At 73.2% G+C, this 41,636-nt stretch carries 31 protein-coding genes and 1 pseudogene; 11 read left to right on the top strand and 21 right to left on the bottom strand.

Annotation, left to right across the window (positions count from 1 at the left end):
* Positions 1-47 precede the first annotated feature (47 nt).
* From ACWGL3_RS10885 to miaA, 3 genes are all read right to left on the bottom strand, one after another.
* On the bottom strand, positions 48-1,316 hold the full coding sequence (locus ACWGL3_RS10885; RefSeq protein ID WP_452461190.1) for a cytochrome P450 family protein: 1,269 nt from the start codon (positions 1,314-1,316) through the stop codon (positions 48-50).
* A 19-nt stretch (positions 1,317-1,335) separates the two neighbouring features.
* Positions 1,336-2,118 (bottom strand): TetR/AcrR family transcriptional regulator, encoded by a 783-nt coding sequence (locus ACWGL3_RS10880; RefSeq protein ID WP_452461189.1) that lies wholly within the window; start codon positions 2,116-2,118, stop codon positions 1,336-1,338.
* A 223-nt stretch (positions 2,119-2,341) separates the two neighbouring features.
* The gene (gene miaA / locus ACWGL3_RS10875; protein WP_267946010.1) at positions 2,342-3,343 is read right to left on the bottom strand and encodes a tRNA (adenosine(37)-N6)-dimethylallyltransferase MiaA; all 1,002 of its coding nucleotides are present in this window, start codon (positions 3,341-3,343) and stop codon (positions 2,342-2,344) included.
* A gap of 120 nt (positions 3,344-3,463) precedes the next feature.
* Between miaA and dapF the strand changes: the two genes are divergently transcribed.
* Complete coding sequence (gene dapF / locus ACWGL3_RS10870) at positions 3,464-4,291, top strand: diaminopimelate epimerase (RefSeq protein WP_267950476.1); 828 nt, start codon at positions 3,464-3,466, stop codon at positions 4,289-4,291.
* Between the two features lie 103 nt (positions 4,292-4,394).
* On the opposite strand, the gene ACWGL3_RS10865 is transcribed toward dapF, so the two are convergent.
* The 6 genes from ACWGL3_RS10865 to aceB all read right to left on the bottom strand — a co-directional run bounded on the left by ACWGL3_RS10865 (position 4,395) and on the right by aceB (position 12,430).
* The gene (locus tag ACWGL3_RS10865) at positions 4,395-5,486 is read right to left on the bottom strand and encodes a CU044_5270 family protein (protein ID WP_267946009.1); all 1,092 of its coding nucleotides are present in this window, start codon (positions 5,484-5,486) and stop codon (positions 4,395-4,397) included.
* The gene (locus ACWGL3_RS10860; protein ID WP_267946008.1) at positions 5,453-6,031 is read right to left on the bottom strand and encodes an RNA polymerase sigma factor; all 579 of its coding nucleotides are present in this window, start codon (positions 6,029-6,031) and stop codon (positions 5,453-5,455) included. Before ACWGL3_RS10860 ends, ACWGL3_RS10865 begins: the two co-directional genes overlap by 34 nt.
* 337 nt (positions 6,032-6,368) lie before the next feature.
* Complete coding sequence (locus ACWGL3_RS10855) at positions 6,369-7,694, bottom strand: (Fe-S)-binding protein (RefSeq protein ID WP_452461188.1); 1,326 nt, start codon at positions 7,692-7,694, stop codon at positions 6,369-6,371.
* Positions 7,695-7,733: 39 nt separating this feature from the next.
* Positions 7,734-9,161 (bottom strand): FAD-binding oxidoreductase, encoded by a 1,428-nt coding sequence (locus ACWGL3_RS10850; protein ID WP_452461187.1) that lies wholly within the window; start codon positions 9,159-9,161, stop codon positions 7,734-7,736.
* Positions 9,162-9,190: 29 nt separating this feature from the next.
* Entirely contained in the window at positions 9,191-10,681 is a 1,491-nt protein-coding gene (locus ACWGL3_RS10845; RefSeq protein WP_267946005.1) for an FAD-linked oxidase C-terminal domain-containing protein, read from the bottom strand.
* A 144-nt stretch (positions 10,682-10,825) separates the two neighbouring features.
* On the bottom strand, positions 10,826-12,430 hold the full coding sequence (gene aceB, locus ACWGL3_RS10840) for a malate synthase A (protein WP_267946004.1): 1,605 nt from the start codon (positions 12,428-12,430) through the stop codon (positions 10,826-10,828).
* Positions 12,431-12,769: 339 nt separating this feature from the next.
* On the opposite strand from aceB, the gene hflX reads away from it, so the two are divergent.
* Positions 12,770-14,305, top strand: coding sequence for a GTPase HflX (gene hflX / locus ACWGL3_RS10835; protein WP_267946003.1), 1,536 nt, complete (start codon positions 12,770-12,772; stop codon positions 14,303-14,305).
* Positions 14,306-14,781: 476 nt separating this feature from the next.
* On the top strand, positions 14,782-15,990 hold the full coding sequence (locus ACWGL3_RS10830) for an amidohydrolase family protein (RefSeq protein WP_267946002.1): 1,209 nt from the start codon (positions 14,782-14,784) through the stop codon (positions 15,988-15,990).
* Positions 15,991-16,024: 34 nt separating this feature from the next.
* Here the strand turns inward: ACWGL3_RS10830 and holA are convergent, their stop codons facing one another.
* Positions 16,025-16,987: a DNA polymerase III subunit delta gene (gene holA, locus ACWGL3_RS10825; protein ID WP_267946001.1), complete on the bottom strand. Its 963-nt coding sequence runs from the start codon at positions 16,985-16,987 to the stop codon at positions 16,025-16,027.
* 736 nt (positions 16,988-17,723) lie between these two features.
* Between holA and ACWGL3_RS10820 the strand changes: the two genes are divergently transcribed.
* Both ACWGL3_RS10820 and ACWGL3_RS10815 read left to right on the top strand, forming a co-directional pair.
* Positions 17,724-18,386 carry a globin domain-containing protein gene (locus ACWGL3_RS10820; RefSeq protein ID WP_267946000.1) on the top strand — a complete coding sequence of 221 codons (663 nt, stop codon included), beginning with the start codon at positions 17,724-17,726 and terminating at the stop codon, positions 18,384-18,386.
* Positions 18,387-18,458: 72 nt separating this feature from the next.
* Positions 18,459-19,115, top strand: a complete 657-nt coding sequence (locus ACWGL3_RS10815; protein ID WP_267945999.1) for a pyridoxamine 5'-phosphate oxidase family protein — start codon at positions 18,459-18,461, stop codon at positions 19,113-19,115.
* A gap of 115 nt (positions 19,116-19,230) precedes the next feature.
* Here ACWGL3_RS10815 and ACWGL3_RS10810 read toward each other — a convergent pair.
* The 4 genes and pseudogenes from ACWGL3_RS10810 to ACWGL3_RS10795 form a co-directional block, all read right to left on the bottom strand.
* Positions 19,231-21,570 (bottom strand): annotated as a pseudogene (locus tag ACWGL3_RS10810) (ComEC/Rec2 family competence protein); the annotation flags it as partial.
* A gap of 55 nt (positions 21,571-21,625) precedes the next feature.
* Positions 21,626-22,792 carry a helix-hairpin-helix domain-containing protein gene (locus tag ACWGL3_RS10805; RefSeq protein WP_267945998.1) on the bottom strand — a complete coding sequence of 389 codons (1,167 nt, stop codon included), beginning with the start codon at positions 22,790-22,792 and terminating at the stop codon, positions 21,626-21,628.
* Positions 22,793-23,427: 635 nt separating this feature from the next.
* A complete protein-coding gene (gene rpsT, locus ACWGL3_RS10800) occupies positions 23,428-23,697 on the bottom strand; it encodes a 30S ribosomal protein S20 (RefSeq protein WP_267945997.1) in 270 nt (89 codons plus the stop codon).
* A gap of 237 nt (positions 23,698-23,934) precedes the next feature.
* Positions 23,935-24,909, bottom strand: coding sequence for a hypothetical protein (locus ACWGL3_RS10795; protein ID WP_267945996.1), 975 nt, complete (start codon positions 24,907-24,909; stop codon positions 23,935-23,937).
* 253 nt (positions 24,910-25,162) lie between these two features.
* Here ACWGL3_RS10795 and lepA point away from each other — a divergent pair, with 253 nt between their 5' ends.
* Entirely contained in the window at positions 25,163-27,004 is a 1,842-nt protein-coding gene (lepA, locus tag ACWGL3_RS10790; RefSeq protein WP_267945995.1) for a translation elongation factor 4, read from the top strand.
* Between the two features lie 161 nt (positions 27,005-27,165).
* On the opposite strand, the gene ACWGL3_RS10785 is transcribed toward lepA, so the two are convergent.
* From ACWGL3_RS10785 to ACWGL3_RS10770, 4 genes are all read right to left on the bottom strand, one after another.
* Positions 27,166-28,071, bottom strand: a complete 906-nt coding sequence (locus ACWGL3_RS10785) for a sugar ABC transporter permease (protein ID WP_267945994.1) — start codon at positions 28,069-28,071, stop codon at positions 27,166-27,168.
* Positions 28,071-29,684 carry an ABC transporter permease subunit gene (locus tag ACWGL3_RS10780; protein ID WP_267945993.1) on the bottom strand — a complete coding sequence of 538 codons (1,614 nt, stop codon included), beginning with the start codon at positions 29,682-29,684 and terminating at the stop codon, positions 28,071-28,073. The genes ACWGL3_RS10785 and ACWGL3_RS10780 overlap by 1 nt, the downstream gene beginning before the upstream one ends.
* A gap of 2 nt (positions 29,685-29,686) precedes the next feature.
* Positions 29,687-30,934 carry a sugar ABC transporter substrate-binding protein gene (locus ACWGL3_RS10775; protein WP_267945992.1) on the bottom strand — a complete coding sequence of 416 codons (1,248 nt, stop codon included), beginning with the start codon at positions 30,932-30,934 and terminating at the stop codon, positions 29,687-29,689.
* 476 nt (positions 30,935-31,410) lie between these two features.
* Complete coding sequence (locus ACWGL3_RS10770) at positions 31,411-33,012, bottom strand: glycoside hydrolase family 13 protein (protein WP_267945991.1); 1,602 nt, start codon at positions 33,010-33,012, stop codon at positions 31,411-31,413.
* Positions 33,013-33,108: 96 nt separating this feature from the next.
* On the opposite strand from ACWGL3_RS10770, the gene ACWGL3_RS10765 reads away from it, so the two are divergent.
* Entirely contained in the window at positions 33,109-34,200 is a 1,092-nt protein-coding gene (locus ACWGL3_RS10765; protein ID WP_267945990.1) for a LacI family DNA-binding transcriptional regulator, read from the top strand.
* 130 nt (positions 34,201-34,330) lie between these two features.
* Positions 34,331-35,563, top strand: coding sequence for a radical SAM family heme chaperone HemW (hemW, locus tag ACWGL3_RS10760; RefSeq protein WP_267945989.1), 1,233 nt, complete (start codon positions 34,331-34,333; stop codon positions 35,561-35,563).
* A 76-nt stretch (positions 35,564-35,639) separates the two neighbouring features.
* Here the strand turns inward: hemW and ACWGL3_RS10755 are convergent, their stop codons facing one another.
* The 3 genes from ACWGL3_RS10755 to ACWGL3_RS10745 all read right to left on the bottom strand — a co-directional run bounded on the left by ACWGL3_RS10755 (position 35,640) and on the right by ACWGL3_RS10745 (position 38,493).
* Positions 35,640-36,320, bottom strand: coding sequence for a DUF4870 domain-containing protein (locus ACWGL3_RS10755; protein ID WP_267945988.1), 681 nt, complete (start codon positions 36,318-36,320; stop codon positions 35,640-35,642).
* A gap of 47 nt (positions 36,321-36,367) precedes the next feature.
* Positions 36,368-36,697, bottom strand: coding sequence for a DUF4870 domain-containing protein (locus tag ACWGL3_RS10750; RefSeq protein WP_267950475.1), 330 nt, complete (start codon positions 36,695-36,697; stop codon positions 36,368-36,370).
* A gap of 923 nt (positions 36,698-37,620) precedes the next feature.
* The gene (locus tag ACWGL3_RS10745) at positions 37,621-38,493 is read right to left on the bottom strand and encodes a DUF3097 domain-containing protein (RefSeq protein ID WP_267945987.1); all 873 of its coding nucleotides are present in this window, start codon (positions 38,491-38,493) and stop codon (positions 37,621-37,623) included.
* A 175-nt stretch (positions 38,494-38,668) separates the two neighbouring features.
* On the opposite strand from ACWGL3_RS10745, the gene hrcA reads away from it, so the two are divergent.
* Genes hrcA through ACWGL3_RS10730 form a run of 3 tightly spaced genes read left to right on the top strand, consistent with a single transcriptional unit; the run spans position 38,669 to position 41,560 of the window.
* On the top strand, positions 38,669-39,682 hold the full coding sequence (hrcA, locus tag ACWGL3_RS10740) for a heat-inducible transcriptional repressor HrcA (protein WP_267950474.1): 1,014 nt from the start codon (positions 38,669-38,671) through the stop codon (positions 39,680-39,682).
* Between the two features lie 4 nt (positions 39,683-39,686).
* Complete coding sequence (gene dnaJ, locus ACWGL3_RS10735) at positions 39,687-40,826, top strand: molecular chaperone DnaJ (protein ID WP_267945986.1); 1,140 nt, start codon at positions 39,687-39,689, stop codon at positions 40,824-40,826.
* Entirely contained in the window at positions 40,823-41,560 is a 738-nt protein-coding gene (locus tag ACWGL3_RS10730) for a 16S rRNA (uracil(1498)-N(3))-methyltransferase (RefSeq protein WP_344180850.1), read from the top strand. The genes dnaJ and ACWGL3_RS10730 overlap by 4 nt, the downstream gene beginning before the upstream one ends.
* Positions 41,561-41,636 lie beyond the last annotated feature (76 nt).

Here is a 41,636-nt window from a genome sequence, read left to right as displayed (position 1 = left end):
CCGCCCCCGCCCCCCGGGGCCCGCGGCACGGGAGGACGGGACCGGCCTCAGAGCCGGACCGGGAGGCTGTCCAGGCGCAGGGCGCCGGGGACGGCCCCCGGCCGGGGGCCGCGCCCGGGAACCAGGGACAGGTCCGGATGGGCGGAGACCAGCGCACCGACGCCGATCTCCCCCTCCTGGCGGGCCAGGGCGGCGCCCAGGCAGTAGTGGACGCCGTGCCCGAACCCGACGTGCGCCTCCCCCGGCCTGCCGTGGTGGCGTGTGATGTCGAACCTCTGGGGCTCCGGGTGGACCCGCGGGTCGCGGTTGGCGCCGCCGATGACCGCGATCGCCCGCGCCCCGGCGGCCACGCGGCCGGAGCGCAGTTCGACGTCCTCGACGGCGTACCTCGCCTTGGCGATCACCGCGGTGCCGCCGTAGCGGAGCATCTCGTGCACGGCCGAGGGCAGCAGCCCCGGGTCCTCGCGGAGCGTCCCCCACTGGTCCGGATGCCCGAGCAGGGCGCGGACGCCGTTGCCGAGCAGGTGCGCGGTCGTCTCGTGGCCGGCGATGACCAGCGTGAACACCAGTGTGATCAGCTCGCTCTCACTGAGGCGTCCGCCGTCCTCGTCGCGTGCCCGGACCAGGGCGCCGAGCAGGTCGTCGGTCGGCTCGGCGCGCCGGGCGGCCAGCATCCCCCTGATGTGCTCGACCATCTCCCCGAGGGCGCTGTTCATGAGTTCGGGCCGGCTCGGGTCGAAGGCGGACAGCCGCTCGCTCCAGGACCGCCAGGCGGGGCGCTCCTCCACGGGGACCCCGACCAGGTCGCAGATGACCGCGATGGGCAGCGGGTAGGCGAAGTGCGGCATGAGGTCCACGACCCCGTCGCCGTCGGCGAGCTCCGGGAGCCGCGCGATCAGCTCGTCGGCGATCTCCTGGACGGCGGGGCGCATCGCGTTGACGCGCCGCACGGTGAACGTGCGCGAGACGAGCTTGCGCAGCCGGGTGTGGTCCTCGGCGTCCTTGTCGAGGAGGGACTCGGTCAGATAGGTGACCAGGTCGGGGTTGATGCCCAGCCCGGTGAGGGCGTCGGAGCGCCTGGCGGTGACCTCTCCGGCGACGTTGGCGGGGTCGAGGACGAACCGCCGGTCGCCCAGGATGGTGCGCACGTCCTCGTCGTCCACGAAGAGCGTGGCCTCCATCGTGTCGACGAACAGGGCCGGCGCCGACCCGCCCGCCGATCGGACCCGCTCGATCACCGGGAAGGGGTCGGTGGCGAACCCGGGTGCGCGCAGGTCGATGAGGTCGTCTCGGGCGGACGGGGGGTTGGCTGTCATGGGCCCTCCTCGGGAGGTGTCAGGTGGTGCCTGGTGTCTGCTTCAGCCGTGCGATCTCCGCGTGCATGCTCCTGTCCAGGGCGGAGAAGATCTCCAGGGCCCTGACCTGGGCCTTGCGCGTGTTCTCCGGTGGTGCGTCCTGCTCCAGGAGCAGTCGGACGCTCTGTGCCATGAGGTCGGCGCGCGTGCCGTGGTCGGGCACGTGCATCCCCTGCTCCTCCAGGACGGGCGGGGTGACCAGGTGGCCGAGGACGAGCGCGTTGTAGGCGTACAGCTGGTCGTCCACGGGCGGGTCCGGGCGCAGGAGCCCGAGGTCGCGCAGCGCGTCCCAGTAGGCCCTCATGGCCCTCTGGCGCTCGCGGACCGTCCCCCCGACGAGGGCGGCCGCGTCCCGTGAGAGGGCCCCCAGGGACTCGGTGCCCCCGGTGAGGACGGCCCGCATCAGCGGTGAGTCGAGGTGGTTCAGGTACAGGGAGCGGGCGACCTCGCTGGGCCGCGCGTTGTCCGGCGACCTGCCCACGACCTCCAGGACCTGCCGCATCAGGCCGAGCTGGGCCCGCATGACCACCGCGAGCAGCAGCGTCTCCTTGGTGGCGAAGTGGAGGTAGACGGTGCCCTTGCCGACCTTCGCCCTCCTGGCGACGTCCTCGACGGTGATCTTGCGGCGCCCCCAGGCCACCAGCAGCTCCTCCGCGGCGTCCAGGATGCGGTCGGCCCTCAGTTCCCGTTCGGCCGCGGCCGCGTCTGCGGCCGGGGAGGGGAGGGTGGAGGCGCCCGGGGGCGTGTCGGTCGACGGGCTCACGATGTGCTCCTGCGAGTCGGGGACGGACGGGATGCGGTTTGACCACGCGTGTTGACGCGACGACCATATCCCCACCCCTCCTCTCTGACTCCGTGACCAGATTTGAAAACTGGTCACATAGTCAAGATAGGCGAAGGAGCCCCCGGGGACAAGGGGTGCACGACACCGGGGGCCGGGCCCGGTCGGGCCCGGCCCCCGGAACGGCCGAAGGGAGCGGGAGGCGCTACCCGGGGGAGCGCTGCCCGTGCGGGACCAGCGTCGCCACGTCCACCAGGGCCTCACCGGGCTCCTCCGGAGAACCGGACAGGGCCGTCTCCACCTGGGACAGCGCACGCTCGACCAGGTCGGGGGCGTCGTGGGGCAGCCAGCGGACCCGGGGGTCGCGGCGGAACCACGACTCCTGGCGGCGGGCGAAGCGCCGGGTCGCCTGGGCGGTGGCCGCCTTCGCCTCCTCCTCGGACATCTCGCCGTCGAGCTGGGCCAGGGCCTGGGCGTACCCGAGGGCGCGGGACGCCGTACGTCCCTCGCGCAGTCCCAGCCCGTCCAGGACACGGACCTCGTCCAGCAGGCCCTGGTCCCACATGCGCTCCACACGGGCGTCGATGCGCTCGTCCAGCGAGGGGCGGGGGGAGGACAGGCCGATCTGCGTGCACGGGTAGAAGGACGTGTGGTCCGGCAGGTTCGCGGTGAACGGCCGCCCGGTCAGCTCGATGACCTCCAGGGCCCGCACGATCCGCCGCCCGTTCCCGGGCAGGATGGTGCGCGCCGCCGCCGGATCGGCCTCCGCCAGCCGGGCGTGGAGCACCCCCGGGCCCACGTCGCCGAGCTCCGCCTCCAGGCGGGCCCGCACGCCGGGGTCCGTGCCGGGGAACTCCAGGTGGTCCAGGACGGCGCGGACGTAGAGCCCGGACCCGCCCACGAGGACGGGGATGACGTCCCTGTCGGCGCAGTCCTCCACGCGCTCACGGGCCATGTCCTGGTAACTGGCCACGTCCGCGGGCTCGCTGACCTCCCACACGTCCAGCAGGTGGTGGGGCACCTCGCGTCTGTCGGCCTCGCCGAGCTTGGCGGTACCGATGTCCATGCCGCGGTAGAGCTGCATGGAGTCGGCGTTGATGACCTCGCCCCGGCGTCCCGTGCGCTCTTCGAGTCGCAGGGCCACCTCGACGGCGAGATCGGACTTGCCCACAGCGGTCGGGCCGACAACCGCGATCACCTTGATCATCCTTCCAGCGTAGTCAGTTCGCGGCCTGCCCCGGCCGGTCCCGGGCGCCGGGGCTCCCGCCGCCGCCCGGGCGCCGGGGCCCGGGCGGGCGGTCGGGGACACGCCGTGACCACGCCTAGGATGGTCGGCATGCGATTCGCCAAGGGCCACGGAACAGAGAACGACTTCGTGATCCTCCCCGACCCCGACGGGGAGCTCGAACTCACGGAGGAGGCCGTCCGCCTGCTGTGCGACCGCCGCGCGGGCATCGGCGGCGACGGCATCCTGCGCGTGGTGCGCACACGCGCCCTGGGCGAGGCGCTCGCGCCGTCCGCGCGTACCGCGGAACGCGCCGAGTGGTTCATGGACTACCGCAACTCCGACGGGAGCGTCGCGGAGATGTGCGGCAACGGCGTGCGGGTGTTCGCCCGCTACCTGGTGCACGCCGGCCTGGTCGACGGCGACGTCTTCGAGGTGGGCACCAGGGACGGCGCCAAGGAGGTCCGGGTCGGCTCCGAGGGCGACGTCACCGTCGACATGGGCCGGGTCGAGAGGCAGGGCACGTCCTCGGCGAAGCTCGCCCGGCAGGTGGTGCACGGCGCCCAGATCTCGGTGGGCAACCCCCACCTGGCCTGTGAGGTGCCCGGCCCCGTCGCGGACGTGGACCTGACCGAGCCGCCCCTGCTGGACCGCGAGGCCTTCCCCGAGGGCGCCAACGTGGAGGTGTACACCGAGGTCGAGCCCGGTGTCCTCGACATGCGCGTCTTCGAGCGCGGCTCGGGCGAGACCCGCTCCTGCGGCACCGGGATCGTCGCCGCGGCCGCCGCCGCCACCCCTGCCGGCGAGGGCGCCACCTGGCGTGTGAGGGTTCTCGGCGGGGAGTGCACCGTGTTCCTGGACTCCGACGGCGCGAGGATGAGCGGCCCGGCCGCCATCGTGGCGGAGGGCGAGACCTCCCTCCTCTCCTGAGGACCGCGCCGCCCCGCGGCACGGCGGTGCCCGGTCCGCGCGCCGGACCGGACACCGCCTGGTTCGCGGGCGACCCCTCAGGGAGCCCGTACCCCGCCCCGGGTCAGGGACGGTCCCCGATTCCGTTGACCCAGCCGGACCACACGAAGGTCCGGTAGGAGACGGTCACGGGGAGTTCGAGGCCGTGCTGCGCGAGGGAGGACTCGCCGGGCTCCTCCTCGAGCAGGGTGACGTCCCGGTAGAGGAGCGCACCGCTCTCGGAGTCGAAGACGTACCGGTACTCGTTGGTCTGCGAGCCCTCGTCGATCCTGATCTGGAACAGCTCGCCGTCGCGTGCGAGGGGGTCCTGGGTGCTGCCCGCGTACTCGACGCCGTCGAACCCGGAGAGCACGCGCAGGGCGGCGGCCCGCTCGTCGGCGTCCAGCGGGCGGTTCTCGTAGAGGTGGTTCAGGGCGTTGACGAGGGCTCCGTCCGCCTCGGGGCTGTCGGCCGGGACGTCGTCATTCCCCCACTCCAGGAGGGTTTGCGCCAGGATGTCCGCGTCGGTGGGCAGGTCCCTCGGGAGGACGAGGCTCTCGTCCATGGTGCTCTCGAAGTCGTCCGACCGGTCGTCGAGGAACTCCCGGTGCTCCTCGACGTCCCCCCGGGTGTCCTCGGCCTCTCCGGCGGTGCTGATCTCGCGCATGTCGCCGCCGGGGCCCTGCCAGTACTGCCAGTCGTAGGGGATGAAGCCGACGCTGTGCAGGTCGTCCTCGCTGGGCTCCTCCCCGGCGAAGCTGGTGACGGTCAGCAGCTCCTGTCCGGTCGAGGAGACATGGGCGACATCGCCGTCGCCGGGTGCGTCGTCGCCCTCCGCGGCCGTGTCGGCGAGGTCGAGGAGCCGCTCCGCGCCGGGTTCGGGCGCGCCCCCGGTGACCTCGATCGGGTCCGGTGGCGCAGCGTACGCGGAGGGGATGCCCGCGGGGCCCCCGCCCGCGGCGCCGACCACCAGGGCGGCGGCGGTGGTGGCGGCGACCAGGGTCGCGGCTCCGGCGAGGACGGGGATCCGGCGCCACAGGGGGCGTCGGGCGGGTGCGGCGTCGAGCATGGCGATGGCCTTCGTGCGTGCGCGTTGGCGGTCGGGGAAGGAAGCGGTCGCCCCGGCACGGGGGTCGCTGTCGTTCAGGAGCGCGCGAAGCGCGGTGACGTCGTCCACGACGCCTCCTCTCTGTCAGGGCTGTCGGAAGCGGGTCGGGCGGTGTCGTCCATGAGGGCCTGGAGCCGTCGGCGGGCGCGGTGGAGGCGGCCCCGCGCGGTCACGGGGGCGCAGCCCACCACCCGGGCCGCCTCGCGGCTGCTCAGCCCCTCCCAGGTCACGAGCATCACGAGCTCGCGGTCGGTGTCGGAGAGCCCGGCCAGCGCGGTGAGCGCCGACTGGCGCCGGATGACCTGCTCCGTGTCGTCCGGTGAGTCCCGCCAGAGCTGTTCCGGGGGAGTGGGGACCTCGCCGCGCCCGCGGATCTCCCGCAGCGTGGCGAGGGTGATGCGGCGGGCACAGGCGTACAGCCAGGGGAGCTCCCTGTCCGCGGGGACCCTGTCGCGCCGCCGCCAGGCGACGACGAACGCCTCGGAGGCGACGTCGTCGGCCAGGTCGGGGCCGACCCTGCGGCGTGCGTAGTTGTACACCGCGTCGTAGTGCCTCTCGAACACCGCGTTGAACTCCGCGTGCCCGGGCGGGTCGCCGTCGTGGCTCGTCACCATCGGCAACTCCTCTCTGTCACCCTCTTGTGTCGCCCGGGCGGTCGTTGTTCGAGGGGGAGGGGGAGAAATCGCGCGAACGGGTGTGATGTGGGGCACATGGGGTGGGATGGTCGCCGGGGTGCGGCGGGGCGGAGGCCGGGAGCGGGCGGGCTCGGTGGGGCCGGTGCGGAGGTGTCGGGGCGGAGGCGGTAGGGCCGGGAGGGGCGGTCCCGGGTGTGGGGCGGGGCGCGGGCACGCCGGAGCCGCCGGGGGTGGGGTCCCCCTGATTCAAGGAAAGCACCTGTTCACCGGTCGGGGACAGCCCCGTCCCGGACCTGTGGACGGGGCACGCCCCGGGTCAGCGCCCCAGCAGCTGGTCGACGGTGAGACCGCGCAGCGACGCGTCGAGGACGCGCGCGGTGTGGGTCACCGCGACCCGCCTCCCCGCGCGCTCCATCGCCGACGCGATCTGGAGCGCGCACCCGGGGTTGCCCGACACCAGCGCGTCGGCGCCGGTGGAGGCCACGTCCCGGCCCTTGCGGTCGCCGAGTTCCCGTGCGGCGTCGGGCTTGAGCAGGTTGTAGACGCCCGCCGAACCGCAGCAGACCTCCTTGTCCGGCAGGTCGGACACGCGCAGCCCCGGAATGTCGGCGAGGAGGGCACGGGGCGCCTGTGTGATCCCCTGGCCGTGGGAGAGGTGGCACGCGTCGTGGTACGCCGTGTGCAGCGGGAGGGGATGGCGCTCGGCCCGCGGGCCCAGGTCCACCAGGAACTCGGTGAGGTCCACGACCTTCGCCGACATGTCGCGCGCGCGACGCACCCACGCGTCGTCCGCGCCCGCCTCGGCCAGGGTGCGGTCGAAGTGCTTCATGCTGGAGCCGCATCCGGCGGAGTTGACCACGACCCGGTCGACGCGCGCCCGCTCGAACACCTCGACGAGGCGCCGGGCGAAGGCAGCGGACTCCTCCGACCGCCCGGAGTGCCCGGACAGGGCGCCGCAGCACCCCTGGGAGCGGGGGACGACCACGTCGCAGCCCTCCATCGCCAGCACGCGCGCGGTCGCGGTGTTGACCTCGGGGAAGAACGCGCCCTGGACGCACCCCACGAGCATCCCCACCCTGGCCCGGGCCCTCCCCACGGCGGGCACCAGGGGCGGGAGCGGGGGAGGGGGCGACGACAGCGGCGGTGCGATGCGCTCCATGGCGGCCAGGGCCGGGGAGATCCGCTCCAGGAGGCCCGAGCGCCGGACGAGGGAGGACGCCCCGGTGGCCCCGTAGGCGCGCAGCGGTCCGCGCATGAGGCGCAACCTGCGCCGGTACGGGAACAGGGAGAAGATCGCGCCCCGCAGCACCCGCTCCCCCCGCGGCCGTTCGTGCTCCCTCTCCACCCTGTTCCGCGTGTGCTCGATGAGGGCGTCGTAGGCCACCCCCGACGGGCACGAGGAGACGCAGGCCAGACACCCCAGGCAGTTGTCGAAGTGGCCGACCGCCGTCTCCGTGAGGACGTCCTCGGTGTGCATCTGGGTCATCAGGTGGATACGTCCGCGCGGTGAGTCCATCTCCTGTCCCCACAGCACGTTCGTGGGGCAGGTGGGGAGGCAGAACCCGCAGTGGACGCAGTCGTTCAACAGGTCGCCGAACACCTGGTCCCGTTCGCGTGGAGCCTCCGGCGGCTGGTCGGTCACGTGCACTCCCTCAGGTCCTGGAAGGTTCGGGCGCCGGGTTCAGGCGCCGTCGGCGAAGCGCCCCGGGGCCAGGCGGCGGCCGGGGTCGAAGGAGTCCCTGACGGCCCGCATCAGCGGCAGGCCGGGGATCTCGCCCCACGGGTCCACCCCGGCGGCGTGGACGTGCGGTTCCGCGCGCAGCAGGGTGGCCGACCAGCCGGGGCGGGAGCGGGCCCCCGCCACCGTGTCCGCCACGGCCCCCGCGGGCGCGCCCGGGGCGAACGAGACGAAGAGCGCGCCGCGCGGCACCGAACCGGTGACCACCGCGTCCGTCCCGTGCGCGCGGCCGGCCAGGGCGCCCAGCGCCTCGGCGGCCTCCGCCGACTCGGCGGGCGGCACGGACACCCGGACGACCGTGCCCTCGGAGGGGAGCAGCCCCCACCCCGCCGGCAGTTCCCGGTCCACCCGTGGCCCGGGCGGCGCGGCGCCCTCCCGCGGCGCGGCCCCGCGCAGGACCGAGAGCACGGTGGCGGTCCTGGCCTCCAGCCCCTCCGGCGTCCCCTCCAGCACGACGCGCAGGCAGGGGCCGTGGTGAGGGACGGCCGGGGACGGCGGGGCCGGGGCGGTGCGGTCGGCGTCGGTCGGGGGTGGTGGGGGGAGACGGGTGGGTTGGGTTGCGCCGGAGGCGTCGGTTGAGGGTGGTGGGGGGAGACGGGTGGGTTGGGCTGCGCCGGAGGCGTCGGTTGAGGGTGGCGGAGGGAGACGGGAGGGCCAGTGGAGCTCCACCGCCGCAGGCACGACCGTGGTCGCGCGCAGGGCGGCCGTGATCCGCTCCGCGTGACCGCGGGAGGCCAGGGGGATGGTCACCACCCGCAGGGCGGGCGGCAGCGGGTGCAGGCGGAAGGCCACCGAAGCGATCACGCCGAGGGTGCCGAGGCCTCCCGTGTGCAGTTTCGCCAGGTCGTACCCTGCCACGTTCTTGACCACCCGGCCGCCGCTGCGGGCCACCACCCCGTCGGCCCGCACGACGGTCATGCCGATGACCAGGTCGCGCAGGGCGCCGGTGAGCAGGCGGCGCGGGCCGGACACTCCTGTGGCGACCATGCCGCCGACGGTTCCGCCCTCGCGCACGGGGTCGACGGACAGGCGCTGTCCGGCGGCCTCCAGCACGGCGAAGAGGTCGGCGACGGGGGTGCCGGCCCCGACCTCGACGACGAGGTCGCCCGCGATGTGGTCGATCCACGACAGGCCGCCGGTGTCGACGACCAGGTCGGCGGAGCGCGGGACCCCGCCCCAGTCCATGGCGGTACCGTGGCCGCGCGCGACGACGGTGAGTCCCCGCCTCCCGGACACGGCCATGATCCGGGCGAGGGCGTCGGCGTCTGCGGGCCGTGCCACGTACCCGGGGACGAGGGTCCCCACGGCGTCGTCGGCGGTCCCCCTCCTCAGGGCGCAGCCCTCGACCTGCAGCTTCTCCGCGGGTGTCACGTGTCCTCCCTCGTCGTCGGAGCCGTCGCTCAGAACTGGTCGGCCCGCCCGGACTCCACGAGCGGGTGCACGCCCCTGCGCACGCCGGGCCGTTCGCCGCACAGGCGCGGCGTGGGGAGCAGCTTGTCCGGGTTGGCGATGCCGTCCGGGTCGAAGGACCGGCGGAACAGGTCGAACGTCGCCAGGTCGTCGGGACCGTACATGCGCGGCATCTTGCACGCCTTGTCCACGCCCACGCCGTGTTCCCCGGTGATGGAGCCGCCGTGTTCGATACACAGGTCGAGGATGGCCCCGGAGACCTCCTCGGCCCTGTCCGCCGCGCCGGGCTCGGTGTCGTCGAACAGCACCAGGGGGTGGAGGTTGCCGTCGCCGGCGTGGAAGACGTTGGCGACGCGGATGCCGCTGGACTCCGACAGCTCGGTGATGCGGCGCAGCACCTCGGGCAGGGCGGTGCGGGGGACGACGCCGTCCTGGACGATGTAGGCGGGGCTGATCCTCCCCACCGCGGCGAACGCCGACTTGCGCCCCTTCCAGATGCGGGCGCGCTCCTCGGGGCCGCTGGCGGTCCGGGTCTCGAAGGAGCCCGCCTCGCCGCACAGCCGGACGACCTCGGCGAGCTGGGCGTCGACCTCCGCGGCGGGGCCGTCCAGCTCCACGACCAGCACGGCCGCCGCACCCTGCGGGTAGTCGCAGGCGACGGCCTTCTCGGCGGCCTCGATGGCGAGCGCGTCCATCATCTCCATGGCGGAGGGCAGCACTCCGGCGGCGATCACCGAGCTGACCGCCCGCCCGCCCGCGTCCATCGACGTGAACGCGGACAGCAGGGTCACGGTCTTCTGCGGGGCGCGGGTCAGGTTGACGGTGATGCGTGTGGCGATGCCGAGCGTGCCCTCGGAGCCGACGAACGCGCCGATGAGGTCGTAGCCGGGGGCGTCGGGGCTCCGGCCGCCGAGGCTGACGAGTTCGCCGGAGGGGGTGACGATGTCGAGGCCGCGCACGTGGTTGACGGTGAACCCGTACTTGAGGCAGTGGGCGCCGCCGGAGTTCTCGGCGACGTTGCCGCCCACCGAGCACACCTGCTGGCTGGAGGGGTCGGGTGCGTAGTAGTACCCGTGGGGGGCCGCGGCGCGGGTGACGTCGAGGTTGGCCACCCCCGGCTCGACGACCGCGCACTCGTTATCGACGTCGATCTCGATGATGCGGCGCATGCGCGAGGTGACGACCAGGACGCCCTCGGCGTGGGGGAGCGCCCCCGCGGAGAGGCCCGTGCCCGCGCCCCGCGGTACGAAGGGGACGCCGCGGTCGGAGCAGAGCCGGACGACGGCGGCGACCTGCTCGGCGGTGGTGGGGAGCACGACGACGCCGGGGACGGACCTGTGGTGGGTGAGCCCGTCGCTCTCGTAGGTGCGTCGCCGGGAGGCGTCGGTCAGGACGCCGTCCTCACCGCAGATGTCGCGCAGCACGGGGACGAGGGCGGCCAGGGCCGCCGGGGTCCGTGTGGCGGGTGCGGTCTCGGTCATGGCGCCTCCCGGGCCGGTCCGGAGAAGTGGGTCCGGGAGCCCTTCCCCGGCTGCGACCTCGCAAGGGGAACGTACGACCGCACCCCCTGCCGTAGCAAGGGGTGCGATGGAAAGTCTCTTCCGTTTTATGGAATCAAGCCCGAACTACGGCATGCGCTCGTAGGCCGGCAGCGTCAGGAAGTCCACGTACTCGTCGGCGAGGGCCACCTCGGAGAACAGCTCCTTGGCCTGCTGGTACAGGTTCTCGTCGTACGCCTCCCCCAGGGACCCCCGGATGGCCGCCAGCTCCTCGTCGATGAGCTGCCTGACGAGCTCGGCGGTGACCTTCTCGCCGCCGTCGAGGGTGACGTCGTTGTGCAGCCACTGCCAGATCTGGGACCGGGAGATCTCGGCGGTGGCGGCGTCCTCCATGAGGTTGTGGATGGCCACCGCGCCGTTGCCGCCCATCCAGGCCGCCAGGTACTGGAGGGCGACGTTGATGTTGCCGCTCAGGCCGGCGAGGGTGACGCCGCCCGGGGTCCGGTCGACGGAGAGCAGGTCCGCGGCGGTCGCCTCGACCTCGGGACGCTGCTTGTCGATCTGGTGGGGGCGCTCGCCGAGGACGCCGTCGAAGACCTCCATGGCGACCGGGACCAGGTCGGGGTGGGCCACCCACGAACCGTCGAACCCGTCGCCGGACTCGCGGGACTTGTCGTCGCGGACCTTGGCGAAGGCGACCTCGTTCACCTCGGCGTCGCGGCGGGACGGGATGAACGCGGCCATGCCGCCGATGGCGTGGGCGCCGCGCTTGTGGCAGGTCTTGACCAGCAGTTCGGTGTAGGCGCGCATGAACGGGGCGGTCATCGTCACGGCGTTGCGCTCGGGCAGCAGGAACCTGCGGCCACGGGTGCGGTGCGTCTTGATGATGCTGAACAGGTAGTCCCAGCGCCCCGCGTTGAGCCCCGCGGAGTGCTCCCGCAGCTCGTAGAGGATCTCCTCCATCTCGAAGGCGGCCGGGATGGTCTCGATCAGGCAGGTGGCGCGGATGGTGCCGCGCGGGATCCCCAGGCGCTCCTGGGCCAGGACGAAGATGTCGTTCCAGAGGCGGGCCTCGAGGTGGCTCTGCATCTTGGGCAGGTAGAAGTACGGCCCCTTGCCCTTGGCGATCTGCCGCCGGGCGCTGTGGAAGAGGTAGAGCGCGAAGTCGACGATGCCGCCGCTCGTCCGGCGGCCGTCGACGAGGATGTGCTTCTCGTCCAGGTGCCAGCCGCGCGGCCGGACGACGACGGTGGCGAGCTCGCCGTCCTCCTTCAGGGCGTAGGTCTTGCCCTGCGGGGAGGTGAAGTCGATCTGCCGGTCGAGGGCGTCGCGCAGGTTGAGCTGCCCGCCGATCATGTTCTCCCACAGCGGGGTGTTCGCGTCCTCGAAGTCGGCGAGCCACACCTTCGCGCCGGAGTTGAGCGCGTTGACGGTCATCTTGCGGTCGGTGGGGCCGGTGATCTCGACCCGGCGGTCGGTGATGCCGGGCGCGGGCGGGGCGACCTGCCAGCTGTCGTCCTCGCGGATGTGCTTGGTCTCGGGGAGGAAGTCGAGGTCGGCGCCCGCGGCGATCTGCTCCTCGCGGGTCCTGCGGGCGGCGAGGAGCTCCTGGCGGCGCCCCTCGAAGGTGCGGTGGAGTTCGGCGACGAGGGCCAGGGCCTCATCCGTGAGGATCTCGTCGAACCGGTCGTGGAGGGGGCCGGTGATCTCGACCCCGTGCGTGGCGCCCATGGAAACCTTCCGCAATACGAAAATAGCTTTTGGTATGTGGAAAACGACGCTACCGTCAGTGCCTCCGCGCGGTCAACGCCGCGGTCCGCGCACATGATCGTGAAGTTTCCCGGCGCGTGAAGGTCCGGAAAACTTCCGCCCGGAAGATCGGGACTTCTTCGGCCAGTATCGACCGGGGGTCACCGGGCGACTCCGCACGGCGCAATGTCGCGTGTCGCACGGCCTGCGATAATTCAGATGCCCCGGCGGCGGCGACCTGCCACCATCGACAGGGCGCCCGTCGCGGCCCGCCCACGGGAAGAATCAGGACGGCGGCCGCGTTGACCCACCTGGAGGGATATGAATACAGCTGACACCCGCGGAATCTCCGAGCCCGGCCACGAGGCCGCAGGCGAGGACGTCTTCCGCGAGGCGATCACCGTCGGGGACGGGGACGACGCGACCCGTGGGGCCGAGGCCGACGGCGGAGACCGCCGGAACGAGCCGAGGAACGCTCCCGACCAGGGTGAGATGGAACTCGCCGAACGCCACGCGCTCCGCCGCGTGCAGGGGCTTTCCACCGAACTCACCGACATCACCGAGGTCGAGTACCGGTCGCTGCGGCTGGAGCGCGTCGTCCTCATCGGCGTGTGGACCAGCGGCACCCAGACCGACGCCGACAACTCGCTCACCGAACTCGCGGCCCTGTCCGAGACCGCCGGGGCACTCGTCCTCGAAGGCCTCACCCAGCGCCGCTCCAAGCCGGACCCGGCCACCTACGTCGGCAAGGGCAAGGCGGCCGAACTCCGCGACATCGTCGAGGCGACCGGCGCCGACACCGTCATCTGCGACGGTGAGCTCACCCCCGGCCAGCTGCGGCAGCTGGAGGACGTCGTCAAGGTCAAGGTGGTGGACCGCACCGCCCTGATCCTGGACATCTTCGCCCAGCACGCCAGCAGCAGCGAGGGCAAGGCCCAGGTCGAACTCGCACAGCTCAGCTACCTGCTGCCGCGACTGCGCGGCTGGGGCGACTCCCTGTCCCGGCAGGCGGGCGGCTCCGGCGGCGGAGGCGCGGGCGGAGGCGTGGGCCTGCGCGGTCCCGGTGAGACCAAGATCGAGACCGACCGCCGGCGCATCAACGACAAGATGGCCAAGCTGCGCCGTCAGCTCGCCCACATGCGCACCGCGCGCGACGTCAAGCGCGACGTCCGGCGCACCCGCGAGGTGCCGTCCGTGGCCATCGCCGGGTACACCAACGCCGGCAAGTCGAGCCTGCTCAACCGGTTGACGGGGGCCGGCGTCCTGGTGGAGAACGCCCTGTTCGCCACCCTGGACCCGACCGTCCGCCAGGCGCGCACGCCCGACGGCCGGGGCTTCACCCTCAGCGACACCGTCGGATTCGTCCGGCACCTGCCGCACCAGCTGGTGGAGGCGTTCCGCTCCACCCTGGAGGAGGTCGCCGACTCCGACCTGATCCTGCACGTGATCGACGGGTCGCACCCCGACCCCGAGAGCCAGATCCGCGCGGTCCACGAGGTGTTCGCCGACATCGAGGCCGCTGAGGTGCCCGAGCTCATCGTGGTCAACAAGGTGGACGCCGCCGACCCGGACGTGCTCAAGGTGCTGCGGACCCGCTACCCGAACATGGTCGAGGTCTCGGCCCGCACCGGCGAGGGCGTTCCCGAGCTGGTCGCGGCGCTCGCCGACGCGCTCCCCGAGCTCGCGCACGAGGTCAACGCGCTCGTCCCGTACTCGCGGGGCGACCTCATCGCCAAGGTGCACCAGGAGGGACGCATCATCAGCGAGGAGCACACCGGAGACGGAACGGCGATCCACGCCTTCGTCCCCGAGCTGCTCGCGGCCAAGCTCACCGAGTACGCGCCCAGCAGGGCCTGAGTACCGCGCGGTCCCCCCGGGGGGCCGCACCCGCCACCGGCTGCGACCGGGGCGCCCCGACCGGGGCGCCCCGGTCCTCGCATGTCGGGGGCCGCCGCAGGCCCGCGGGGCCGGACGGGCGCGGGGCCGAGGCGCACGGTCCGGGACCGGACCGGCGGCGCGGGGGCGCCGGTGTCCTTCGTCACGCCGTCCACTCGCGAGTTCTGCCCCGCGACGCTCGCATTCGTCCCCCGGGAGAGGTGTACACGGAGTCCGCGGATGGACTACGGTTTTGGAGCACTGGCCGCCAGCGGCCCGCTGTCCCCCGACAGCCGACGCTCCTTCCCGCTGTCACGGCACCGCGGCGGCCCCACGGCCGCCTCCTGCCGACCCTGTCGGATCGTTCCAGATACGAGGTCGTTATGTCCGCCCGTGCATCCCGCGACCGTGTACCGCACTCGCGCCGGCGGATCTGACCGACGAGGGCGGAAAACCCCATGACGGTAGTACTCCTCAGCAACATCGGTCGGCTGTGGACCGGGAACGAGATGCTCACCAAGGCCGCGCTCCTCATGGACGGGGACCGCGTGGCCTGGGTCGGACCCGCCGCCGAGCTGCCCCAGCGCATCCCCGGCGTGGTGGACGACCTGACCGACGTCGACGACGTCGTCAACATCGGCGGGGGACTCATCACGCCCGGGCTGGTCGACGCCCACTGCCACCCGGTCTACGCGGGGGACCGCTACGCCGAGGTCAACATGTGGGCGAAGGGCGCCTCCAAGGGCGACATCTTCGCGGCGGGCGGCGGCGTCTCCACCACCGTCACCATCACCCGCGGGACCGACCCCTGGACCCTGTGCAACGCGGTCCGCGAACGCCTGCGGCACTGGGTCCTGACGGGCAGCACCACCGTCGAGGCCAAGACCGGCTACCACCTCACCAGGGACGGCGAACTGGCCGACGTGCGCCTGCTGCGCTCCCTGGAGGAGGAACCGGGGATGCCGCGCCTGCACGTGACCTTCTTCCCCGCGCACGGGGTGCCGCCCGAGTTCTTCGGACGGCCCAAGGACTACGTGGCCACGGCCGCCTCGTGGCTCGGCGACGCCGCCCTGGCCGGTGCTGACGGGGTGGACGTGTACTGCGACAACGAGCAGTTCACCACCGAGGACGCCCGCCTGCTGCTGGGCGTCGGCCAGTCGGTGGGGCTGCGCACCACCCTGCACGCCTGCTCCCGCCCCCGGCACGGCGCCGTGCGGATGGCCACCGAGCTCGGCTGCTCGTCGGTGGACCTCCTGCACGAGACCGACGACCGGGACATCCTGGCACTCGCCACCACGCGGACCCCCGTGGTGGCCTGTCCGACCACGTCCCTGCACGAGCGCCGCACCCCGCCGGTACGGTCCCTGCTCGACCACGGGGTACCGATCGGCCTGGGCACCGACCACAACCCGGGCCTGGCCGGGACCACGTCGATGCCGCTGGTGATCTCCCTCGCCGTCTCCATGTTCGAGATGACCGTCCACGAGGCGCTGCACGCCGCCACCGTGGGAAGCGCCCACTCCCTGGGGCTCCGCGACCGGGGCATGCTGACGCCGGGAAACCTGGCGGACCTGGTCCAGTGGGACGCCGACCACGAGGGCGCGTTCGCCTGGTCGATGGGACTGAACACCCTGCGCGTCTGGCAGGGCGGCAAGACCATCCGCTGACGCCCGCGCCCGTGACCGCTCGGGGCGGGACCGGTCAGCGGACCCCTCTGGCACGGGCGATCTCGATCACGGCGCGCTCCAGCGCGTACTCGGGGTCGCGGCCGGCGCCCTTGATGAGCGCGTCGGTCTCGGCGACCACCGCCATCGCCCGTGTGACGCCCGCGGCGCTCCATCCCCGGGCCTGCTGGCGCAGCGTGCGCAGCTTCCACGGCGGCACCTTGGCGCGCTTGGCGAGATCCGCCTCGGACATCCCGCGCGGGGGCTGCGCGGCCACGGCGATGCCGCGCACCGCGCCTGCCAGGGCGCTGTTGATCAGCACCGGGGCGGTGCCCACCGCCAGCGACCAGCGCAACTGCTCCAACGCCTCGGGCAGCCGGCCCTCGACCGCGCGGTCCGCGACGCTGAACCCGGAGGCCTCCGCCTTGCCGGAGTGGTAGCGGGCCACCGCCGCGCCGTCCACCCGGCCCTCGGTGTCGGCCACCAGCTGCGTGCACGCCGCGGCGATCTCCCTCAGGTCGGTGCCCACCGCGTCCACCAGGGCCTGGGCGGCGTCCGGGGTGATCTGGCGACCGGCGGCGGTGAACTCGCCCCTGACGAACGCCACCCTCTCGGGGCCCTTCGTCGGCCCCTTGCAGTCCACCCGTTCGGCGCCCGCCTTGACCGCGGCCTGCAGCAGTGCCTTGCCCTTGTTGCCGCCCGCGTGCGTGAGCACCAGGTGGACGTCGTCGGCCGGGTCCTTCAGGTAGTCGGTGACGGTCGCGGCCAGATCCTTGACGAGGTCCTGGGAGGAGCGCAGCACCACCACCCGCCGGTCGCCGAACAGGGAGGGGGAGGTGACCTCCACGACCGTGTTCACGGTCACCTGGGAGGGCGCCAGGTCGTGGACGTCCACGCCGGGGTCGTTCTCGCGGACCGCCGCGACGACGGCGGCGACGGCCCGGTCGACGAGGAGCTCCTCGTCGCCGACGATGATCGTGAGCGGGGCGGGTGCAGGCATACAACGAGGATGCCACGAGCCGGGGACGGTTCCCGCCCGGTTCCCGCGGCCGGTCGGCGGGGCGCCGGGGCGTTCCTCCGTCCTTCCCGTCTCCTCGGGTCACCACGTGCGGTGGGGGCGGTTCGGGACGGTTCGGAGCGGATATGTGGTCGGATGGCGACGGAAGGTACGCTTCGGTAACTGTGTGACCTCTGGGCACGTCTGTTACAGTGCACGACACATACCAGCACAGAGGGTGAGGTATGCGAATATTCGCCTTTTTGCCCCCCTCGACATATGGTCTCCGGGACTGTCCCGGCTCCCAGGGGAGACCTGAGACCGGAAATGGCAAGGCAGCGTTGAGGGATCCCGCAATCTCGATACTGTCGGACGCCCGTCGCGTCGGTTCCCCCCGCACCGGGGGCCACGCGCACGGGCGGCCCCCGGCGCCGGCGACGGACCGTCGCGGTGAGACCGGGGGCGGCGCGCGCGTCGACCGCTCCGGAGCACCACCCCCGTTCCGACGCCGGCGCTGAGGCGCCCCCGGCACACAGAGGCCCCCGCACCGCCGGATCCGTCCGAGCCCGGGGGCGCGCAACCCGAACAAGTGAGCACCGACCGGTCCGCGTTCGCCCGGAACCGTGGTCGGGCCGCAGCGGGGCATCCCAGAGGCCCGTGGGCCGCGCCGACCGCGCGGACCCCCTTCGTGGGTCACCGCCCTGCCGCGCCCCCGCCACCCGAACACCTGGAACCGCCCTTGCAACCCCGCCGTATCACCGAAGTCCCTCTGCCCAACGCCTCGGTCATCGAGGCGGTACGGGAGTCGTGCGCGTCCCTGCCCGCCGGCTCGACGCGGCTCTCCGAGAGCTTCTACGCGAACCTCTTCGTCATGGCGCCCGATGTCCGTGCCATGTTCCCCGACGACATCCGGCCGCAGCAGAGACGCATGGCCGACGCCCTGGTGGAGGTCGTCCGCTATCTCGACGCGCCGGACCACGTGGCGCAGTTCCTCCGGGAACTGGGCGGCCGACACTACCGGGAGCTCGGGGTCAGGCCCGAGCACTACCCCTTCGTGGGCCGCGCCCTCGTCCGCGCCGTCAGCGAGGTGTCACCGACCTGGTCGTCCTCCATGAGCTCGGCGTGGGTGCTGGTCTACGAGTGGATCACCGCCACCATGCTCGCGGGCGCGGAGGACGCCATCTCCAGGGAGGAGGGCGCCCGCCGCTCCCCCGGGGACGCCGCGCCCCGGGGCGACGACCGTCGTCCGCCCGGGGACCGGGACCGGTCCGGCGCGCGGTCCTCCGCGGGGGACCAGCGCCCCTCGGACGCCCGGCACGCCTACGACACACCGCGCCCGTCCGGCGCCCGGCACGCCTACGACACACCTGGTCCGTACGGCGCCTCCCAGCCGACCCGCTGACCGCGTCCGGCCGCCCGGGAACCCCCCACCCCCACCCCTGTCCCGTCCCCGTCCCCTCGAAAGTCCATTGTGATGAGTGAGACCGACCAGAGCCGAACGCCGGGTACCGAGGGCGAGCGCTACGTCCAGACGGTCACGGGCACGACCGAGCGGGCCGACCGCTTCTACCAGGACCAGATGCTGGACCGGCTCAACCCCCGGATGCGCGAGTTCATCGCCCGGCAGGAGATGCTGTTCATCGCCACCTCGGACAGCAAGGGCGAGTGCGACTCCAGCTTCCGGGCAGGACCGCCCGGTTTCGTCCACGTCGTCGACGAGCAGACCCTGGTCTACCCCGAGTACCGGGGGAACGGGGTGTTCGCCAGTGCCGGGAACATCATGGAGAACCCGCACATCGGACTGATGTTCCTCGACTTCCAGCGCGAGAGGATCGGCCTGCACGTCAACGGCCGGGCCCGTCTCCTGGAGGACGAGAAGCTGCGGGGCCACGTCCGCGGGCTCCCCCACCCGGAGGTGCCGGGGCAGAAGGCGATGCTGTGGACCATGGTCCACATCGAGGAGGCCTACATCCACTGCCGCAAGCACATCCCCCACCTGCGCACCGTCGGCAGGGACGAGGTCTGGGGCACGGACGACGTCCAGCGCAAGGGCGGCGACTACTTCGCCGCCAAGCAGACCCCCTCGCCGTGGAGCACGCCCCGGGCCCCGGTCGCCGGCCGACACGCCTGAGCGGGCCGGCGCGGGGCGCCGGGGAGGCCCCGCCGCGCCCACCGCAGCGGCGGGACGGGCGGGCGGACCGCGTCCGTGGCCCGGCCCCGCTCCCGGGCCGGGACGGCGGGACCCGGCGCCCGGGGCCGGGGCCCCGGGTCACGGCGATGCCCGAGCCGGACGCGCCGTCGCCCAGGACCGCCACGTCGCCGTCGCGGTCCGTGCGCAGGTTGACCTCCGCGACCCGTTCCAGCACGCCCCACGTGAACGGCGCCGGGTGCCCGTACGGGTTGTCCGCGCCCACCGAGGTCACCGACACCACCGGATCGGCCGCCTCCAGGAACGCCGGTTCCTGGGTCCCCGCCCCGTGGTGCGGTGTGGCCAGGACGGTCACCGCGAGCAGTTCCGCGTCCGGCCCCGCCAGCAGCCGGCGCTGGGCCGCCTCCTCGACGTCGCCGGTCAGCAGAACGGAGGGCCCCGTGCCGTCCGCGCGCACCACCATCGAGGTGTCGTTGAGCGAACCGGCGAACGCCGGGTCGGGCCACAGCACCCGGAACAGCCACGGCCCGACCCGCAGGGCCCGTCCCGGCACCGCCTCCGCCAGTTCGACGCCGGACCCCCTCAGCAGCCGTCCGACGGGGGTGTCCCCGAACCCCGGCGGCGCCATGGCCGAGTGCACACTGCGGTGCCGCAGCACTCCGGGGGTCCCGTCCACGTGGTCGGCGTGGTCGTGGCTGAGGAGCAGCAGCGGGACCTCGCGCACGCCGAGGCGCCGCAGGCAGTCGTCCACCAGGTCCGGGTGCTCGCCGGTGTCGGCCACCACCGCGGAGCCGGGAGCCACGGACAGCACCAGCGCGGTGCCCTGCCCCACGTCGCACGCGACCAGCGCCCACCCCGGGGGCGGCCACCCGCCGGGCAGGCACCGCGCCGCCAGGGCGAGGAGCAGCGCGGCGGCCAGCGCCGCCGCGACCGCCCTCCGCACACGCCCGCGGGTCAGCACGACGGCCGCCAGGACGGCCGCCAGGAACACCCCGCCGGCCAGGTCGGCCCGCCATGGCAGCGCCCCGTACGGGACGCGGGCACCGGCCCCGGCGACCGCCGCGATCCACGACACCCCCAGCGCGGGCAGGTGCACCGCCACGGAGGCCGCGCCCGGCCACACCGCGGCCAGGGCCGCCACCGCGGAACCCGCCACGGTGACCGCGGCGACCAGCGGCGCGGCCAGCACGTTCGCCGGGATCGCGACCCACGACAGCTCCCCCGAGAGCACCACCAGCACGGGGGCGACGGCGACGTGGGCGGCCACGGCCACGGCGAACGCCTCCGCCACCGGGGGCGGCATGTGCGCCGACCACGCCCGCGTCCAGACGGGCACCAGCAGCAGGATGCCCGCGGTGGCCAGGACGGAGAGGGCGAAGCCGTAGGAGGCCGCCAACCCGGGGGAGAAGAACAGGACCCCGACCACGGTGGCGCTCAGGGCGCCGAGCCCGGCGTGCGCACGCCCGGTCGCCAGCGCCAGCAGCCCCAGCGAACCCATGAAGGCGGCCCGCAGCACGCTCGGCTCAGGGCGGCACACCAGCACGAAGAGCCAGATCATCACCGCGCCGCCGGCGACCGCGCACCAGGGCGGGGCCCGGAGCAGCCCGGCCGCCGCCAGGACGAAGCCGGTCAGGATCGCCAGGTTGGCGCCGGAGACGGTGAGGAGGTGCGTCATGCCGGTGGCCCGGAAGTCCTCCTCTGTGTCGGGCAGGAGCAGGGAGGCGTCGCCGACGATCAGTGCCGGGAGCAGGCCGCGCTCCGGCTGCGGCAGGTCTGCCGAGGCCTCGCGCAGGCCCTCCCTCACCCGGCCGGCGAAGGCCTGGGCCCGCCCCGGGGCGGTGACCTCCTCCGGCGGCCCGCGCACCAGGACCAGGGCCGCGGTCAGGGGGTCGTCCTCCGCCTCCAGGAAGACGCCCCTCGCCCGGAAGGACTGGCCGGGCAGGAGGCCGCGCCACTCCGGGCCGGAGGCGAGGACCACCACCGGGGCCCGGGAGGCGCGGGGACCGTCCCCGAGCCGGACCCAGGCGGTACGGGAGCGCACCACCCACTCGGCCCGCCCCGGGCGGTGCGTGCCCGCCCGGGACACGGGATCGCCCGCCACCACCGCCCCGAACTCCACCGCCCGGCCGTGCAGGGCCGCCTCCGCCGCGGCGCTCCCGGCCACACGGTGCACGTGGACCCCGGCCACCGACGCCACGGTGGCCGCGCAGACCAGGGCCGCCGCCACGGTGAGCACGGCGGCCTCCGACGGGGGCCGCGAGACGGCGAACAGCGCCAGCGCCGCACAGCCGGCGAGGCCGCCGAACACCCACGCCGCCCACGCGGGAGCCGCGAGGGCGCCCAGGGCCGCGGTCCACGCCGCCACGGCGGGTGCGAGCAGCCGGAGGTCGGAGGGCCGGCCCAGGCCGTACGCGTCGCTTCCCAGCCACGTCACCATGTTCCCGGCTCCCCCGCTCCGGGGCCGGGCGCGCAGCGGCTGTCCGGCACGGCCCTCACCCCGCCGTCGCGTGGGGGGCGAGGTCGGCGAGCACCTTCTCGCCGATCCTGTCCACGTCGAGCAGCTCGTCGACGCTGGAGAACGGCCCGTTGGCCTCCCGGTGCTCGATGATGTTCCGCGCGATCACCGGCCCCACCCCGGGCAGGGTCTCCAACAGCGCGCTGTCGGCCCGGTTGACGTCGACGAGGGCCTCCGTGCCCGCCGCAGCCCCGCCGCCCGCCGTGCCCGCCCCGGCGGCGACCGGAGGCTGGGGAACGCCCACGAGGACCTGTTCGCCGTCGACCAGGGCACGGGCCAGGTTGAGCAGGTCGAGGTCTGCGTCCGGCAGGGCGCCGCCCGCCTCCTCGACGGCGTCGGCGACGCGCGACCCGGACGGCAGGGTGTACAGGCCCGGATCGGCCACCTCGCCGCCCACGTGCACGACCAGGTCGGCGTCCGTGCCGGCCTGCGCCGGCCCGTCCGGGGGAACGGCTCCTGAGGGCTCGTCCCCGCCCGCGTCCCCGCCTGCGGGGTCGCCCGCGGGGTCGCCCGCGGGGCCGCTCTCGGCGGGCGCGGAGGCGGCCTGGGCGACCATCTCCGGCGCCCGCACGGTCGCGGGCCGGTCGTGCAGCACCAGGACCGCGGTGACGGCCAGGGCCCCGACCGCGACCAGGGCGAGCACCGAGCGGCGGGACAGGGTCGCGTGGGGCGGCCAGCGCCGCGCCAGGCGCTCCAGGAACGCGCCCGGGGGCTCCGGGACGAACTCGGTGTACCCGGACGGGGGCCGTGACCCCCGCCGGTGCCGTCCGCGCTCCTCGTCCGGCTCCGACCACGGTCCCGCCGGGTCCAGGAGGCAGTCCGCCGGATCCGGTCCGGGTGCCCCGGCTCCGCGTTCCTCATGGTCGGCGGGGACGTCCCGGAGCGCGTCGCGCGACCGGCGGTCCGCCGGGGCCCCCGTCGGGCCGTGCGAAGCGCTTCCGCCCTCCCGGCGCGTGCCCGCCCCGGGGGCCGGCTCCTCCCGGTACCGCTCGCGCACCACGGCCCTGCGGTGGGCGCCCGCCTCTTGGTCCGCCCCCTCCCCGAAGGGGACGGCAGCCCGGGGCCCGGGCCGGTCCGCGCCGTCGCCGCCCGGAGCGGGCCTGCCGCAGGCGGGCGGGACCGGCGGCGCCGGGGGCACGGCCACCGTGTCCTCGTGGTGCCTCTCCGGCCACACGCGGGGGGTCGCACCCCGGCCCGGGGGAATCCGGCGCCCGGGCGGCGCCTCCCTCCCGGGGACCTGCGGACGGTACGGCACCTCCGAGCCGTCCCCGTCCACCGCGTAGGGGGCGCTCGGGACGGGCGGGCCGTCGGGTCGCGCGTCCCCGGCCGCGGGGGCGGCGTGCCGGGGAGCCCCCGGCCGACCGGGGGACGCCGGGAACGGGGACGCGTCCCGTGCCGGGGCGGTGAGGGCGTCCGCGGTGGGCCCGCGGGCGGTGCGGGCCCCGGGCGGAGCCACGCCGCCTCCCGGCCGCGCGGCGGGCGCCGGGGCCGGGAACCCGGGCGGCAGGGGGCCGAGGGGAGGCCGGGGGATACGGGCCCGCAGCCTCCGGGCCGTGGGGGAGGAGTCCAGGGTGAGCGCCCGGAGCCGGGCCTGCTGGTCCGGCACGGAAGGGTGACGCCGGGGACGGCGCGGAGCGGTCATACGTCAACGGTAGGAAGCCGCGGACCCTCTGTCACCGCCCGGTTCCGCCCTGTGGACAACTCGCCGGGAGCAGCCGCCGCCGGGAACGACAAAACCGGCCCGGTGTGGACACCGGGCCGGTCAGCGCAGGTCGGCCCTTAGGCGGACTGAAGCTCGTGCAGGCGCTTGGCGATCGCGCTCTTGCGGTTCGCGGCCTGGTTCTTGTGGATGACGCCCTTGCTCTGGGCCTTGTCCAGCGCGCGCGCGGCGTCGCGCTGCGCGACGGTGGCCTTCTCGACGTCCCCGGCCTCGGAAGCCTCACGGAACTTGCGGACGGCGGTCTTCAGCGAGGAGCGCACCGCCTGGTTGCGGACACGGGCCTTCTCGTTCTGCCGAATGCGCTTCTTCTGCGACTTGATGTTCGCCATGCGAAAACGTGCTCCAGTTACTCTGATGATCGCGTCGGTCGAACAAGCGGCTCAACTCGCGGGCAGCCGTTCCGCGAGAGGCCAGGGTGGGCGCCGACGCCGGGTGTGTGAGTCCACGGGGCTCATATTGAAACGTGGAAGTCCGAGACACGGACTTCCAGTATGCAGCACACGGCCACCACTCGTGCACACCGGTCCCCGTGCGGACGCCCCCCGGGTCCCGCGCGGGACGTACGGCTAGGACAGCAGCCACCCGGCGGTGTACGCGGCCACGTCCGCCTCACCCGTCTCGTCCCCGAGGTAGAACGCCACACCGAGCGTCCTTCCCTCCGGGGGCTCCGCCTGCGTGAGACCGAGCCTGATCCCGGCGAGCGCGGTCGCGGCCGACTCGTTCCCCACCCTCGGCCCCCACTCCCCGCCGCTGTGGGTCGGCAGGCCGAAGCGCACCGCGACGTCCTCGCGGGTGCTCAGGGCGGACAGGGACTCGGTCACCTGCCGCACCATGAAGCCCCCGTACATCGCCTCCGCGGGCATGTCCGCGCCCACGCCCGGGAGCACGACCTCGTCGGCGTGCTCGGCCATCCGGTCCAGGTAGCCCTTGGACCAGTACTTCTCCCCGCCGTCCGCGACGAACGAGGGGACCCGGCCGCCGGGCATCAGCTCCACGTGGTGCGCCTGCAGCGAGAGCACGGGGTCCTCGCCCAGCTCCCCGCGCACCAGCTCCATCAGCGCGGGCATGGACGGGTCGTTCACGGTCACCGGCCGGATGTCCAGGTGGACGCCGGCGAACCCGTCCGAGGCCACCTCGGCGACGGCCGGGGCCAGGGCCTCGCGCGCCTCCTCCCCGAACCGGTCGCGGATCAGCGACGAGCCGTCCGCCCCGTGCCGGAGCCACGCCAGCGGCCGCACGTCCGGGTACTCCGAGCCGAGCCACGACAGCAGGGCCGCGGTGTCCTCCACCCGTTCCACGGAGCCCTCGGCGTCGATGTCGCCCGCGTACACGTACACCGTGTCCACCCCGCCGGTGTCGAGCACCCGCGCCAGGTTCCCGGTGTCCTCCCACGAGCCCACCCACGCGGCGTCGGCCCCCTGGGACACCGCCCACGGGGCCGGCTCGCCCGAGTACTGGTAGGCCAGCAGCGCGCCCGCGCCGACCAGGACCACCGCGATCGCGGCCAGCCCGGCGAACACCCGTGTCAACAGCCACTTCACCCGATCGCTCCTCGCACGCTCCGGCCGGGCCCGGGACCCGTGCGTGAACGGCGCGTTCCCGGCGCCGGGTCACATAATCTGGACACGAACCCCGCACCCGAACCCCATACTGCCGCACGGACGGCGGTCGTCACCGGGGAGGGCGACCCCGTCGCCATGGGATGATTGACGATGCCGTGGACCCACGCCGCGGCGGGGCGGTGACGCCGCAGGCGCACACGCGACCCGGACCCCAACCTGTGAACGGAGCACGGTGGCACAGCCGAACTGGACCGATCCCGCGCTGATCCGCAACTTCTGCATCATCGCGCACATCGACCATGGCAAGTCGACGCTGGCCGACCGGATGCTCCAGATCACCGGGGTCGTCGAGGACCGCCAGATGCGAGCCCAGTACCTGGACCGCATGGACATCGAGCGCGAGCGCGGCATCACCATCAAGTCGCAGGCCGTGCGCATCCCGTTCACGGCGCTCGACGACAAGACGTACACGCTGGACCTCATCGACACCCCCGGGCACGTCGACTTCACCTACGAGGTCTCGCGCTCGCTCGCCGCCTGCGAGGGCGCGGTCCTGCTGGTGGACGCCGCCCAGGGCATCGAGGCGCAGACCCTCGCCAACCTGTACATGGCGCTGGAGAACGACCTCACCGTCATCCCCGTGCTCAACAAGATCGACCTCCCGGCCGCCCAGCCGGAGAAGTACGCGGAGGAGATCGCCGGCATCATCGGCTGCGACCCCTCCGACGTGCTCAGGGTCAGCGCCAAGACGGGGCAGGGCGTCGAGGAGCTCCTCAACGAGATCGTCAACCAGATCCCCGCGCCCGTCGGCGACGCCGACGCGCCCGCCCGCGCGATGATCTTCGACTCGGTCTACGACACCTACCGGGGCGTCGTCACCTACGTCCGCGTGATCGACGGCAAGCTCAGCCCGCGCGAGCGCATCCAGATGATGTCGACCCGGGCCTCGCACGAGATCCTGGAGATCGGCGTCAGCTCGCCCGAGCCCACCAAGGCCGGGGGACTGGGCGTGGGCGAGGTGGGCTACATCATCACCGGTGTCAAGGACGTGCGCCAGTCCAAGGTCGGCGACACCATCACCGCCCTGAACAGGCCGGCGACCGAGATGCTCGGCGGGTACCAGGAACCCAAGCCCATGGTGTTCTCGGGCCTGTACCCGATCGAGGGCACCGACTACCCGGTGCTGCGCGACGCCCTGGAGAAGCTCCAGCTCAACGACGCCGCCCTGGTGTTCGAGCCGGAGACCTCCGCGGCCCTGGGCTTCGGCTTCCGCTGCGGTTTCCTCGGCCTGCTGCACCTGGAGATCACCCGGGCCCGCCTGGAGCGCGAGTTCAACCTCGACCTCATCTCCACGGCGCCCAACGTGATCTACCGGGTGGACATGGAGGACGGCACCGAGCACGTCGTGACCAACCCCAGCGAGTTCCCGTCCGGCAAGATCGCCGCGATCTACGAGCCGATGGTCAAGGCGACGGTGCTCAGCCCCTCCGACCACATCGGCCAGATCATGGAGCTGTGCCAGGAGCGGCGCGGCGACCTCCAGGGCATGGACTACCTGTCCGAGGACCGCGTGGAGATGCGCTACACGCTGCCCATGGCCGAGATCGTCTTCGACTTCTTCGACCACCTCAAGTCGCGGACCAAGGGCTACGCGTCCCTGGACTACGAGCCCACCGGCGAGCAGCAGGCCGACCTGGTCAAGGTCGACATCCTGCTCCAGGGCGAGGCCGTCGACGCGTTCTCCGCGATCGTGCACAAGGACAAGGCCTACACGTACGGCGTGGACATGACCAAGAAGCTGCGCGAGCTGATCCCGAGGCAGCAGTTCGAGGTCCCCATCCAGGCGGCCATCGGCGCCCGGGTCATCGCGCGCGAGAACATCCGCGCCATCCGCAAGGACGTGCTCGCCAAGTGCTACGGCGGCGACATCAGCCGTAAGCGCAAGCTGCTGGAGAAGCAGAAGGAGGGCAAGAAGCGGATGAAGATGGTCGGCCGGGTCGAGGTGCCCCAGGAGGCCTTCATCTCCGCCCTGTCCACCGACGGCGGCGGTGGCGAGGACAAGAAGAAGAAGTAGTCCCCCGGGCCGGAGGACGACGGAGGAGGGGTGCCCCCACGGGGGCGCCCCTCCTCCGTCGTCCGCGTACGCCCGGTCCCGGGGCACGGGAGCGGGGGGCGGGGCGCCCGCTCTCCGGGTGCCCCGCCCCCGGGACGGGCGGCGGGCCGGGACGCAGGGCCTCAGCCCTTGACGGCCCCCGAGGTCAGCCCCTCGGTGATGTAGCGCTGGAGGAACCAGAACACCGCCAGGGTGGGCAGGGACAGCATGATGGCGCCGACCGCGAACATCCCGAAGTTCGCGTTCCGCTGGGAGGACACCAGCTGGTAGAGCCCGAGTCCCAGGGTCTTGGCGTCGGTGTCGCGCAGGAACACGCTCGCCATCAGGAACTCGTTGATGGTGGAGATGAACACCAGCAGGCCCACGATCGCCAGCACGGGCGTGACCAGCGGCAGCATGATCCGGAAGAACACCTGGGCGTGCGAGGCCCCGTCGATCTGCGCGGACTCGTCCAGCTCCTTCGGCACGGTGTCGAAGAAGCCCTTCATCAGCCACGTGTTGATGCTGAGCGCGCCGCCCAGGTACACCAGCAGCAGCCCCCACCGGGTGTCGAAACCGATCCCCGGGTAGTACTCGCCCAGCGTGGTGAACATCAGGTAGATCGCCACGATCGCCAGGAACTGCGGGAACATCTGGATGACCAGGAGGCCGACCAGCCCCACCCTGCGCCCCCTGAACCGCATGCGGCTGAAGGCGTACGCGGCGAGCGCGGACAGCATCACCGTCGCGGCCGCGTTGGTGACCGCGAAGAACAGCGAGTTCGCGTACCAGGTGGTGAACGGCGTGTTCGTGAAGAGGTCCCGGGCATTGGCCAGACTGGCCCCGGTCGGCCACAGCTGCGCACTGGACAGGGTGCCCAGCGGGTTGAGGGCGGCCGAGACGACGAACAGGACCGGGAAGACCGCGAAGGCCACGACCGCCAGCATCACCAGGTGGCGCCAGCCGAGCCGGACGGCCCACAGGGAGAACCGGGTTCCCGCGCTGCGCCGGTAGGGCGTGCGCGCGGTACCGGTGGCGTGCACCGCCATCAGTCCACCTCCTCGAGGGCCTTGCTCCGGCTGAGGCTGATCACGGACATCCCGGCCACGATCAGGAAGATCATCACCGACAGCGCGGCCGCGTACCCGTACTCCGCGGTGGCCTCGTTGAAGGCGAGGCGGTAGGTGTAGGTGATGAGCAGGTCCGTGGCGCCGGCCGTCGGGTTGTCCGGGGAGAACGGGCCGCCCCGGCTGATCAGCCACACGGCGTTGAAGTTGTTGAAGTTGAACGCGAACGTCGCGATCAGGATCGGTGTCATCGCGACCATCAGCAGGGGCAGGGTGACGTTGCGGAACGCCTGCCAGGGGCCCGCTCCGTCGATCTGCGCCGCCTGCCCGAGTTCGCGGGGGATGGCCTGGAGCGCTCCGGTGGCCACCAGGAACATGTACGGGTAGCCCAGCCACACGTTGGCGAGGATCACCGCGGCCCGGGCGCTCCACCGGTCTCCCAGCCAGTCGACCTGCAGCCCCAGCATCCTGTTGAACAGCCCGAAGTCGGTGTTGAACATGTCCCGCCACAGCAGGAACATCGCCAGGGAGCTCATCGCGTACGGCAGGACCACCAGGATCCGGTACACGACCTTGCCGCGCAGTTGGGGGACGTGCAGGGTGAGGGCGACCGCCAGGCCCACCACGAACACCAGGAAGGTGACCGAGACGGCGAAGGCGATGTTCCACACCAGGATGCCGAAGAACGAGGACGCGAAGGTGGGGTTGAACAGGAACCGGGCGAAGTTGTCGAAGCCGACGCCGACCTGCCAGCCCTGCGCCAGGCGCTGCCCCTCCTCGTCGTAGAACGCGCCGCGCTCGTCGTCGGCGTGGTAGACCGCGCCGGTCTCGGAGTCGGTGACGCAGTCGCACCCCTCGTCGTAGACGCGGGTGGCCGTGCCCTCGAACGCGCTCGACAGGCCGCTGGAGCGGATGCCGGAGCCGTTGCCGGAGGGCACCGCGAACTCCGACAGCTCCTCGCTGCGGGCGTTGACCTCGGCGGGGGTCAGGATCGAGTACCCGAAGGCCTCGGTGACCTTGCCCGACGGCTCGACGGTCGCCCCGGTGAGCTCCGTGAGCCCCTCCGCGTCGCCGGCGTAGGCGGAGCCCTCGTCGTCGACCAGGAGGAAGACCAGGTCACCGGTCTCGGGGGAGCCGGTGACCGCCACGGTGAGCGTGTACTCCTGAGCGCCGTCGGGGCTGCTCACGGAGTACGCCTCGATGGCGGCGATCGCCTGCTGCTTGTCGCCGCGGTGGCCGTCGCTGAGGTTCGTGACGGACGTGCTCATCGTGTAGAGCACGGGCAGGATCTGGAAGGCGAGCAGGAACAGCACGCCCGGGACCAGGTACTTGACCGGGACGGCGCGCTTGGACAGGTAGACCGCGTAGACGAGTGCGACGACGCCGGCGACCAGGGCGATGCCCAGCCAGTTGCCCGCCACGTAGAGGGGGAGGGCCGCCCACACGCCGAGGGCGGTGAACAGGCCGAGGAGGGAGATCTTGACGAGCTGCCCGCCGAGCGAGCCGTTGCCGGCGAACCGGCCTCCGGGCAGGCCCGGGCGGGCGGGCGCCCCCTTGCCGGGGGCGCCCGCGGTGTCGGTTTTCCTGGACGCCACCGCTACTCGCCGATCTGGCCGGCGATCGTCTCGTGGGCGGCCTCCATGGCCTCACGGACGTCGGCCCCGCCGATGATGGCGGCCTGGGCGATGCCCAGCGGTTCCCAGGTCTCGCCCATCTCGGGGATGGAGGGCATCGGCATGCCCTCGGCGCCCGCCTCGGCGATCGCCGCGATGTTGGGGTCGTCGGCGGAGACCGTCTCGAGGGCGTCCAGCTGGACCGGGGTGCGCGGGTCGGCCTCGTAGAGGCTGAGGATGAAGTCGGTGTCCGTGACGTAGTTGGTCACGAACTCCTGGGCGAGGGCGCTGTTGGAGCTGCCCTCGGTGACGAAGAACGCCTGGTAGCCGATGTAGGGGGTGGCGGGACCCTCGCCCTCGAAACCGGGGATGGGGCTGATCGCGTAGTCGACCCCGGCCTCGTCGGCGTCGGCGATGTTCCACGGGCCGGCGACGAAGAAGGGGGCGTCGCCCTCGTAGAACAGCACGGCGTCGTTCTCCAGGTCGATGGAGCGCCGCAGCACCCCCTCGCCCCCCTCGCCGTACTCGGCGATCCGCTCCATGGCGGCGATGGACTCGTCCGAGCCCACGCCGAGGTCGGTCGGGTCCCAGTTGCCCTCGTCGTCCTGGCCGAAGAGGTATCCGCCCGCGGAGCCGAACAGGGCGTTCATCCGGAAGGGGTCGCCCTCCTGGGTGACGGCCATGGAGAGGACCTCGCTGGTGTCACCGGCGTCCTTGAGCCCGGTCCCGACCTCGACCATCTCCTCGAAGGTCTCGGGGGCGTCGGGAACGAGTTCGGTGTTGCGCATCAGGAAGATGTTCTCCTGCGAGTACGGCACACCGAAGAGCTGTCCGTCGTAGTTGAGCGCCCGGACCGAGGTCTCGTCCAGGCCCGCGGCGCTGTCGCCGGTCAGCTCGATGGGCTGGACGGCGCCGTTGCGCACCAGGTTGCCCGTCCAGTCGTGGGCGCCGATGAAGACGTCGGGCGCGTTCCCGGCCTGGTGGGCGTTGAGCAGGTCGCCCTGGATGTCGCCGAAGGTCAGGCTCTGGACGTCGACCTCGATGCCGTTGGCCTCGGCGAACTCCGCGGCGGCCCCCTGGATGGCGTCGGCGCGCTCGGGGTCGGACCAGATGACGAGGGCGCCCTCGGCCGACGCGTCGTCGCCCCCGCCCTCACCGCCGCCACCGCACGCGGTCGCCATCAGGGCGATCGCGGCGATGCCTGTCACCACTGGTGCGCTGCGGAATCTCATGGTGTGTTCCTTCCGGGAGGCCGTGCTGAGGAGGTCGCGCATGCGGTTCGCCGGTGGCCCCGGGTCCGTCGCGGGCATGCGTGGTGATGTGACGTTAGCAATAACTTGCAAGCTTTGAAAGGCTTTGCAGACCTGCTGCATAAAGATGTGGAAACACCGCGGAAACGGACGTGTGATCGCCTGCCGGGGGTAGTCGCGCGGTGACCGCCTGATGATGATATCTGTGATGAACGCTCATTTAGTCACACCATTGGGTGCGATGCGGCCGTGAGCCGTGGCGGCGGGCGGTCGGCGGCCCCGGGGCGTGGGGAACGCTCCGCGGGCTCCGTCGGGGCGGAAGCCGCTTCAGGAGGGGCGCGGTCGGCGGGTGCGGGGCCGGCGGCGGGGCGCCCGCGTGCGGGGGAGGGGCACGGGGGCGCGGCTGGGGCCGCGGGCGGGGAAGGGCGGCGCCGGTGCCCGGCGCCGCCCGCACGGCGTCAGCCGCGCAGCCAGACCGCCGTCTCGGCCGGCAGGGCCAGGGAGCCGTCGGCCGGTGCGGCCACCGGACCGCTGGACACGAGCACCTCGCCGGACGCCGCGATCTCCGCGGTCTCCCCGCCGAGGTTCACCGCGACGCGCACGCCCGGCTCGCGCTCGAAGTACAGCACGCCCTCGGGGGCGTCCAGCCAGGTCATCGCGCCGTCGCCCAGGGCGTCCAGCTCACGGCGCAGCCCGAGCGCCCTGGTGTACAGCTCCAGGGTCGAGCCCTCCACACCCCGCTGGGACGCGCGCGACAGGGCGCCCCAGCCCTCGGGGACGGGCAGCCACGGGGTGCTCCCCTCCGGGCCGAACCCGAACGGCGCGCTCCCGTCCTCCCAGGGCAGCGGCACCCGGCAGCCGTCCCGGCCGCGCTCGGTACGGCCCGAACGCTCCCAGGTCGGGTCCTGGAGCGAGTCGTCCGGCAGGTCGGTGACCTCCGGCAGGCCCAGCTCCTCGCCCTGGTACAGGTAGACCGAGCCGGGCAGGGCCAGCATGAGCAGCGTCGCGGCGCGCGCCCGGCGCAGCCCCTGCTCTCCGCCGCCGAACCGCGTCACGTGGCGGGTCACGTCGTGGTTGGACAGCACCCAGGTGGTGGTCGCGCCCACCGCGCCGTTGGCGGCCAGCGAACCGTCGATGACCTCCCGCAGGCGGGACGGGTCCCAGGGGGCGGTCAGGTACTCGAAGTTGAACGCCTGGTGCAGCTCGTCCGGGCGCAGGTACCGGGCCACCCGGTTCGCGTCCTCGACCCAGGCCTCGGCCACCAGCGCGCGCTCGCCCGGGTAGGAGGCGGCGATCGCCGACCAGCGCCGGTAGATGTCGTGCACGCCGTCCTGGTCGAAGTACGGCAGCGTGGTGCTGCCGTCGAGCAGGTCGGCCTTGGCGCCCTCGGCGATGTCGGGCAGGCCCGGGTCCTTGACCATGCCGTGCGCGACGTCGATGCGGAACCCGTCCACACCCCGGTCGAGCCAGAAGCGGAGCACGTCGTCGAACTCGTCGTGCACCTCCTGGTGGGTCCAGTCGAAGTCGGGCTGCTCCGGGTCGAACAGGTGCAGGTACCACTGCTCGGGGGTGCCGTCGGGGCGCTTGAGGCGCGTCCAGGCGGGGCCGCCGAAGATCGACTTCCAGTTGTTCGGGGGCTGCTCCCCGTCGGGGCCCTTGCCGTCCCGGAAGACGTACCGGGACCGTGCCGGGTCCCCCGGCTCGGCGGCGACGGCCTCGCGGAACCACGCGTGGGCGGAGGAGGAGTGGTTGGGCACCACGTCGATGATCAGGCGGATGCCCAGGTCGTGGGCTGCGCCGAGGAGGGCGTCGAAGTCCTCCAGCGTGCCGAAGCGGGGGTCGACGTCGCGGTAGTCGGCGACGTCGTAGCCGCCGTCGGCGAGGGGGGAGACGTAGAACGGGGTCAGCCAGATCGCGTCCACGCCGAGCTCCGCCAGGTGGGGGAGGCGCTCCCGGATACCGGTGAGGTCGCCCTCCCCGTCACCGTTGGAGTCGGCGAAGCTGCGCACGTAGATCTGGTAGATGGCCGCTTCACGCCACCAGCGAGACTGAGGCTCCATCTTCGAGGGTCCTTCCCTGTGGCGACTGCAAGTTCTTGCGCAAGATTACCCCGAACTTTCGGCCATGTGACGGCGATCTCGACTAGAGTTACGCCCATGGGTCCACGACTTGCCGACATCGCACGGCACGCAGGCGTCAGCGAGGCCACCGTCTCGCGGGTGCTCAATGACAAGCCGGGGGTCGGCACCGAAACCCGCAAGGCCGTCCTGACCGCCCTCGACGTCCTCGGCTACGAGCGTCCCGCCCGGCTGCGGCAGCGCTCGGCCGGGCTGGTCGGCATGGTCATCCCCGAACTGGAGAACCCGGTCTTCCCGATGTTCGCCCAGGCGGCCGAGGGAGCTCTGGCCCAGCGCGGGTACACGCCGGTGCTGTGCACCCAGACCCCGGGCGGAATAACCGAGGACGAGTACGTGGAGCTGCTCCTGGAGCGCAACGTCTCCGGCATCCTCTTCGTCTCCGGCAAGCACGCCGACACCACCGCACCGCACGAGCGGTACCACGCCCTGGTCTCACGAAGACTTCCGATCGTCCTGGTCAACGGGTTCGCCGAGGCCATCCCCTCGGCGTTCGTCTCCGCGGACGACCGGGAGGCCGGAAGGCTCGCGGTCGACCACCTCGTGGCCCTGGGCCACACCCGCATCGGCTTCACCAGCGGCCCCGAGCGCTACGTCCCGGTCCGCCGCAAGCTGGAGGGCTACCACCAGGCCCTCGCCAGGCACGGCCTCGACGGGAACGACCTCGTGGAGCTGTCCCTGTTCGGCGTCGAGGGCGGCCACGCGGCCGCCGTGCGCCTGATCGAGCGCGGCGTCACCGCCATGGTCTGCGGATCCGACATGATGGCGCTCGGCGCCATCCGGGCCGCCCGCCAGCGGGGCCTGCGCGTCCCCCAGGACTTCTCCGTCGTCGGGTACGACGACTCCCAGCTCATCGCCTTCACCGACCCCCCGCTGACGACCGTCCGCCAGCCGGTCAACGCGATGGCGCTGGCCGCGGCGCGCGCCCTGTGCGACGAGATCGCCGGGCACCCCGTCTCCCACACGGAGTTCATGTTCGACCCGGAGCTGGTCGTGCGCGGCTCCACCGCCATCGCCCCCGACCGGCGGAGCGCGTCCGGGCGGGTGGACCCTCCCCGCGGCCCCCTCCCGCAGCGGGCCGCCTCCCCGGCCCCCGCCCACGCCAACCCCTGACCCGGCCGGGCCGGAGGAGGCCCCGGCGCCGGTCCCTGTGTCCCATCTCTCCGTGCACCGCACCCCGGCCGGGGCGCGTCCCGGCGACGGTCCGGCCGGGGCACGCCGCAGTGTCGGTGACACTGGAGGCATGCCTTCCGTTGCCCTCGACGGCGACCCCGTACCGCGTACCGGGGAACTGCCCGAAGCCTCCCTCGCCGAACTCGGCGGGCAGCCGCTCGGGTTCTACGTCCACGTGCCCTTCTGCGTCACACGCTGCGGCTACTGCGACTTCAACACCTACACCGCAGAGGAGCTCGTCTCCCGGGACGGGACCGCCACGACCTCGCGCGCCACGTACGCCGACCAGGCCGTCGCCGAGGTCGCGCTGGCCGACCGGGTCCTGTCCGGCGCGAGGCCCCCGGTCAGCACCGTGTTCGTCGGCGGCGGCACGCCGACCCTGCTGTCCGCCGAGGACCTGGGCCGGATCGTCGCCGCGGTCCGCGACCGGTTCGGGTTCACCCCCGGGGCCGAGGTCACCACCGAGGCCAACCCCGAGACCGTCACGCCCGAGTACCTTGTCCGGCTGCGCGAGGCCGGGTTCACCCGGATCTCCTTCGGCATGCAGAGCGCCCGCCCGCACGTGCTGAAGGTCCTGGAGCGCGGCCACACCCCCGGACGCCCCGAGCAGTGCGTGGGATGGGCCCGCGAGGCCGGGTTCGACCACGTCAACCTCGACCTGATCTACGGCACGCCGGGCGAGACGGACGACGACTGGCGGGCCTCCCTCGACGCCGCGGTCTCCGCCGGCCCCGACCACGTCTCCGCCTACTCGCTGATCGTCGAGGAGGGCACCCGGCTCGCCGCCCGGGTGCGCAGGGGCGAGCTCACCGAGCCCGACGACGACACGATGGCCGACCGCTACCTGATGGCCGACGACGTCCTCGCCGGGGCAGGGTTCACGGCCTACGAGGTGTCCAACTGGGCGCGCACGCCCGAGGGGCGCAGCGCCCACAACCTCCTCTACTGGACCGGCGGTCACTGGTGGGGCGTGGGGCCCGGCGCGCACAGCCACGTCGGCGGCACCCGCTGGTGGAACGTCAAGCACCCCGCCGCCTACGCCGCCCGCCTGAACTCGGGCGACAGCCCGGGCCAGGCCCGCGAGGTGCTCACACGGGAGGAGCGGCGCTTCGAGCGGATCCTGCTCGAACTGCGCGTGGAGCAGGGGTGCCCGCTGGACCTGCTGGAGCCGCACGGGCGCGCCGCGGCCGAGCGCGCCGTCGCCGAGGGCCTGCTGGAGGCCGGCGCCCACGGCGCGGGCCGCGCCGTCCTGACCCGCCGTGGACGCCTGCTCGCGGACGCCGTGGTGCGCGACCTCACCTGAGGGCCCGGGCGCACGCCGAGGGGGCCGGGCAGGTTGCCCGGCCCCCTCAGGCGTTCCCGCGGCGTGCGCCGCGCCGCTACTTGACCCAGTCGACGTTGACCGGGTAGCGGTACCACTCGCCGCGGTTGGCCGCGGTGCCCGCCAGGATGCCGAACACCACGGCCAGCACCCACAGGACCAGGCTCAGGAGCCCGCCGATGAGGATGAACGACAGCGGGATCGAGATGACGTAGCCGATGGTCAGCAGGATCTGGAAGTTCAGCGCCTGCGCCGACTGGTGGCGGAGGAAGGGCGACTCGTCCTTCTTCACCAAATACATGATCAGCGGGACGAGGAAGCCCAGCACGATCCCGCTGAGGTGGGTCAGGAGCGCCATCGTGCGCTCCTCGGAGTTGGGCTGGCCGGTCGTCGCCGACGACTGGCCGTAGCCCCCGTGGGGCGGGTAGCCGGGGGGCGGATAGCCGCCCTGCTGGTAGCCGCCGGTCTGCTCCTGGTACCCGGGCTGCCCGGGATAGCCGGGCGGCCCCTGGTAGCCGCCCGGGTCCTGGTGTCCGGGGTAGCCGGGCGGCGGATATCCGCCGGGCTGTCCGGGGTGGCCGCCGCCCGGGTACCCCGAGGGGTCCTGAGGGGGCGGCGGGTATCCGCCGGAACCGCCGGGGGGCGGATAGCCGCCCGACCGGCCCCCGGAGCCGTCGTCGCGGCCGGTCGGGTCCCCCTGGCCGTAGGGGTCCTCTGGCTGGTTGTTCGGGTACGACATGGTGGTTCCTTCGGGTGGACTCGCTCGGACCGTGCTTCGGGACGGCCTCACTTCAGCAGGCGGATGCTGACCGGGTAGCGGTACCAGGTCCCCTTGTTGGCACCGTTGGCGCCCATGACCCCGAACACGATCGACACGATCCAGACGACCGCGATGAGGAGGGATCCGATCCAGGACAGTCCTGGGAAGAAGATACCCAGACCGATGAAGACGACCCAGGCGAAGACGTACGGGATCAGCAGCGTGATCTGGAAGTTCGCCGCCTCCGAGGCGTGGTGCCGGACGAACGGCGACTGGTTGCGCTTGGCGAGGTAGACCGCGAGGGGCGGGATCCAGCCGAAGCAGGCGATCACGAAGCCCGAGAGGTGGGCGAGCATGGCCACCAGCGTGCTGTTGTCACCCCCCTGGGCGGGCGGCTGCGGCTGGCCGTAGGCTGCCTGCGCCCCGGGGTACTGCGGCTGCTGGGGATGTCCGTAGGCCTGCGGGTGCTGCGCGTGGTCGGGCTGGGGGGCGTACCCCTGCGGGCCGCCGGCCGGTCGGCCGTAGGGCTGCTGGGGCTGTGCCTGGTGGGGGTGCCCGTAGGGCTGCTGTGCCTGCTGACCGTAGTCCTGGTGGCCCTGGTCGGGCTGCGGGGCGTAGGGGGACTGGCCGCCGGAGGGCTGTCCGTGGCCGGGGTGGGGCTGCTGTCCGTACGCGGGCCCGCCGTAGGGCTGCGGGGGCTGGTGCCCGTGGGCCTGCTGCTCTCCGCCGGGAGGGGCGAAACCGGGCTGTGCCTGGGGCTCGCCGTAGGGCTGCTGGGGCGGTTGTCCGTAGCCGGGCTGTCCGTAAGGGGGCTGTGCCTGGTCGGGCCGGGGGGCGTAGGGGGGCTGGTCGCCGGAGGGCTGTCCGTGGCCGGGGTGGGGCTGCTGTCCGTACGCGGGCTGGGCCCCCGAGGGCTGTCCGTAAGGGGGCTGTGCCTGGTCGGGCTGCGGGGCGTACGGGGACAGGCCGCCCGACGGCTGCCCGTACCCGGGCTGCTGCGGTCGGCCCTCACCCCGGGGGCCGTACTCCTGCTGCCCGCCGTCCGGCTGCCCGGGCTGCCGGTCCTGGTCGGGGTCCTCCGGGGACGGGGGGTTCGTCGGGGTCTCGCTCATGCTCTTCCTTGGCTCCGCTCATGAGTGGCGGTTCTTGTACTTTCGCTCGTACCGACGACCGCGCGGGGCCGGAGGCGGGCGACCGCGGCGCCGGACACCGGGTGTCCGGACCGCGCCCTGGGCAGAATCCTAGGTCCTGGGGCCGTACCGGCGCGAAAACGGCCCGGTCACGGGTGGGCGCCCCGACCCGACGACGGGTCCCGGAGCTCGTCCGGATGGGGCCCCGTGACGAAGTCGATGAGCTCCTCCACGCGTCCGAGCAGCGAGGGCTCCAGATCAGCATAGGTACGGACCGATCCGAGGATCCTGCGCCACGCCTCACCGGTCTCCAGCCGCCACCCGAGGGCCTCGACGACGCCCTCCTTCCAGGGGCGCCCGCGCGGAACCTCCGGCCAGGCCCCGATCCCCACGGCGCCCGGCCGCACCGCCTGCCAGACGTCGACGTAGGGGTGGCCGGCGACCAGCACGTGCTCCCCGCGCACCCGCTCGGCGATCCGGCTCTCCTTGGACCCGGGGACCAGGTGGTCGACGAGGACCCCCAGGCGGCGGCCCGGGCCGGGGGAGAAGTCCGCCACGATCGAGGGCAGGTCGTCGACGCCCTCCAGGAACTCGACGGCGATCCCCTCGACGCGGAGGTCGTGGCCCCAGACCTTCTCCACGAGCTCGGCGTCGTGCGCGCCCTCCACGTAGATCCTGCTCTCACGCGCCGTGCGCGCGGCGGCCCCGGGCACCGCCACCGAGCCGGACGCGCTCCGCAGGGGTCCCCGCGGCGCGGGCGCGGGGCGCACCAGGGTCACGGGTCTCCCGTCGAGCAGGAAGGCGGCCGGGCCGAGGTCGAACACCCTGCGGCGCCCCGCGCGGTCCTCCAGGGTCACGCTGGACCTGTCCCACGTCACGACCGCTCCGCAGAAGGCCTCGTCGGCGTCCTCCACGACCAGGTCCCGACTCAGGGCGACCTCGCGCACGGCCCCCTTGCGGGGCAGCCGCCAGTCGCCTGCGAGCACGTCGCGGCCGTAGCGGCCGGTTCCCTTGGTAGCCACGGTCGTGCAGTCTACTGGGGGAGGGTGTCGGTTCATCCGCGCCGTGGCGCACGTCGCCGCTCCGGAGGGAAGATCCGGCGCCTCCTCCGGTGTTACCGCCGAGGGGTAGCCGTCCGGGTTTGCGGCCGGGCATAGAATTAGCACTGAGGACCCCGGAGTGCCAGGAGGTGGCGAGTTGCTGGACGAGCGCAAGCTCGCTGTCCTGCGAGCGGTCGTGGAGGACTTCGTCAACACGAACGAGCCCGTCGGCTCCAGGGCGCTGGCCGACCGGCACAGGCTCGGGGTCTCTCCCGCGACCATCCGCAACGACATGGTCGCGCTGGAGGAGGACGGGTACATCGCCCAGCCCCACACCAGCGCGGGACGCGTGCCCACGGACAAGGGGTACCGGCTCTTCGTCGACCGGCTCTCCTCCGTCAAGCCCCTGTCGGCGCCGGAGCGCCGCGCCATCGAGTCCTTCCTCGCCGGAGCGGTGGACCTGGACGAGATCGTCGCGCGGACCGTGCGGCTCCTCGCGCAGCTCACCCGCCAGGTCGCGATCGTGCAGTACCCGTCGCTGACCCGTTCCTCGGTCCAGCACGTCGAGCTGGTCCCCCTGGGGGGCCAGCGGGTCATGATGGTCGTGATCACCGACACGGGCAGGGTCGAGCAGCGCGTCATCGACGGCCTCGGCGAGGTCAACGGAACCGCGGTCAACGACCTGCGCTCCATGCTCAACCGCGCCATCTCCGGTCTCCACCTCGGAGAGGTGCCCGACGCGGTTGAGGACCTGCCCGCGCAGGTCCCGCCCGAACACCGCCAGATGGCGGTGGCCGTCCTCTCCGTCCTGCTGGAGAGCCTCGTCGAACGGCACGAGGAGAAGATCGTCCTCGCGGGGACGGCCAACCTCGCCGCCGTGGACTTCGCCGCCAGCCTGCGGGACGTCCTGGAGGCGCTGGAAGAGAACATGGTCCTCATCCGTTTGCTGGGTGAGGCGAAGGACCCGTCAATGCTCACGGTGCGCATCGGCGCGGAGAACTTCCACGAGGGTCTCCGGTCCACCTCCATCGTCTCGGCCGACTACGGTGTGGGAAACCAGTCGCTCGCCAAGATCGGTGTCGTGGGGCCCACCCGGATGGACTATCCGGGAACAATGGGAGCGGTACGCGCCGTGGCTCGGTATGTCGGACAGATTTTGGCAGGACAGTAACTCAGTGGCCAGAGACTATTACCAGGTTCTCGGGGTGCGTCGCGACGCGTCCAAGGACGAGATCAAGAAGGCGTACCGGAGGCTCGCGCGCGAGCTCCATCCGGACATCAACCCCGACCCCGCGACCCAGGAGCGCTTCAAGGAGGTGACCCAGGCCTACGAGGTCCTCTCCGACGAGAACAAGCGCCGGATGTTCGACATGGGCCAGGACCCCTACGCTCCCGGCGGTGGCGGCGCGGGAGGCTTCGGCGGCGGGGGCGGGTTCGCCTTCGACGACATCATGAACGCCTTCTTCGGCGGCGGCCAGCCCGGCGGGCGCGGCCCCCGGGAACGGGTCCGGCGCGGGCGCAGCATCAAGATCCGGGTCGAACTGGACCTGGTGGAGACCGCGTTCGGGGTCAGCAAGGAGATCACCTTCCCCACCGCGATCCTGTGCGAGACGTGCCAGGGTGAGGGGACCGCGGCCGGTTCGCACCGCACCACGTGCGAGATGTGCCACGGCCAGGGCGAGGTCTCCCAGGTGACGAGGTCCTTCCTGGGCCAGGTCATGACCTCCCGCCCCTGCCCGCAGTGCTCGGGCCAGGGCTCGGTCATCACCAACCCCTGCGGCGACTGCGCGGGGGAGGGCCGGGTGCGCGAGAAGGTCACCCGTACCGTCAAGATCCCGGCCGGCGTCGACGACGGCACCCGGATCCAGCTCGCCGGAGAGGGTGAGGTCGGCCCCAACGGCGGCCCGCGCGGCGACATCATCCTGGAGATCATCCAGCGTCCCCACCCGACCTTCGAGCGGCGCGGCGACGACCTGCACTGCACGGTGACGGTCCCCATGACGGCCGCCGCGCTGGGCGCGTCCTTCGCCTTCGACACCCTGGACGGGACCGAGAACATCGATCTGCGGCCGGGCACCAACTCCGGCCACGTCATCACCCTGTCCAACAAGGGCGTCACGCACCTGGACGGGGGAGGTCGGGGCGACCTGCGCATCCGCGTCGACGTGGAGACCCCGGGCAAGCTCGACGAGGAGCAGGAGAACCTCCTCCGCAAGTTCGCCGAGCTGCGCGGCGAGGACCAGTCCCCGGGGCGGTTCAGCCCCGGGCACGGCGGCCTCTTCGCCAAGCTCCGCGACGCCTTCGGCGCGAAGTGACACCCCCCGTCTTCCTGGTCGGGACCGCCGCACTGGCGGCCGACCGGGTGACGGTGGACGGCCCCGAGGGGCACCACGCCGCGGTCGTGCGGCGCATCAGGGAGGGCGAGACCGTCGACCTGTCCGACGGTCTCGGCCTGCGTGCCCGGTGCACGGTGTCCGCCGTGGGCAGGGACCACGTCGTCTGCACGGTGGTGGAGCGCCGGGAGGAACCCGCGCCGCGTCCCCGCCTGACCGTGGTCCAGGCGCTGCCCAAGGGCGACCGCGGCGAACTGGCCGTGGAGATGATGACCGAGGCCGGGGTGGACACGATCGTGCCCTGGGCCGCCGAGCGCTCCGTCACCCGCTGGAAGGGCGACCGGGCGGCCAAGGCGCTGGCCAAGTGGCGCGCCACCGCGAGGGAGTCGGCCAAGCAGGCGCGGCGGGGGCGGCTGCCCCTGGTCGAGGACCTCGCGGACCGGTCCGCCGTGGCCGGGCTGCTGGCCGGAGCCGACCTGGGCGTGGTCCTGCACGAGGACGGGGCCGGACGCCTGGCCGAACTGGACCTGCCCTCGGGCGACGGTCCGGGGATCGTCGTGGTGGTCGGCCCCGAGGGCGGGTTCTCCGACGCCGAGCTCGACGCGTTCACCGCGGCGGGCGCCGTGCGGGCCCTGCTGGGACCGAGCGTGCTGCGCACCTCCACCGCTGGGGTCGCCGCCCTGGCGGTGCTCCAGGCGCGCACCGGGCGCTGGTAGCGGCGAGGGGCACGGGGCCGGGAGCGGGCACACCGCCGACGGAACGACGGAGGCGGCCGGGGGGATCCCCCCGGCC

Source organism: Nocardiopsis sp. NPDC055824, assembly GCF_053616335.1.
This window is presented reverse-complemented; position numbering and strand designations above follow the sequence as displayed.

What these genes read in the sequence shown, in the direction of transcription:
- ACWGL3_RS10765 (WP_267945990.1), top strand. Translation starts at nt 33,109, where the DNA reads ATGGGTCCACGACTTGCCGACATCGCACGGCACGCAGGCGTCAGCGAG.
- aceB (WP_267946004.1), bottom strand. Translation starts at nt 12,430, where the DNA reads ATGGGCGCCACGCACGGGGTCGAGATCACCGGCCCCCTCCACGACCGG.
- ACWGL3_RS10775 (WP_267945992.1), bottom strand. Translation starts at nt 30,934, where the DNA reads ATGAGATTCCGCAGCGCACCAGTGGTGACAGGCATCGCCGCGATCGCC.
- ACWGL3_RS10750 (WP_267950475.1), bottom strand. Translation starts at nt 36,697, where the DNA reads ATGCTCGCCCACCTCTCGGGCTTCGTGATCGCCTGCTTCGGCTGGATC.
- hemW (WP_267945989.1), top strand. Translation starts at nt 34,331, where the DNA reads ATGCCTTCCGTTGCCCTCGACGGCGACCCCGTACCGCGTACCGGGGAA.
- dapF (WP_267950476.1), top strand. Translation starts at nt 3,464, where the DNA reads ATGGTCGGCATGCGATTCGCCAAGGGCCACGGAACAGAGAACGACTTC.
- ACWGL3_RS10755 (WP_267945988.1), bottom strand. Translation starts at nt 36,320, where the DNA reads ATGTCGTACCCGAACAACCAGCCAGAGGACCCCTACGGCCAGGGGGAC.
- ACWGL3_RS10845 (WP_267946005.1), bottom strand. Translation starts at nt 10,681, where the DNA reads ATGACCGAGACCGCACCCGCCACACGGACCCCGGCGGCCCTGGCCGCC.
- ACWGL3_RS10815 (WP_267945999.1), top strand. Translation starts at nt 18,459, where the DNA reads ATGAGTGAGACCGACCAGAGCCGAACGCCGGGTACCGAGGGCGAGCGC.
- ACWGL3_RS10770 (WP_267945991.1), bottom strand. Translation starts at nt 33,012, where the DNA reads ATGGAGCCTCAGTCTCGCTGGTGGCGTGAAGCGGCCATCTACCAGATC.
- ACWGL3_RS10885 (WP_452461190.1), bottom strand. Translation starts at nt 1,316, where the DNA reads ATGACAGCCAACCCCCCGTCCGCCCGAGACGACCTCATCGACCTGCGC.
- ACWGL3_RS10785 (WP_267945994.1), bottom strand. Translation starts at nt 28,071, where the DNA reads ATGGCGGTGCACGCCACCGGTACCGCGCGCACGCCCTACCGGCGCAGC.
- rpsT (WP_267945997.1), bottom strand. Translation starts at nt 23,697, where the DNA reads ATGGCGAACATCAAGTCGCAGAAGAAGCGCATTCGGCAGAACGAGAAG.
- hflX (WP_267946003.1), top strand. Translation starts at nt 12,770, where the DNA reads ATGAATACAGCTGACACCCGCGGAATCTCCGAGCCCGGCCACGAGGCC.
- ACWGL3_RS10860 (WP_267946008.1), bottom strand. Translation starts at nt 6,031, where the DNA reads ATGGTGACGAGCCACGACGGCGACCCGCCCGGGCACGCGGAGTTCAAC.
- ACWGL3_RS10830 (WP_267946002.1), top strand. Translation starts at nt 14,782, where the DNA reads ATGACGGTAGTACTCCTCAGCAACATCGGTCGGCTGTGGACCGGGAAC.
- holA (WP_267946001.1), bottom strand. Translation starts at nt 16,987, where the DNA reads ATGCCTGCACCCGCCCCGCTCACGATCATCGTCGGCGACGAGGAGCTC.
- miaA (WP_267946010.1), bottom strand. Translation starts at nt 3,343, where the DNA reads ATGATCAAGGTGATCGCGGTTGTCGGCCCGACCGCTGTGGGCAAGTCC.